Source organism: Arenibacter catalasegens (genome assembly GCF_002909235.1).
In the GTDB taxonomy this organism is placed as follows: Bacteria; Bacteroidota; Bacteroidia; order Flavobacteriales; family Flavobacteriaceae; genus Arenibacter; species Arenibacter catalasegens.
Map to the genome: position 1 here is coordinate 1 of NZ_PHQQ01000009.1, position 57,671 is coordinate 57,671.

Consider the following 57,671-nt stretch of genomic DNA (forward strand, 5'->3'; position numbering starts at 1 on the left):
TTTATTGCTAATTGTTCACTGTAAATTGTTTCAGCAACTGTTCACTGACTACTGCCCACTGAAAACTGTTCACTGATTACTTCGATTTCGACTACGCTCAATCTCCGTAAAGACCTTGAACATTGAACATTAAACTTTGAACTTTAAATTGTTTATTGCTAATTGTTCATTGTTTACTGTATCATTTATACCCCCTTACATCGCCCATATTTAAGGTTATTGGTCCAATGATGTGCTGACTGGGCAAAAACGCACCACTTTCCGCTACTTGCCATTCGTCCCAACTAGCTTCCACGCCACCTATGGGGATAATACTCACCCACATCTTAAAACTGATTGGGAAACCATTGGGCTGCAGTTTCCATAAATAGGAATCGCCCGGGGTGTTTCCACCTGCGGTATAAGTGACCAAAAGTCCTTGGGTATCGTCTTCTAGAAGAACAATACTCCGTTCCGTACCTGGATCAAAAATTTTAAATGGGGCTACCAACCAGAAGGAATCATTGTTAAAGTAGGAGGAGGCCTTATTAACGAGCTTCTGTTTTTCAGCACCGCTAATGCTAATAGTATTTTTTGAAACCGAACTTCTTTCGGATTCTTTTAAATCTAGCATCACACGATAGTCGCTCCAAGTTACCACTACGGTGTCTGATTTCTTATCCCAATGGTAATGGTGTTTTCCATTGGCAAAGGACCATTCCAAGAAACGGGTTTGTATAAAGGCGTCGTTATTGAGGGCAGCCAACATTTTTAAGGCCAAGTCATCGGCTTTTTCGCTTTTAATGCCCACAGGTTGCGCTTCATTATAGATAGCGTAGAGGATACCGGCCAGGATAAACAATAGCACTAATGTTCCAAGTAATATTTTGCCTATTTTTCTTAGCACGTATTGTTTTTTTTGTGGAGATAGTTTATTTACTGGTTTAGGGTATTAGCGATCTTAGAATATTCTTCATATTAAAATCCCACTGCAGTATCATCCCCTCGTTTATCTGCGCCGCCTTCCAATTTTCCGTTAGGCAGAACCATAATGGCGTCTACCTTACCAATAACTGGGGTGTTTTCCTCATTGATGATGTATCCTTTGTTTTTTAAGTCGGTCATTAAACTGGTAGGGAATCCGTCCGGTTCAAAAATTATGGCATCGGGCAGCCATTGATGGTGAAAACGGGGAGCGTTGACAGCCTCTTGCATACTCATATTAAATTCATAACAATTGAGAATGGTCTGTGCCACCGCTGTAATTATAGTGGAACCTCCCGGGGAGCCAACTACCATCCATAGTTTGCCGTCTTTTTCAACAATGGTCGGTGTCATACTGCTTAACATCCTCTTTTCTGCCGCAATGCTATTGGCTTCTGCGCCAACAAGTCCGAACATATTGGGAACCCCAGGTTTGGCACTAAAATCGTCCATTTCGTTGTTAAGGAAAAAGCCGAGTTCATCCGAATACAGTTTGGAACCAAAGCCGGCATTAATAGTGGTTGTAGCCGCAATGGCATTTCCAAAGGAATCTACGATAGAGTAGTGGGTTGTTTGATCACTCTCTACAATCTGAACAGCTCCATGGGATACGTCCGCGGATTTGGTGGCCTTATCAAAAGAGAAATTTTGCATTCTTTCTTTAAGATATTGATCGGATAAGAGTTCGTTTATAGGGACTTCCACAAAATCCGGATCTCCCAGAAAATAATTTCTATCTGCATAGGCCCTACGCGCGGCTTCGCTAAATAATTGAACGGATTTTACGGAATTATGTCCAAAGGACGAAACGTCATAGGGTTCCATCATTTTAAAAATTTGATTGATCGTAAATCCGCCACTGCTGGGAGGGCTCATGGATATAATTTTCAGGTCCCTATAATTAAAGGTAATGGGAGACCTCCATTTGGCTTCATACTTTTCAAGGTCCTCAATAGTGACATAGCCTCCCTTAGCCTGGATAAAACTCGCTAGTTTTTCGGCAACTTCACCTTTATAAAATCCATCCTTGCCCTGTTCTGAAATTTTTCCTAGGGTTTTGGCCAATGCGGGGTATTTTATATAATCACCTTCTTTATATACCGTGGCAAAAAAGGTAGAATCGCCATTCACTTTAATAAAAATTTCTCTGTAGTCGGCCAATCGCTTGGCTTGTTTTTGAGTTACTATAACTCCCTTTTCGGCTAGCTGTATTACCGGGGCCAATATCTCCTTAAGGGGTAGCGATCCAAATTTTTCGTGTACTGCTATGACCCCTGCAACTGTGCCAGGAACCCCTACGGCCGTTGCCCCTACAGTACTTTTGTCTGGGATAACATTTCCCAAGGAATCCAAATACATATCCTTATTTGCCGCCATAGGTGCCTTTTCGCGGTAGTCCAACGCTCCTATTTCCCCATCCGCTTTTCGGTAAACCATAAATCCCCCACCGCCAATATTTCCGGCATAGGGATATGCTACGGCAAGCGCCAATTCCGTGGCTATCATGGCATCGAAGACGTTACCTCCTTTTTGGATGATGTCCGATCCAATTTTGGAAGCTTCCACACGCGCAGATACTACCATGGCCTTTTCGGTCACGAGTCCAGTTGGTAAGGCCGATTGTTTTTTGCAGTTGACTAAGAGTAGGAGGGTAAGGGCCAAAAGGAAATAGTTCTTCATTTTTACATCTTTACAATACGCAAAAGATAAACATTTCTATAGAATCTTCTAATCACCCATACCATTTTATATATCATTCCATCCCATGCCATGTCACGGGTATGCAGCCAATCTTCTTTTCATGGGCTGATTTCATAAGAAAATAAATGTAGATAATTGAAAAAGTTGCAAAAAAAAAGGGTTGTACTATGACAACCCTTTTTATAGTGTCTATTCGGCTTCTCGATGCACGAATTCGCTTAAAGAGATAATTTGCTTTTGATCTTTTGAATTTTGATAAACATTATAGACTGTTGGATAATTGGAGGTTTTTGCGAATTTTGTAGGTTGCAAATAAGCTTCGCTGAAAGGAATCCCACTTTCTATATATGCCACTGTATTCATAGGTTCTATAAAGGTTAGCTCCCCATCGTAAGTTCCGTAAAGTAAGACATTGGAAAATGGCGGTATAAAGCTAATTGGGACCCAATGGGTACCCATCATAGGCACTTCCGTTCCACCAGGAGCTTTATAATCATCAGGTAAATAGCCTGGTGGCGGATAGTTATCAAACTGGGCCATTGCTTCGGGGTAGATTGGAATTGCCTCCCGGGCGGCCACTGAAGTCAAATAAAAATGAACATCAAAATGAGGAACATCAAATACGCCTGGAGGTTCATGGCCGTGAGGATTCCAATCAAAAAGGACGTGATTGAACGGGGTCACTTCCATTGCCTTTTTGTGCAATGGGAGTACCAATTGTACAGGATCATCACCAACAGGCAGTTGGTGTAGTAAATTTTTGGACATTTCCACACCCAATTCTTCTGGCGTGCCATCTTTTGCAATCCTTATCCATGACCGTACATGGCCTTTCCCCAAGGATATTTGGGGACCGTAGAAGGTGTTGGTTTTTGTGGCTTTTAATATAGCCTTACCATTGACAGGTTCCAGGGCATCTTCGACTGTAGATTCCTTACTACAGCCCAGACTCAGAAGGAGTAGCATTAATCCCACTCCTTGGTAATTCAAAAGTTTAAATCTCATAGTTAAAGTTTTAAGTGTAATGTTGTAGAAAAAAAACACACCATTGTTTGCACAATGTAAAGAGGACGTAACTATGGGGGAATTACAATTAAAAAGGAATTTGTAAAAACTAGGGGGAGTTTTTTATAAAATTTGAAAGGATATTAAAGATACTTATTAATTGTATTTCAAAACCAATTTATAAAAAAAAATAATTATTGGTGTCCCTTTTCAATGAAAGGGTTGGAATTCTCAATTTCTATGTTTTTAACATAGGTAATCAAGTCATTAAAAAATATACTGAATTCTTCTTCAAAAAGCGAATAATGTTCCTCTAAATCCAAGATGGCAAAATTCATTTTGGATTTATTTTTGGTTCTTCTGTTTATGCCATGCAAAACCCTAGAAATACCAGAAATTTTAGAATAATTGTAAATCCAATTATCCGCAATCATATGAGGCATCATGCGCTTAACACCCATGGGGAGTAATTCGTAATTTTCATCCAATAAAAGGTAAAAATCATTTACATACTTTTTTAAGGGGACTTCAGAATACATATTCCAATTCTTCGCAAGAAAATGGTCGTAAAAAATATCTACGATTACCCCACTATAGTGACTATAATTCTCATGTAATCGTTTGGTGCTCTGTCTCACTGTAGGGTGCTTGTCCGTGTAGGTGTCAATAGCACGGTGCAGCATAATTCCTTTTTGTATTTTTTCTGGAAGGTGTTTGTATTTATTACCGCGAATACTATCTGCTATGAAATTTCCAATGGTGAGTTCGTTGTCCCCGAACGAGAGGTATATGTGCGCTAAATAATTCATTGACCTCGGTTGAAGTTTATTAATCCCGAATTTACAACTTAGCAGCATAGGATTTAAACCTAACCTTTTATATTTGTAAAAATTTATAAATACAATATGACATTAATAAAATCTATTTCGGGAATACGTGGTACCATTGGGGGCAAGCCTGGAGACAATTTAACGCCTATAGATGCGGTTAAATTTGCCGCTGCCTACGGTGTTTGGTTAAAGGAATACTCTAAAAAAGAAAAATTAACCGTGGTCATTGGACGTGATGCGCGCATATCCGGAGAAATGATCCAGAATTTGGTAGTGTCCACCCTAGTAGGACTGGGAATAGATGTAATTGATCTAGACTTATCCACCACCCCCACGGTAGAAATCGCGGTTCCTATGGAAAAGGCCGATGGCGGTATTATTCTTACCGCAAGTCATAATCCGAAACAATGGAACGCCTTAAAACTCCTAAATGAGAAAGGGGAGTTCTTAGATGCTGCCCAAGGTGCCAAGATATTGGAAATAGCGGAAAAAGAGGCTTTTAATTTCTCTGAAGTAGACTTTTTGGGTACCATTACAAAGAATGATTCTTATATAGATATCCATATAGATGAGGTTTTGGACCTATCCTTGGTGGATGCCGATGTTATTAGAGCGGCCAAGTTTAAAGTTGTGGTAGACGGCGTAAACTCTACTGGCGGTATCGCCATACCAAAACTCTTAAAGGAATTGGGGGTTGAGGTAGTTGAGCTGTACTGTAATCCAACGGGGCATTTTCCCCATAACCCAGAACCACTAAAGGAACATTTGGGGGATATATGCGAATTGGTAATTAAGGAAAAGGCAGACTTTGGGATTGTAGTAGACCCGGACGTGGATCGTTTGGCATTTATCACCAATGAAGGGGAAATGTTCGGCGAAGAATATACCTTGGTGGCCTGTGCCGATTATGTATTGGGGAAAACAAAAGGAAATACCGTTTCCAATTTATCGTCTTCCAGAGCTTTAAGGGATATTTCTGAAAGACATGGAGGTACTTATGAGGCAGCAGCTGTGGGGGAAGTAAACGTGGTAACAAAAATGAAGGCCAATAAGGCCATCATTGGAGGAGAGGGCAATGGAGGTATTATTTATCCTGAAAGTCATTATGGTAGGGATTCCTTGGTAGGAACGGCCCTATTCTTAATGTTGATGGCCGAAAGGGGAGGTACCGTTAGCGAGCTAAGGGCCGGTTACCCAAGTTATTTTATGAGCAAAAAGAAAATTGAACTTACTCCTGGCTTGGATGTGGATGGTATTCTTGTGGCCATGGCGGAGAAATATAAAAATGAGGAAATATCTACCATTGATGGTGTAAAAATAGATTTTCCTGAGAATTGGGTTCACTTACGTAAATCTAATACGGAGCCAATTATTAGGATCTACACTGAAGCCAAAAGTCAGGCCGAAGCGGATGGTTTGGCCGATCGTATTATAGGGGAGATAAAGACGGTAGCCGGAATTTAAGATAATAGTTGAATATGGGTCGGAATATTAAATTTCGGCCCTAAATTTTATTTGGAATATGAATTGGTTGAGCTCGAAATTATTTCTTTTTGTTTTATGCGCAAGTACTGCCTTTTTTAGCCTTGCACAGGCCGATACACTGCGAGTGATGAGTTTTAATATTCTACATGGGGCTACGACCAAGAACGATTTTAACTTGGATACCCTTGCGGGAGTTATCAATCATTACCAACCAGATTTGGTGGCCTTGCAGGAGGTTGACTTTAAGACCAAAAGGGCGAAAAATTACGATTTGCCAACTGAATTGGGTATACGGACAAAAATGGCATCATTATTTGCCCGTGCCATGTATTATGACGGAGGGGAGTATGGAGAGGCAGTGCTATCCAAATTTACTTTTATTGCCAGTGAAAATCTATCCTTGCCCCATTTACCGAACTCGGAACCAAGGGCGGCTTTGGTAACCCGTGTTAAAACCAAAAACGGGAATACCATTCAGTTTGTTGGCACCCATTTAGATCACTTAAAGGATGAGACTGATAAAGTAATGCAGGCCAATGCTATAGTGAAAAGCCTAGAAGATACGGAATATCCCACTTTATTGGTAGGCGATCTAAACGCCGTCCCCAATAGTGCTCCAATAACCATCCTTTCAGAAAAATTCACGAAGCCCCAGCATAGTAATGCCTGGAAAGGCACTTTTCCTGCAACCGGTCCAAATATTTGCATTGATCATATCATGTATAATCAACCTAACAAATGGAAGGTATTGGATTATGAGGTGTTTTGTGAAAATTACGCTAGCGATCATTGTATTGTGATTGCTACCTTGGTATTTACTCCTTAGCCAGTTGTTCTTTTAAATAGGCTCCTCGTACTAACTTTGAAGTTTGATGTTCACCTGTATGGCTCCAACCTGGAGGCATTACAATGTAAAGGAGTTTGTTTTTTAAACCAGGCGCTTTGGCTACATCCTTGAACAGCGCTACAAATTCTCCAAAATAGACATCCAAAAAATTGCCGCTGTTCATTTTGCGGGTAATACCATATTCGATATCAATATTGTGTTGTTCATCCTGGTAGGTTCCAAATACCTTGTCCCAAATATTTAAAAGATTACAGAAATTGGTGTCCATGTATAACGGATTCTTTGCATGATGCACCCTATGGTGGGAAGGGGTTAAAATAATTTTGTTCAAAAATCCCATTCTACCATCTTTCATCATATTCTCGCCAACGTGTATGAAGGCACCATAGGTACCATCTATAAACATGATTAAAAAGAGCAACACCGGTTCTACCCCTAATAGGATACAGACGGTGGTTCTGATGGCATCGGCATATGGGGCCTCTAGGAAAAAATGGGCATGGGTTACGGAAAGGTTCATTTGTTCCGGAGCGTGGTGGGTTGAGTGTAAACACCAAAAAAGTCGGACTTTATGCCCCCAATAGTGGTATAAAAAATGCCCAAATTCCCAAACAATGTAACCATAAATAAACCAATACCAGGTCATTTTGGTCTGGAATAGGGCGTAGGGCTGTAGCCAGCCAATTATAAAGGTAACCATGGCAATGGCTATAAATCGGCCAATAAACCTATTAAAGATATAAATGAGGAAGTTTACCTTGTACACTTTGGTATTGGGCTTTTTGTATACCAGTCCAAGAATAAATTCTAGGATTAATAATAAGGGAATAAGTGGGTATATTAGGGAAACAACACCATCATAGGTGGCAAAAACACTGTAATCGCCAGATTGCAATAGCTCAAATGCCTGTCGTATTCCCAAAAATCCAATTAGTTCATCATATAGGGTGCTAAAAATATCCATAAGCGGGTTGACTTATTATAATTATGGCTTTAATATAATCATAAAAGTTAAAACATAAAGAAATTTTAGACCAACATCAATTTTAGGCCTAGGTATGTTTAAATTATGTTGGGTATCCGTGACACAAATTGAATCTCCTAGACTATAAAATGCAGCAATTATTTTTACTTTATTTACCAATAATTATAAAATCGCAACGTCTATTGGCCAAATGATCTTCATTGCTGCAGGGAACTCCGTTAGCACAATTATTGATCAAACGGGACTCACCATAGCCAATGGCACTCTCAATTCTTGAAGAATCGATTCCCATATAAACGAGATAGTCTTGGGTAGATTTGGCCCTATCATTGGAAAGTGACAAATTAAACGCATCGGATGCCCTAGAATCGGTATGGGCCTCTATCTTTATTTTAACATTGGGGAAGTCATTCATAAAGCTAACTATCTTGTCCAGCTCTGCCGCAGCTTTATATGTGATATTAAAGCGGCTCAGATTAAAAAATATAGGATTCACCTTAACTTTTTCTACTCCGCCTTCGGTGACCACGAAACTTGAAAATGGGATTAGGGTAGTGCTATTTAGGTCTTTAAATAGGTTTGGTGAATCAGCATTGTCCACCGCCTTAATTTCTTGTTTGTATTCTAACTTTAAAAAAGCAAAAATATGATTGGTACTAGAGGATAACGCTACTTCAAAATTACCTTGTTCATCGGTGCTAACTTCTGTAACCAGCTGTTTGTTATCGTCGTATACTTTTACAGTAACCCCCGGAACGGGCGCCTGGGTCATGTCATCTACAATATTGCCCTTATAAATCATCATTTCGGCCGATTCGTTAAAGGAATAAATATCGTCGTCCCCTATGCCATTGGCCCTGTTGGAAGAGAGGTAGCCAGTGTTTACCGAGTCATTAATAATTAAGGCAAAATCGTCCATATTGGTATTTATGGGCATTCCCATGTTTTTAGGAATCCCAAAGTCATTGGTCGGCTCAATTTTAGATTTAAAAATATCCAATCCTCCCAGTCCAAAATGACTGTCCGATGCAAAATAGAGGAATTGGCCTGTAGCAAAAGGAAACATTTCCCTACCCGGAGTATTAATGGTAGGTCCAAGATTTTTGGTAGGACCCAAGTCTCCATCTTCATCAATATCCACATAATAAATATCCGTCTCCCCAAAACCTCCGTACATGTTGGAGACAAAGTATAATCGCTTCCCATCCTTAGTTAAAAAAGGATGCCCGAAAGAGTATTTGGGATTGTTGAATTTCAAGGAAACTACCCGAACAATGGAATCCCCCTCTACGTCTCCCCGTAAAATCTGCATATTGGAGAATCCTTTTGGGTTAAGCTGTAGCTTATTGCCCTTAAGATAATTTTGAGTGAAATAAACGGTTTTATAATCGGAGGAATAGGTTAGGGTTCCTTCGTGAAAAGATGATTGAATGTTCTTATGGAATTTTTGTGCCTCGCCAAGCTTTCCGGTAGTTTTGTTCATATCGGCTATTAAAATGGAAAGATAAGGTTGTTGGTTCCATGAATAATCGGCATCCTCGGAAAACTCCGAAGCGCGACTTGAGGAAAACACTATGGCGTCTTTGTAATACATTGGGGCAAAGTCGGACAGGGGCGAGTTAATTTCGGAATTGGAAATATTGAATTTGGGCGTGTCTGCCATAAGGCTATCCAAATATCTTTCCTGCTCCAAAATGGTGGCTAATTTCTGTTCATTGTAGCTGTAGTAGTCCTTTAAAACACTGTTGGCAACATCGTATTCTTTGCAGGCTTTGAGGCTTTGCACATATTTGATAAGGGTTACTTCATCTACTCTTTTTTCCTTAATGGTATAAAATTTTTCGAACCAAATCTTGGCATTTTCATAATCATTTATACTGAAATAACTTTCTGCCAACCGTTCTACAAATAGGGGTTTTGATTTTTTCTTTTTCGATTCTAGTTGTTGGTATAGCGGTATTGCCGCTTTAAAGTTTAAATTTTGAAAATGCTCATTGGCATCCGTTCTGGAATTTTGTCCCAAAAGGATATTATATAGTAATAATGTGAATATGGAAAATATAATTTTCATAGGTCTTTGCTTAGAAAAATCTGGGTGAGCGGGCATTTGGCCCCCATCTTGGCATTAAATATTTGAGTATAATTTCGTGCGAACCCTGATTGTAATTACCAATATCGGATATACTGTAATCATAAGAATAGCCCATGAAAAAGTTTTTAGAAATCTGAAACCCTGCCAAGGCACTGTAACTGTCCTTAAGTCTATGTGATGCTCCCAATGTAAATGTTTGCAGGAAAAGTACATTAAGGGAGGCATCTATTGTTGGAGGTGCATTATCTATGGTCTTGACCAAAATAGACGGTTTTAGCTTTAATGAGGCAGAAAGGTCTATAACATACCCACCCATAAAATACACATGGTTGTCCCGGTGTATCAAGTTTTTATCGCTTTCTACATTGGATTGGTTTATGAGCATGTTGGGAACTGAGAATCCGACATACCAGTTGTCGCTAAAAATATATATTCCGGCTCCTACGGCAGGTAGTGCATTGTAGTAATTGTCATAACTGAAAAGAATATCATCTTGATCGTAATAACTACCCTTGGAATAGTCGACCTCAAAAAAATCGATTCCTGCATTTAAACCTAGTGACATTTTTACTTTCTTGCTGAGGTTTAGATAGTAGGAGAAAACGGCGTTGGAACTAAATTCGGTAGAAGGTCCAATATTATCTTTAAAGATATTAATGCCCAATCCAATTTTGTTATTGATGATACCAGAAACGGTAAGTGCTTTAGTCTCTGGGGCACCATCGATTCCGATCCATTGGGCCCTATAGCTTAGAGTGGCATCCATACGGTTGTTTTCATTGACGTATGCCGGGTTTATAGTAGCAGTATTATACATATACTGGGTATATTGCGGCAGTTGTTGCGCCATAATTTCACCTAGGTTGATTAGGAGAAACAGTATAAGGAGCTTTAAGCTGATTTTTTGGGGGATCTTCATGTATTGGTTTAAAATGTATTGCTCATTATTCTTTTCTTAAAAATAACCAACCAGTTTTGTTTTCGCTCAAAGTATCGGTTTTTAGGATATAGAAGTAAGTGCCTGTTGGCAATGGCTCTCCTTTGCCGGCCAGACCGTTTACATTGGCTAACCCCCGCCAATCATTTTGATACGCTTTTTTCTGATAAACTAGCGCACCATATCTGTTGAAGACTTGCAGGTCCGACTCTGGAAAAGTCTCAATACAATCTATTCTAAAATAGTCATTATCCCCGTCATCATTAGGTGTAAATTCATTGTAAATAGTTATGCAAGAGGGTTCCAAGGTAATTTCCACGCTGTTGTTCTGTGAATTTTTATCCCGAGGTATAGAATTTTCGAGCGCTGAAATACTGTTATGATTTCCGTATGCTGTTGCCTCAACTTCTAGATTCAATACCGCTGTGGCCTTTGCCGGCAGTGAAGTAAGCGTCCAAACTTTGTTCGATGAATCGAAGCTACCGTTCGATACTTGAGCATTTACATAATTAAAGCCTCTATCCAGATGTTCACTGATGACCACATTGTTAAATTCGGAAAAACCATCATTTTCTACGGTGATAGTCAAAACTATTTTTTCCCCAATCATAGGGTGTTTATTGTTGACTGTTGTGCTCATCTTTATGTCCGATGGCTCGTTGATTTCTGCCTTGACCATTAGTCGAGTAACACTTTCGCAGATTGAAGTCAGTTGGGCAGCATAATAACTTTTTCCATTTTGCAAAGGCGTATCAAAATCAAGTAGATTGCCAGCCAGAGGGTCATCATACCATACAATATATGTTTCCTCCACATCCAAATCTGCCATAGTAGGGTTTTCAGTTGAAGAAAAAACCTGTAATTCATTGTCAGTTGTTGGGGTGGAAGGGGCTATTAAAGTAACGGATATGGCCAATCGTTGGGAACTTTCCTCGCTTCCTATCAATTGAGTGGCATAGTAGGTTGCATTATCCATGATTAGGCTGTTTGGAGCCACTGGCTTGCCATTGGAAACCTTATCGTACCAAATAATATTGGATTCATTAATTTGAATGGATTTTAAAGTAGGCCGGTCTGCCTTACAAAATTCCTGATGGGTATCTTTGGTGGTAGGAGGTGATACTTCCACTTTGTTGCCCATTGCATTTTTTGGGGCAAAAAGAGGAGGTTGATTCCCCTTATTTAGATTAGAAATGGTATTGGAAATTGTGAAGTAACTACCTTGCCCAGTAATACTACTTAGAAGGCAAAAAAGTAAAACTAAATTACCTCTCCAAAAATTATTTCTACTATCAAATCTCATTTATAGGTTGTAATTTTTAGTTTATAACGCAAAATATTATAAAATATTTAGATTTCACGGTATATTCCGATATGGTAAGATCCTAATTTTATGGATTTTAAGTAAATTTTAAATGGATAATAATAGAATAATTAAAATTCTAAAATTGGTTTATTGAAATTCGCTAGGTACTTTATTTCTGTGTTTCCAACGCTTATGGGTCCAAAGGTAGTATTCCGGTTGTTCCAAAATTTGCTGTTCGGTCAACCTTAGGAATCGGTCCGTGATTTCATGTTTGTTGGTTTGTTTAGCTGTGGTGGTAATAGTAATGAATTCTGCCTTATAATATCCTCTTTTTACTTTGGATACTTTTAAGAAAACTACCGCCAGGTCCAATTTTCTGGCCATACTTTCTGGTCCGTTAAAAATAGGCACCTTGACCCCCATAAATTCGCTCCAATATTGAGCCCTTTTTACTTGTGGGGATTGATCACTAACCATACCATAAGCAGAAATAATCTCATTTTGGACATTCCTATAAACGGTTTTAACCGTTTCTTGTTGGGTTATTAAGGTAGTGTTCCACTTGGCCCTTATTTTTTTTATAAGATCGTCAAAATACGAATTCCCAATTTTTTGATAAACGGCATATCCTTTGGCATTCACATAATTATTAATGCTCACATTCCACTCCCAATTAGCATAATGTGAGCACACAATGAGAACGCTTTTGTCTTTTACTATTTCTTGGAGGACCTCAATATTCACAATCTTATACCGCTCTTTCAGTTCCTCTTTGGACAGGTTCAGGGTCTTGACCATTTCAAGGAACATATCGCACATATGGTGGTAGAAATCTTTCCGTATTTTATGTATTTCTTCTTTTGTTTTAAGGGGGAAAGCACGAGTAAGATTTTCTTTCACCACTTTTTTGCGGTAACCCACAACATGATAAATAATAATAAAAACAAAATCCGAAAAAAAGTAAAAAAGTCTAAAGGGTAATATGGAAATGAGCCATAGTAAGGGGTAAACTAGTATATAGACAAGAAACTGCATGCATATTTAATTAGGGCAAATATAGCTATATTTGGGCCTAAAATTAATAGTTTTCTTCATGAATAATATTCATATTGCTACCATTGCCATTATGGCCGTGAACATCTTGGTTTCCTTAAAAGGTTTTAACGATAATATATTTTTTGACCGCTATAAGTTTGGTGTTGGTGCCATACAGGCAGGGCAAAAGGAAAGGATGCTCACCTCTGGATTTTTACATGTAGACCTTTCCCATCTTTTTTTTAATATGTTTACCCTCTACTTTTTTGCCGATGTGGTCATCGATTGGTTTGGTCCTGGTAAATTTGTTATTCTTTATTTTATAAGTCTCGTTGCCGGCAGCCTGTTGGCATTATATTTTCATAAAAGTGAACCCTATTATACTGCTGTAGGTGCTAGTGGTGCCGTTACTGGTATATTGTATTCTGCAATCCTATTGGAGCCCGGAATGCGTTTGGGAATTATGTTCATTCCAATTCCGTTACCTGCATATGTTTTGGGAATTCTATATTTATTCTATTCCATCTACGGAATGAAAAAAAGGTTAGGAAATATTGGTCACACTGCCCACTTTGGAGGAGCAATAGGGGGATATGTCGTCACCTTATTATTCAGGCCCGAGCTACTTTATACAGATACCTTAGTGGTGTTGTTATTGGCCTTGCCCATTGTGCTTCTTTTTATTCTAGGTAAAATGGGTAAGATTTAGTTAGGTTTCCAGAATATCTTAATGTGGATACCCATTGAACAGTTTGGAGATGTGTTGTTCAAAATAGAAATCTGGTCTAAGGGCAGTGTAATAAAGGTAAATTTTTTGACCAAATAATAAAGGCCCGTAAAACTTACGGGCCTTTATTATATTATGAAGTATTGTTTTACTTCAAAAGTTCTGATATTTTTGATTCCAACTCTGGACCTCTTAAGTTTTTGGCAATGATAACCCCATTTTCATCTAGAATAAAGGTAGCTGGAATAGCCTCCACATTATAAAGCTTGGCTATGGCATCATTGAAATAATCCAAACTGGAAATATGGTTCCATGTAAGTTTGTCATCAGCAATGGCTTTTTTCCAATCCTCTTCCTTACGGTCTAAAGAAACACCTATAATATTAAGGCCTTTGGAGTGGTATTTATTATAAACGTTTACCACATTAGGATTTTCAACCCTACATGGTTTGCACCATGCAGCCCAAAAATCGATTATCGTTACTTTTCCCATGGCTTCTTTTAGGGACAATTCCTTTCCGTCTGGTGTAGGTCCTGAGAAATCTGGAGCTGTAGCTCCTATAGAAGTACTCTTCCCTTTTTCTTCCCTTTCCTTAGCTGCTTCCAAGCTTTTTAAGATGCTCTTGGCTGGCAAGGTTTCCTTTATTTCTGGAGTTAGGCCATCGTACATTTTTTGGGCCTCTTCGCTCTCTACCATTCTCGAATTAAGTCCTTTTTCGATCAATAGTGCGGAAATAAGACCATTTGGATTGTTTTTGATGAATTCCAATTCAAAATTTTTGTACTCTTCCTGCAGTTCGGTAAACTCGTCGTTTAGGGAGTTTACTGTAGCTTCATTGCCGCCCATTTTGGCATTTTGCATATCCTTTTGAATAGACATGGCTTGATCGGATAAAGTTCTGGATTCATTAAGGTATTTAAAAAAGATGTCGTTCTGAACGGTTCCCTTCACCTTTGCGAAATTTAAACTGTCTTTTTGTGCGGTAAGTTCAATTTCACCTTTTTCGGCAACAACTGGAGTATAGCCTTGAATTTTATCAATAAAAACATAGATTAATTCTGGTGAATCCGCTGGACCGCTTACAGTGAACTTACCATTTTCAACCGTGGTGGTATCAATATCATAGGGCTGATTGGTTTCATTGATCTTTCTAATAAATATTTGAGTGCCATTTTCAACATCACCTGTTAAAGTTCCGTTCAAAACGTAACCCTCAGGTTTGCTGTTACACGCCAATACTCCTACAATCACTGCAAGGGACAATACTATTTTTTTCATTGTTATTTTCTTTTGATTGCCGCAAATGTACTTATATATGGGTAATAAAAAAAGCCATAAATGTTTCAAGAACATTCATGGCCTAATAAAATAGTAATTAGCTGTTTATGTTAAAACTGATAGCGTATCCCCAAGGCGATATCAAAATCAAAATTATCCGAAAAATTTTTATAGCCTGCAACTCCAATTTCTGGTCTAAAATCAAGTGAAAGCAATAAAGGAATATCAAAATTATATTCTATACCAATATCTCCGGCAGCCAAAACAAATAAGCCGCCATCAGGGGTGTAGTAGTCATTTTGATTATTGGGCCTGGAGGCAAAATCAACACTTCCAAGTCCACCACCTACACCGTAATACCAATTAAAGTTCCCATCCAAGGGCCTAACCCATTGGTAAAGAGCCGTTAATTTAAAGGCATCAAAATACCTGCTGTCCCGCCATCCAAGGTTGGCTTCCAACCTGTTATCGCGATCCAAGGATTTTTGATAGGAAATTTCGGCACCAAAGCCGTCACTATCCCCCAAACGTAGCCCAATGGCGTGATCGGAGATTTCCTGAGCACTCATTGAGAACCAGGAGCAAAACATAAATAGGGTAAACAATTTTAAAATTTTCATAAGCGTTCTAAAGTTAATTAATGTAAAAATTAAAAATTCATTCTTAATCTGAAACAATAAAACTTAATTTTGTGCCCAAAATTGTTTCGAGTTGGATAAAAATATGCTAAATATATTAAAGGATGATTTAGAGGGCGATTTGTTCGTAGACAAATTAATGACCACCCTTTATGCTACCGATGCTTCCGTATATAGAAAAATGCCAATGGCAGTAGCCTACCCAAAAACGGAGGAGGATATTAAAAGACTAATTCTTTTTGCCGGAGAGCACAAAATTGGTTTAATACCGAGAACGGCAGGAACGTCTCTTGCCGGACAATGTGTTGGTGATGGGATCGTAGTGGATGTCTCCAAAAACTTTACCAAGATACTATCTGTTGATGTTGATAAAAAGCAGGTTACCGTTCAGCCAGGTGTAATCCGGGACGAGTTGAACCTTTATTTGGAACCATATGGCCTGTTTTTTGGCCCCAACACTTCTACCTCCAACCGTTGTATGATCGGGGGTATGGTCGGTAATAATTCCTCAGGCACTACTTCGATACAATACGGTGTCACCCGTGATCATGTGGTGTCCCTAAAGACATTTTTATCCGATGGCAATAAGGTAGAATTCAGGACTTTGTCCATGAACGAATTTCTGGGAAAGATGTCGTTGGATAGTTTTGAAGGTACAATTTACAACAACATTCATAAGGAGTTAAGTAATAAGGAGATACAGGCGGAAATTGTAAAGGAATTTCCCAAGCCCCAAATCCACAGACGCAATACAGGCTATGCGGTAGATGAATTGCTGCAGAATAATATTTTCGGAGAAGTAGAGGAGGGGATAAACCTATGTAAATTGTTGAGCGGGAGTGAGGGTACCTTGGCATTTACTACGGAAATTGTGCTTCAATTAACAGAAATGCCTCCCAAACTTTCAGCTATGGTGGTAACCCATTACAAATCTCTGGAAGATTGTTTATTGGATGTGGCGCCCGTTATGACCCATAGTCTACATACCTGTGAAATGATGGATAAGGTGATTTTGGATTGCACCAAAAATAACCGTACACAGTTGGAGAATAGATATTTTGTGGAAGGGGATCCTGCAGCCTTATTGATGTTGGAAGTTAAGTCCGATACCGAAGCGGATTTAGTTCAGCAAATTGAACGCTTATTGGAGACCGTTAAAATGTCTGGATTAAGCTATGCCAGTCCCATTTTAAAACATGCGGATGTCAATAAGGCTATTGAGCTGAGAAAGGCAGGATTGGGACTTCTGGGGAATATTGTTGGAGACCGAAAAGCAGTTGCTTGTATAGAGGATACCGCGGTGGCCTTGGAGGATCTAAAGGATTTTATAGGCGAGTTCTCCGGGATTATGAAGGATTATAAGCAAGATGCAGTCTATTATGCCCATGCTGGAGCAGGAGAGTTGCATTTAAGACCTATTTTAAACCTGAAGAAATCTACGGATGTGGCGTTGTTCAGATCCATCACTACGGACGTGGCCAAACTCACCAAAAAATATAAGGGATCTTTTAGTGGGGAACATGGCGATGGAATAGTAAGGGCAGAATTTATTCCTTTAATGATAGGAGAGAAGAACTATGAGCTACTAAAGCGCATAAAAAGTTATTTTGATCCATACAATATTTTCAATCCAGGGAAAATTGTGGATGCCTATCCTATGGACGAATCCCTACGTTATGAAATTGACAGAAAGGAACCGGAGATAGCCACTTTAATGGATTTTTCCGATAGTGAAGGGATTTTAAAGGCGGCAGAAAAATGTAACGGGAGCGGGGATTGTAGAAAAACCCATTTGGTATCGGGCGCCATGTGTCCCAGTTACCACGCTACAAGAAATGAAAAAGATACGACACGTGGTCGTGCCAACGCTCTAAGGGAATTTTTAACTTCCTCGGAAAAGACGAATAAGTTCGATAATAAGGAGCTAAAGGAAGTATTTGATCTGTGTTTAAGTTGTAAGGCCTGCTCCAGTGAATGTCCGAGTAACGTGGATGTAGCCACTTTAAAAGCAGAATTTCTGTATCAGTACCAAGAAGAGAACGGCTATCCGCTAAGAGCGAAGCTATTTGCCTATAATACCAAGCTTAATAAATTGGGAAGTAAAATGGCAAGTATTACGAATGCCGTGTACGATTCCAAAATATTGGGAGGATTGCTTAAAAAGTCGGTCGGAGTTGCAGATCAAAGAAGTTTACCTAAAGTGTACAGCGTAGACTTTGACAAAGAGCTTCTGAAGGCCAAGGGTAAATCCAACACCACTAAGTCCAAAGTAGTATTATACATAGATGAATTCACCAACTATTTGGATGTTGAAATGGGGAAGGATGCCATTGAAGTGTTGACTCGATTGGGTTATGAAGTGGAACTTTTCTATGCCGAGAGTGGACGTACCTATATTTCAAAAGGATTTTTAAAACAGGCTAAAAAATTGGCTATTAAGAATCTGGAAAAGCTTTCTGAAATAACGGATAAGGGACTTCCCATCTTAGGTCTGGAACCCTCTGCCATACTAACATTTAGAGATGAATATAAGCGCTTTGGGTTCGACAAGCAGAAGATCGAGGGCATTGGGTCCAATTCATTTTTAATAGAAGAATTTTTGGCCAAGGAAATACAGTCCGGAGTTTTGACCGCTGACCATTTTACCAAGGAAACCAAGACGGTTAAGATCCATACGCATTGCCATCAAAAATCGATATCAAACCAAAAGGTAACCTTTGATATATTGAACCTTCCAGAAAATTACAGTGTTTCTATCATTAGCTCTGGATGTTGCGGAATGGCAGGGTCCTTTGGTTATGAAAAGGAACATTATGAGGTGAGTATGCAGGTAGGTGAATTAAAGTTGTTTCCAGCGGTAAGAAAGGCAGCCGACGACGTTATCATTGCTGCTAATGGCACTAGTTGCAGGCATCAAATTTATGATGGCACCCAAAGAAAGGCCCTGCACCCTATTTCTATTTTAAAGGAAGCACTTATTGCTTAAGAAGGGTTCTGATTAGTGTATGTGCTTTCGCTTTTCACTGTAAATCAAAGAATTTTAGCCCAGTCCGATATTTGGTATGTAATATTGGACAGGGCTTTTTCGTATACCTTATTTGGTAGCTGCCAGCTAAGGGAAAAAGTTTATCATAATTAAGCCTAGTACAGCGGTACTCCTAAAGTTTTGTTTTTTTTGGTGGTCTTATGTTAATGGATGTAGCAGCCAATAATTCATGAATATCCATGCCCTTAATTTCTTCATCTGCAAAGAAGGCGGAAAGCTTATCCGAGCTGTACCTATATAATTTCCAACGTTTAAAGGTATATTCCAAGGCAGTAAGATTTTCTATCCAATCCCCAGAATTTAAATAGGTACATTGCCCCTGTTCATTTTCATATACCTCCTTTTTGGGTTGATGGATGTGGCCACAGACCACATAGTCGTAGCCCTTATCGATGGCCAGTTCCTTGACCGTTCTTTCAAAATATTCAATAAACCTGACAGCGCCCTTTACATTTCGCTTAATTTTTTTTGATAAGGAATATTTTTCCCGGCCTAATTTTACCAATGTCCAATTGATGCAGCGGTTGAGGAAAATCAGTAGATGATAACCATGTCGCCCAAGTTTGGCGGCCCATTTGGCATTATGAATGGAAATATCAAAAACATCACCATGAAAGAACCATGCCCGTTTCCCATCCAATTCAAGCGTTAATTTATCTACAAAGTGAATATTCCCTATAGTGGAGCCACTAAATTTTCGGAGCCTTTCATCATGATTTCCAATAATATAGAACACTTCCGTACCGTTGGTGGCCATACCCATTATTTTTCTAAGCACCTTTAGGTGGGTAGCTGGGAAATACTTCTTCCTAAATTGCCAAATGTCCATGATATCCCCATTTAAAACGAGCTTTTTTGGATCAATGCTATTTAAATAGGCAAGTAGTTCATCTGCATGGCAACCGAAGGTTCCTAGATGTACATCGGAAATAACTACTAATTCTATTTGTCGCTTTTTCACTGTTTATGGATTTTATCAAATTAAAGCTTTGATTTTAAATTTAAAGTGATGTTAAAATCAAATTATAATAAGTAAATAGTTAAGTTTATATTAAGTTGGACCAATTTTGTTTTTATTCGTTAGGCCCGTATTTCAAAAGCTGCCGCCTTATTGAAATAAGATAGTAGAACGAACCCCACTTTTTGGGAGGAGTTTCTAATTAAATACTATTTATTTTGCAATAACCAAGGGTTCAATTTTCGTATCTCTGTTTTAAGATTTACCTTTGGATCTTTAAGTGGAAAAGACCTAATAAACCATTTCATAACCACAACCTTTAACTACGATTATGGCAGGAAATACTTTTGGAACCCTTTTTAAATTATCCACCTTTGGTGAATCGCACGGTGTTGCTATTGGCGGCGTATTGGATGGTTGTCCAGCGGGCATAGAATTGAATTTGGAAGCTATTCAGGAGGATTTGAACAGACGTAAACCTGGTCAATCGGCCATAGTTACCCAGCGCAAGGAACCGGATACCGTTGAGTTTTATTCCGGACTTTTTGAAGGGAAGACAACAGGGACACCTATTGGTTTTGCCATTCACAATACCAATCAAAAATCTAACGATTATTCCCATATAAAGGACTCTTATAGGCCGTCACATGCAGATTATGTGTACGACCAAAAATATGGTTTCCGGGATTATCGCGGGGGAGGTAGAAGTTCGGCCCGAGAAACTGCCAGTAGGGTAGTGGCAGGAGCCATTGCCAAACAATTTTTAGGGGACATGAAAATAAATGCCTATGTTTCCCAAGTAGGGGAGCTGGCATTGAAAAAAAGTTACCAAGAACTTGATTTTTCACTTATAGAGTCCAATCCGGTACGATGTCCGGATACTGCCACGGCAGCCAAAATGGAAGACTATATCAAAAAAATAAAAAAAGAAGGAGATACTATTGGGGGGGTTATAACCTGTGTTATCCAAAATGTCCCTGTTGGTCTGGGGGAACCTGTTTTTGACAAGCTTCATGCCGAACTGGGAAAGGCCATGCTTTCCATTAATGCCGTAAAAGGCTTTGAGTATGGAAGTGGATTTGAAGGGGTGAAAATGAAAGGGAGCGACCATAATGACCAATTTAACACTGATGGCACCACTAAAACCAATCATAGTGGAGGTGTCCAAGGAGGTATAAGCAACGGAATGGATATTTATTTCAACATTGCTTTTAAGCCAGTAGCGACTGTTATTCAGGCCTATGACACTATAGACAAGGCGGGAAACAAAGTAACAACTCAAGGCAAGGGCAGGCATGATCCCTGCGTAGTTCCCAGGGCAGTGCCAATAGTTGAGGCTATGGCCGCTTTGGTTATGGCAGATTATAGCTTGCTGAATAGGACCATTAAATTATAAGCCTTTATTTTTTGGAGCTTTGTTTGGCAAAATAGTATCTTTCCATTCTAAATCATTGTTTTTATGAGGAAGTTGGAATTGCATTGGCAAATTATTCTAGGAATGGTAGGCGGAGTTCTTTTTGCCTTGGCCATGGTTCAGTTTGAATGGGGGCCAAAAATAATTTCCGATTGGGTAAAGCCTTTTGGGAATATTTTTATTAATTCCTTAAAACTCATCGCGGTTCCTTTAATTTTAGCTTCTTTGATCAAAGGGGTTTCCGATCTAAAAGATATTTCCAAACTTTCCAAAATGGGAGGGCGTACTATTGGAATATATATTATAACTACTGTTATTGCCGTTTCCATTGGGCTTACTTTGGTAAATATTATTAAGCCAGGTGCCTCTATTTCAGAAGAAACCCGTAACGAATTGGTGGAGAGTTACAAAGGAGATGCCGATTCCAAAATTGCCCAGGCTAATGAGCAAAAGGAATCCGGACCACTGCAAGCCTTGGAAGATTTGGTACCCAGCAATATTTTTGCTGCAGCCAGTGATAATGGTAATATGTTGCAGGTCATCTTTTTTGCAATTTTCTTTGGGATAGGACTTATTTTAATCCCAGAGGAGCAAGCTGCCCCGGTAAAGAAGTTTTTTGATGGTTTTAATGAGGTGATACTCAAGTTGATAGATTTGATCATGTTGGCTGCTCCCTATGGTGTTTTCGCTTTATTGGCAGCTTTGGTGGTAGAATCTCCCAGTTTAGATCTCTTTAAAGCTTTGGGATGGTATGCCGTCAGCGTGATAATAGGTTTGATTTTAATGATCGGTGTTTATATTTCCTTGGTATGGATCTTTACGAAGCGTAGTCCATCGTTTTTTATCAACGGAATATCTCCTGCGCAATTACTGGCATTTTCTACCAGCTCTAGCGCCGCAACACTTCCAGTTACTATGGAACGAGTTGAGGAACATTTGGGGGTGGAAGAAGAGGTAACCAGTTTTGTACTGCCCATTGGTGCAACTATTAATATGGATGGCACCAGCCTTTATCAGGCAGTAGCTGCTGTGTTCATTGCTCAGGCATTTGGAATGGATCTTAGCTTTAGCGCCCAATTGGGAATTATTGTTACGGCAACCCTAGCCTCTATAGGTAGTGCGGCCGTGCCTGGTGCAGGGATGGTTATGCTGGTCATTGTTTTGGCCCAAGCGGGGATTCCGGAAGCGGGACTTGCCTTGATCTTTGCAGTAGACCGGCCTTTGGACATGTGCAGAACGGTAGTAAATGTTACCGGGGATGCGGCCGTGTCCATGATGGTTGCAAAGTCTGTTGGTAAATTAGGGGAACCTAAAGTCAAGGAATGGGGTGATCATTATAAGAAGTCCAAATAATCTGGTGTATATTAATTCTTGGAGCACTTTCACCTAATGGATAAAATAATTTATTGTTCATTGTATTTTCAAAAGATCTTTCCCTGGTTTTTGTAATTGGTAGATACGGTTTATATGATTAAAGAAAATGGCCTACAGGAAATTATTCAGCAGTTTCCCAATGTATTCGAAATAGATGCCAACCTGGACCGTTTGGTCAAAAAAATTGAATTGCTTACCTATTTAAATCCCCTGAATATTGAAAAGGAAAAGCATCGTTTTTTTACTTCCAAATATATAGATGAGCCCTTATTTAAATATAAAAAGCTTCAATTTGATCCTTATAAATTACATCGGCTGATTTTTTCACAGCGACTGGAACGTATAAAGGATGAACAGATACGGAAATTTTATCAAGAGGTGATTTATTATTATGCCAAAATGATACAGTGTATAGAAACCATTGGTCAGGCTAAAAAGTTTTATTATAATTCCTTAAGTGTTTACGGTTCTCCTACTGAAAAAGATGTTCAGAATGCCAGGTTCATACTTCATGTAGGGGACGAACCCGACACAGGGGATATGGAAAAAACATTCACCCCTGAAGACGCAAAAGCCTATTTTGAGGAGTTTTCACAGCAATATAATTTCCCCTTAAATATCGCCTTCTCCAACAGTATTGCGGCAGATGCCATGGTCAGCAACAATACCAAATCACTTTTAATTAAAAAAAATGCCATTTTTAGCCGGAACCAATTACTCACTCTGGCCAATCATGAGATAGGGGTCCATTTGGTAACAACCTACAACGGCGCCTTGCAACCTCTAAAAGTTTTTTCCAACGGATTTCCTAAGAATGTGGAAACTCAAGAGGGTTTGGCTGTTTTCAGTGAGTATATGAGCGGAGCACTTACCTTAAAAAGAGTAAAGGAACTGGCATATAGGGTCTTGGCTTCCGATAGTTTAATAAAAGGTTATAGTTTTTCTGACACCTTTGATATGCTCCACGGGCAGTACAAGTTGGATAGAAATAAAGCCTTTACCATAACTATGCGTGTCCATAGGGGTGGAGGTTTTACTAAAGACCGCTTGTATTTAAGTGGATTAAAAAAGATTTATAAGCGCCATAAAAATGGATTATCTATGGATACTTTGTTGACAGGGAAGGTTACTATGGAATCCGAAGCTACCATAAACCGTTTAAAAGATTTAGGCCTGGCCGTTGATTTGACCCACACCAATATAGCCTTTAGAGAAAATTTAAATAAGAATCGTACCCTGGATTTTATTTTGGACAACCTAAAATAAATCAATCAAAGGTATTGTTCTAGTGAATAGAGAGTTTGATAATCTTGGGGGAGTGACCTACCGCGAGGGCAGACAAGGAAAGTTTGTGCATTAATAGCACAAATTTTTTTAAATACCCCTTGGAATAATAACTTAGATTTTGATATCTTTGTACCAGAATTAAAAAAACATACCAATCATGTTCGATTTTGACCAATATCTAGGTTTTTTAGCATTTTTAACCATCTTGACCATCGGTTTTTGGTTAATGATTTTTCTGTTAACATTTGTGGTGCCTTATTGGATAGGTGGGGCGCTACTTGAGATTTTTAAGGAGAAACGCGCCGCTAAAAAGGCGAAACGTAACGAATAGGATTACGATATATAAAACAAAAAAGGGAACCAATTGGTTCCCTTTTTTGTTTTATGAGGTTTTAGTTTTATCCTTCAAAATCCATGTCTTCCCCTCCGCCATTGCGACCTCCGCCATTTCTTCCCTTTTGATTCTGAGGTTGATTAAAGCGATATTGAAAGTTTAAGGTAATTTGCCTTTGCCTAAATTGAAATTCACTATAGGTAGCTACATTTTCTGTTCTTGTATCGCTCCTACGCATTCTGGTATTAAATATATCGCTTACGTTCAAGGTTAGAGAACCCTTGTCCTTTAAGATATCCTTACTTAGGCCAAGATCGGAACTTAACATACCTTTATTGGTATTTTGGGCATCTTTGGATGGCCCCATATAAAAGAAATTAGTTTGAAAGTCGATCTTTCCTGGCAAAGGTATTTTTGCACTAAAGCGCGTAAACCATGAAAAGTTATTAGCATCAAAATTTTGAACTATTTCTTCATCTTGACTATTGGTATAGATGTAATCACCTTTTAAATCCCTTTGGAAAGCATTTACGTTCCAGGTTAATCTCCAGTTTCTTTTTGGGGTATAAGTAGTGGTAAACTCCATGCCATAACGATCTTCGGTGGCCAAATTTATAGGGCTGCGCACTTGTATAGGTACTACAATAGGATTTTGTGGATCGTCCGGATTTTCAATGGTAACAAAGTCGCCTGTCTCCCTGGAAACAAACTGGAACACTCCGGTGGATCTATTAAAGTATCCAGATGTGGTAAAAGTGAATTTATCCCATCTTTTTAAATAGCCCAAATCATAGGCATCGGTAAAAGTAGGGTCCAAATCTGCGTTTCCTTGAAAAAGGTTGGTGTTACTAGACCTGGAAGGAAATGGATTGATAAACCTAGATCGAGGTCTTCTAAGCCTTTTGCTGTAGCTTAAGGTAATTTGTTCTTTTTCGGTGAATTCATATCCCAAGAATATTGATGGAAACCAATTAACGTAGTCCTTGTTTGTTATTTCGTTGGAGTTTAATAGTTCTATGCCAATATCGGAAGCCTCTACCCTTAAACCACCAAGTATACTGAATTTATTAAATTTAGACCCTAATTGTGTATAGGCTGCATTTACATATTCCTTATAATTAAGTTCATTGCTGAAGTTAGGGTCGCTGTTAAAGCTACCATCCTGTTGCTCTATACCAAAATCAAAATCGGTATTGTTATTATTGAAGGTTCCTCGATAACCAATTTCAAATTGTGACTGGTCGTCCTTCCCAAAAGGGAGAACGTAATCCATTTGAAGCAATTGCGATATTTGTGTTTGGGCATCTATTGTCTTTTCGGTATCCAAAGCAATATTATCCCCCAAGATCACCTCCTTTATAATAGAATTTTCATCATCTATTCCTTTGGAATATTGATAGTCGAAGGTTAGGGTATGTCCTTCTTTTTCAAATTTCTTCTGATAATTTAAGGAGTATTGTACCTCCTCCTCAAACTCGTCTTCAACAGTAAATCGGTTTCTTTGGATGGTTGGAGCCATATTGGCATCAAAATTGGAAAAATCTACATTGACTGTGTTGTCCCCATTGGATTTACTAAAAACAAGGGAATTGGTAATGCTACTGCTCTTGTCCAAAAACACTTCAAAACCAACATTGGTATTAAAGTTTTTGTCTTTTCTTTGGTAGTCCCTTATTTCGTTCTGAAAACTCAAGGTATTGCCATTGCTATCAAAATTTTCTTGATTGAATAATGCATTACCTGGTCCACTTCTGTAACGATAGGTGGTGTTGGTGAAAATATTAAAATTATCACGTCTTAAATTTAGACTTACAGATCCCCCATATGTCTCAGGATGACCGGTATATACATTGACCGATCCATTCAACCCAGCCGTCTTACTTTGTTTTAATATTATATTTAAGATACCTGCCGTTCCTTCGGCATCATATCTAGCAGATGGATTGGTTATTACTTCTACCTTTTCAATGGCATCCGCAGGCAATTGTTGAAGTGCCTCAGGACTTAATCCAGATAAGGCCGAGGGCTTACCGTTGATCAGGATTCTAACACTTTCATTTCCTCTAAGACTAATATTGCCCTCCACATCTACGGAAACAGAAGGGACGTTGCTTAGAACATCGGTTACGGACCCTCCTTTAACGGTTAGATCGGAGCCAACGTTATATACTTTTTTATCCAGTCTTAGTTCTACCGTTGTCCGTTCACCAACAACTTCAACTTCGGATAACTGAGCCACATCCAACGAAAGATGTATTACCCCAAGATCCGTGGCAGCCCTTAGGTTTTGATTATTTAATTTATAAGATTTATAGGAGATATATTCAACACTGATGTTATAATTGCCTGGCGAAGCCTCTACATCAAATTTCCCAGTTGCATCCGTGATGCCACCAGTTACTTTCTCGGGATTCCTTACACTTTGCAGTACCAAAGTGGCATATTCCAATGGTTGACTTGTCTCTTGGTCCAAAACAGTTCCAGTTATTTTTATTGGTTCTTGTTGGCCCTGGGGCCCTTGTGCGTAACCTATTAATGTAAGTAACAATAATGTAACTGGAAGTAATTTTTTCATTTGCTATGTTTTGGATCTATTCTTTTTTCTTTTTTTCTTTTTTTCCTTAACTTTTTTAAAGCCATTTTTCTGAAGCTCTACAAAGGCCTCGTATTTATCTGCAGGTAGTCCTGCCATAAGTTCTTCATCCTGCTTTTGGGTAATTTTCTCATAACTTTCCCTCATCTTGTCAGCAGGTAGCTCTAGTATCTGCAACTCTATTCTTTCTTGCAGGTATTTTTTTAAGGTTGTGCTCAAAACCGCTTCTTCAAAAGGGTTTAAGCCCAATTTTTCTGTAATGCTTGGCATTTCCTGGTCTACAATTTGAGCGGCCGTTAATTTTTCGGGTTCCTTGGGCGTTTCCTGTGCTTGTGGAATGCTATTGCGTTGTCTACCATATCCTCCGTATCCATATCCATTTCCATACCCATTTCCGTATCCATTACCGTATCCGTATTGGGCACTTAAAAATGGAAATGATAATACGATCAATAAAACACTAAAAAATAATTTCTTGTTCGTTTTCATATTGCAACTGGTTTATGGGATTCCAAAATTAATAGATGGTTTAACCGTGAAGGGTTAAATGTTTGTTAAATTGAATATTTCAAGAATTGTGCCGTTGTGTAGCCACAATTGCTTTGATCTGTTGGAAAGTGCTTAATATAACAATAAATGTTTCTTTTTCAAATCATTTTAACTTAGATGCTAAGCTAAAAGATCTTTAATCTTTTCCGGAGGACGTCCAATAACCCCATGTTTGTTTTGAATTACGATCGGACGCTCAATTAATTTAGGGTTCTCTATCATGGCAACCACTATCTCGTCATCTGTCAAGGATTTTCCTCTGTATTTTTCCTTCCAAATGGCTTCGTTAGTGCGTACCAATTCCAATGGCGATATGCCTAAAATTTTTAAAATAGCTTCTAGTTCCTTTTTGGTGGGTACTTCCTCTAGATATTTTATAATTTCATATTCTTTTCCAGAATTCTCCAAAATGGCCAATCCTTCCCTCGACTTTCCACATCTGGGGTTGTGATATATTTTAATCATAATTTTTGGTTTTAAGTTCCGTAACTATTAATCTCAGGCCTACTCTTTCATTTAAATCAAAACATTGAAATCAAGAAAGTTGAAACTCCCCTGCCAGAGCCCAATAACAATTTAATTTTGTTCAAGGGAGCAATATTTTCCTAACTTTCTTCTTTTTGTCCCATCATCATTAAGTATGCCTTTAAGAAATTGTCGATATGGCCGTCCATTACAGCATCAACATTTCCCGTTTCTTCACCTGTACGCACGTCTTTCGCCAATTTATATGGGTGCATAACATAATTCCTAATCTGGGAACCCCATTCTATTTTCATTTTGGAGGACTCAATCTCCTGTCGGGCTTCCATTTTCTTGCGCAATTCTATTTCGTACAACTGGGACTTAAGCATTTTTAAGGCCGTAGCCCTATTGTCATGCTGCGATCTAGAATCCGAACAAGAAATTTGAATCCCAGAGGGTTTATGGGTCAGCTGAACTTTGGTTTCCACCTTATTTACATTCTGCCCGCCGGCACCACTAGATCTCGCAGTTGTAATTTCTACATCAGCAGGATTTATGTCAATTTCAATACTGTCATCCACCAATGGATATACGTAAACTGAAGCAAAAGAGGTATGGCGCTTGGCGTTACTGTCGAAAGGGGAAATACGTACCAGCCGGTGTACACCATTCTCGCCCTTGAGCCAGCCAAAGCTAAAATCGCCTTCAATTTCCAAGGTCACGGTTTTTATTCCTGCAACGTCACCTTCCTGATAATTGAGTTCTTTTATTTTATAACCATTTTTTTCGCTCCACATCATATACATTCGCATCAACATGGAGGCCCAATCACAACTTTCTGTGCCTCCTGCACCAGCAGTAATTTGAATTATGGCCGTAAGTTCATCTCCCTCGGCAGAGAGCATATTCTTGAATTCCAATTTTTCCAAGGCTTCTACGATCTTGTCGTAATGGTTTTCAACATCGGCCTCGGGCATTTCACCCTCTTTCTGAAATTCCAAAAAAATCTCCAGATCGGCCGCTAAATTTTGAGCGCTATTGAAATCATCAACCCATTGTTTCTTGGATTGTATTAACTTCATCTGCTCTTGTGCTTCCTGGGGATGGTTCCAAAAATCCGGAGCCAGGGTTTTCTCTTCTTCGTTTTCTATTTCTACAAGCTTGGCATCAATGTCAAAGATACCTCCTTAACGCACCAAGGCGATCTATGAGACTCTTATAATGGTCTGTTGTTATCATATCCTAATTATTTTCAGCCAAAAATAGTACTTAAGTATGGTTGTGCAATCTATTTTATATAATTTTAAAACTTTAATTCTATATAAGTGGAAATTCTCTATAGGAGTTTTTTTACTTCTAATTTCTGGCATTTATGCTTATAAATCTGATTAGTGATACCGTTACAAAACCAACCCCTGGAATGTTGCAGGCCATGATGACTGCAGAGGTGGGGGATGACGTTTTTAAAAATGACCCTTCGGTCAACAAATTGGAAGAAATGATGGCCAAATTATTTGGAATGGAAGCAGCTTTGTTTTTTCCAAGCGGCACTATGGCGAATCAAACAGCCATAAAATTGCATACCCAACCAGGGGAACAATTAATTTGTGATAAATACGCCCATGTGTATAATTACGAAGGGGGAGGGGTGAGTTTTAACAGTGGTGTCTCCTGTAGATTGGTAGATGGCAATAGAGGATTGATGACAGCAAGACAGGTAGAAGAAGCTATTAACCCACCAGACTTTTATCACAGCCCATTAACTTCACTAGTCTGTATTGAAAATACAACGAATAAGGGCGGGGGAGCCTGTTGGGATTTGGGAGAGTTAAGCGCCATAAGAAATGTATGTGACCAACATCAATTAAAATATCACCTAGACGGTGCACGTCTTTGGAATGCCCTGGTGTCCAAAAATGAATCTCCAAAGGATTATGGAGCCTTGTTCCATACCATAAGTGTATGTTTAAGTAAAGGACTGGGATGTCCTGTAGGTTCCGTTTTATTAGGAGACAAGGAGCTTATTAACAAAGCATTAAGGGTAAGAAAGGTGCTTGGTGGAGGCATGAGACAAGCAGGTTATCTTGCGGCAGCAGGAATATATGCCTTGGAAAATCACAGAGAAAGATTGGTGGAGGACCATTTGAAAGCCAAGGAAATTAGCTTGGCACTAAAAGGGTTGCCATACATTAAAAAGGTGGAGCCTACGGAAACTAATATTGTTATTTTTGAAATTGATGAAAATCAGATGACTACTGATCGGTTTCTGGATAAGTTGAAAGAAAAGAATATTCACATTATTGGAATGGGGCAAAGTAAGCTGCGTATTGTTACCCATATGGATTATACGGACGAAATGCATGGAGCTTTTTTGGAAATACTAACTAGATTATAGACCAATGGTGTCTGGCAGTATGGATATGCTAGTCTTAAGATTTTTAATGCCATTCTCCATTCCTGCCTCAGAACTATATAGCATGGAGTTTCCAATAATTTTCCCTTGATTATCTTTCATGATAAAAAGAAATTTTCCAGTATAGTCGGTCTTACGTTCAAAAACAGAAGATTGGCCAATGAGAATCTTAAGATTGGCAATTGTTTTGTCGATCTCCGCCCTTTTGCTAAATGGGATACTCGTAAGCAGCGTTTGTCCACTTTCAGATTGCAGACTAAAGGTATATGTGGTATCCGATTCCTTTTTTATTTCTAGCATGGCCTACGGCAACTTTTTTTAAAGTTACACAAAAAACGTGAATCTTTAATTTTTAAAATCTTATCTAATTAATTACCTGGGCTGACTTTAATTGGACTTTATGACAATGACCGATTTTGTTATTAGTAGCCACTTTTGGGAGGTAGAAATTGTTGTTTTGAACGGTTTAGGACCATATGTGAGTCGTTAACCTTAAGTTGGATTTTAACGGAAAAGCCAGTGAGATTTAATGATATCCAAAGGGCTATGCCTTAATGGGAATGCATTGGAGTCCCTATCCGGTATTGTAGCTCTGATGTTATCCTCCCTAAAATTAGCTAGTATGGAAAACGCAACCAGCTTATAAAAAAGAAACTTCAGGGTAAAAAAGGGAGTCTAAATAGCTGTAAATTTTAGACTCCCTTTTTATTGGTTTTCTTAAGTTATTTCTCTACCTCAGGTAGCCCGAAGGTATCTACAACATAGTCTATATCCTTATCGCCCCTGCCGCTTAGATTAACTAAAATGGAGGATTGTGGATTTTGCTGTGCCAATTTAATCGCATAGGCTACGGCGTGTGCGCTTTCCAAGGCAGGTATAATACCTTCCAAGCGACTTAATTCGTAAAAGGCATCTATTGTTTCCTGATCAGAGACTACGTCATAGGTAACTTTCTCAAGATCTTTCAACATACTGTGCTCTGGACCTACACCAGGGTAATCCAAACCACTGGCTACGGAATGAACCGCCCCTGGTTCTCCCTTTTCATCTTTCAGCATATAACATTTAAATCCATGTATAACCCCTGGAGAGCCCAAGGTCATAGTGGCAGCATGTTCGCCATATTCTAAAGAGCGGCCACCTGGTTCAATGCCATAAAGCGTACATTCGGGTTCGTCCAAAAAAGAGGAGAATATTCCCATGGCATTACTGCCGCCACCAACACAGGCAACCACATTGTCCGGCAATTCCCCGGTCATTTCAAAAAATTGTTCTTTTGCTTCGATACCCACAACACGCTGAAAATCGCGTACTATCATCGGAAATGGGTGTGGACCTACCACGGATCCTATACAATAAATTGTAGTAATGGGATCTTTTAGATACGCCTCAAAGGCAGAATCTACAGCCTCTTTTAAGGTTTTTAGGCCATGGGAAACGGGTACTACCTTTGCACCTAGGATTTTCATCCGAACCACATTGGGATGTTCTTTGGCCATATCTACCTCTCCCATATGGATTTCGCATTCCAATCCAAAATAAGCCGCTGCGGTTGCCAAGGCTACACCGTGCTGTCCAGCGCCAGTTTCCGCAATTAGTTTCTTTTTCCCCAAGTGTTTTGCCAACAAGGCCTCTCCCATACAATGGTTAAGCTTATGCGCACCTGTATGATTAAGGTCTTCTCGTTTAAGATATATTCTTCCTCCGTATTTTTCTGACAGCCTGTTGCAATAATAAACAGGTGTTGGACGACCTTGGTAGTGTTTGCGAATGCTTCGCAGTTCCGAAATAAAGTTATGAGATTTGCTGATGGAATAATAGGCGTCCGTGATTTTTTTCATTTCAGCTTCAAGAACTGGAGGAATAAAGGCACCACCGTATTCTTTAAAAAAACCATTTTTATCTGGATAGGTTTTAAAATAATTTTCCGTCATAATAAATGTGCAGTTTGTAATTGATAAATGAGTTAAAGGCAGAAAAGTAATTGCCTATACAATTATAATGAATTCTAAAATAAATTTATACTTTTCCCCTAGGGAATAAGGAGTTTGTACCCGTTTTTATTTAGCCAGTAACAATAGTTAAATAAATAAGGTTCGTTTTATAAAAGAAGGATTGGATTATAGTAAAAATACAATCTGGGTTAACTACTAAGAAGGGAATTACTTTGTGCCCATATTACATTTTTATGTTGCGTCTAAGAAAGTCCATATATTTTTCCACATCCCCTTTAGTACCATAACCAGAAAGTGTGGCTACTTCTTTTTCTTCGGTACTTACCAAACTTATAAGAGGAAAAATGCCCTTTTTGTTCCATTGTGTTAGCAATTCCTTGTTTTGTTTCATTTCATCGGCACTGAGGCTTTCTTTTTTTCTGGGTAGATCTACATATAAAAGTACATAGTCCTTGGCCACTTCCTTAAATTGTTCGGTCTCGAATAAATCTTTCTTTAAGGCCTTACATGGGGAGCACCAATCACTTCCAGTAAAATACATCAGAATGTTGGAATTGGTTTTTTTTGCAATTTTCTGAGCACTGTTGTAGTCGGTCAGCCATGTTGTTTCTTGGTCATTGGCACTTTTATTTTGTGCTTGCACAAGAATAGGGAACAAGAGTAATAAGAAAAAATTCTTCATTATTAACAGTTTTGATTAAATGGCAGTGATAAACATAATGAAATTTATTTTAAAAGCGAATCCATCCCTGGTATGTTGGGCATACCTTCTTTGGCAACAGCGGCCAATTCGTTTTCATTTATGGTGGTGGCTTTTTCAATGGCCTTGTTAAGGGTCAGGATCAGATAATCCTCCAATTGATCTTTGTCGCTTAAAAGACTATCATCAATGGAAATGGACTTAATGGTCCTATTGGCAGTAATACTTACTTTAAGCAAACTGTCCGGAGATTGCTCATCCACTATTACAGTATTCATTCTTTCCTTGGTAACTTTTACTTTCTCCTGGGTTTCCTTCAATTTCCCCAACATGCCCATCATATCTCCAAACATAATTATAGTTTTAATAAGTTCTACCCCCAAAATTACTAAAATGGTTGGTATTTATATAAATATTAGCTTATCGTTATAAATTTAGTTCTTTTTTAAGATAGTTAAGTTTATTCTGGATAAAGGTCTTATTTAATCAGGCCGGTCACATTTAAATATTATTTTTGCGCTTTCTTATTAAACAGAATATATACATGCAACGGGAATTGAAAGCGCCAAGTGCGAAAAAAATTGCAAAACAATTAATAAAGCACGGTGATGTTAGGGTCGACAATTATTATTGGTTGAACCAAAGGGAAGATCCGGAGGTTATCGCTTTTTTGGAACAGGAGAATGCCTACTACGAAGCCATGACGGAACATTCCAATGACTTCAAGGAAAGATTGTTCCAAGAGATGAAATCCAGGATCAAGGAAGATGATTCTTCCGTGCCCTATAAGTTTAATGGATATTGGTATGCTACACGATATGAAGTGGGAAAGGAGTATCCAATTTTTGCGAGACGGTTTGAAAAGGAGGATGCCGAGGAGGAAATAATGTTCAATTGCAACATTATGGCAGAAGGATCCGATTATTTTAGCCTTGGAGGCTTGTCTATAAGTCCCAACAACGAACTTGGGGCTTTTGGGGTGGACACGGTTTCCCGACGGCAATACACCTTACAAATAAAGAATTTGCTCACAGAGGAAATTTATGATGATAAAATTGAAAATACAACAGGTAGTGCGGTATGGGCGAATGATAATAAAACCTTGTTCTATACCAAAAAAGACCCTAAGACCTTAAGGTCCAATAATATCTACAAGCATATTTTAGGGACATCCTCCACAGAGGACGAATTGGTTTTTCATGAAGAGGACGAAACCTTTACCACCTTTGTTTATAAAACTAAATCCAAGGAATTTATTGTAATTGGTTCTTCCAGTACCTTGACATCTGAATTTCAAATACTAAGGGCCGATGAACCCAATGGAAAATTTCATGTTTTTTCAAAAAGGGTTAGAGGTCAGGAGTATTCTTTATCCCACTACAAAGACAATTTTTATATTCTGACCAATATGGACGGGGCAACCAATTTTAAATTGATGACAACCCCTGAAGACAAAACGGAATCTAAAAACTGGGTAGATTTTATTCCACATAGGGAAGAAGTCTTGCTTGAGGATATTGAGATGTTTAATGATTACTATGTTTTGTCCGAGCGTGAAAATGGTTTGAATCAGTTGAAAATTGTGCGATGGGATACTGAAGAAAGTTATTATTTGCCATTTGATAATGAAACCTATACAGCCTATGTGGGCACCAATCCGGATTTTGATACGGAAATTCTCCGATATGGCTATAACTCCATGACCACCCCGAGTTCCATTATCGATTTTAATATGAGGACCAAGGGAAAAGTAGTAAAAAAGGAGCAAGAGGTATTGGGCGGAAAATTTAATAAGGAAAATTATATTTCCGAACGGATTTGGGCAAACGCTAAAGACGGTAAAAAAGTTCCGATCTCCTTGGTATATCATAAAAACACTAAGTTGGATGGTTCCAGCCCGTTGTTACAATACGCCTACGGTTCTTATGGGCATACCATTGATCCTTATTTTTCTACAGTAAGGTTAAGTTTGTTGGATAGAGGTTTTATTTATGCTATAGCCCATGTTAGGGGAGGGGAATATTTAGGTCGGAATTGGTATGATGAAGGGAGACTGCTCAAGAAGATAAATACATTTACCGATTTTATAGATTGTTCTAAATTTCTGATAGAAAAGAAGTATACCAGTCCTGAACATCTTTACGCTTCCGGTGGTTCGGCAGGGGGGCTTTTAATGGGGGCAATAGTCAATCTATGCCCACAAATATATAACGGGGTAATTGCTGCCGTTCCCTTTGTGGATGTGTTGACCACTATGTTGGACGACACTATTCCCTTGACCACTGGGGAATATGATGAATGGGGCAATCCCAACGAAAAAGAATATTATGATTATATGAAATCATATTCGCCCTATGACAATGTATCGCGGCAAATTCAGCCAAATATGTTGGTTATTACCGGATTGCACGATTCCCAAGTGCAATACTTTGAACCGGCAAAATGGATTGCCAAACTAAGGGAGTATAAAACGGACAATAATTTGTTGCTGTTCAATATTAATATGGATGCAGGTCATGGCGGTGCTTCAGGCCGCTTTGAGTCCCTAAAAGAGGTGGCTAAAGAATATGCATTTTTATTAGATTTGGAGCATAAAATTCGTTAATCCAAAAAAAAGACTAATTTTGTCCTATCAATATTGACATAAATCAAAAATGTCGATATGTTCTAAACCTAGAAATTGTTTATGGAACAAAAGATAAACGCTTGTAATAACCTACTAGAACTCGTAGGAAACACCCCATTAATCAAACTAAATAAAATAGCTGCCAACCTTGAAGGTAATTTTTACGCTAAAGTTGAAGGCTTTAATCCAGGACATTCTTCCAAAGATCGTGTTGCCCTTTATATAATTGAGGAGGCGGAGCGTAGGGGATTGCTGAAGAAAGGGGATACTATTATAGAAACCACTTCAGGGAATACAGGTTTTAGTATCGCTATGATCAGTATCATAAAGGGATACGGCTGTATATTGGCGGTTAGTTCAAAATCTTCCAAAGATAAAATAGACATGTTACGGTCCATGGGGGCAAAGGTTTATGTTTGTCCTGCCCACGTAAGTGCAGATGATCCGAGGTCCTATTATGAAGTGGCCAAAAGATTGCACGAGGAAACAGAGGGGTCTATATATATCAATCAGTATTTTAATGAATTAAATGCTGAAGCCCATTACAGAAGTACTGGGCCGGAAATCTGGAAACAGACCAATGGACATATTACCCATTTGATAGCATGTAGTGGCACAGGAGGCACCATTTCTGGGACTGCCAAATATCTAAAAGAGCAAAATCCGAATATTCGTGTTATAGGCGTGGATGCTTTTGGTTCCGTTCTTAAAAAGTACCATGAGACGGGAGAATTGGATACTAAGGAAATTTATCCGTATAGAATTGAAGGCTTAGGTAAAAATTTGATACCTACAGCAACCGATTTCAGGGTTATAGATGAATTTATTAAAGTTACAGATGAGGAAAGCGCACATACTGCAAGGGAGATAGCCAGGACCGAGGGACTTTTTGTTGGTTATACAAGTGGAGCTGTAATGCAAGCGGTGAGGCAATTGGAAGAAATGGGAGAGTTTAACGAGAATAGTAATGTAGTCGTTATTTTCCCTGATCACGGTTCCAGGTATATGAGTAAGATATACAGTGACCAATGGATGGCCGACCAAGGCTTCTTCGATAGTAAAAATGTTGAAGAGCCACAAAAAATAGAATTCATAAAGTAAAAGTGATGTAAAATTTAAGATATTTAAAGCAACGGTTCATAAGTCGTTGCTTTTTATGTATTAAATAAGTTGCATATGCAGTTTAAAAATCTATACTTTTGCAGTAATAATCAATGTAGGCTAGATGAGAGATTTATTTGAAAGAATTATCGAGAATAAAGGTCCTTTAGGGAAATGGGCTTCCCAAGCAGAGGGCTATTTTGTATTTCCAAAATTAGAGGGTCCTATATCCAATAGGATGAAGTTTCGAGGGAAGGAGGTAATCACTTGGAGTATTAATGATTACTTGGGATTGGCCAATTTACCGGAAGTAAAAAAGGTTGATGGCGAAGCAGCAATGGAGTACGGTGCCGCTTTTCCTATGGGAGCTAGAATGATGAGTGGTCATACGGATTTCCACGAACAGTTGGAGCAAGAATTGGCTGCTTTTGTTAATAAGAAGTCTGCTTATTTATTGAACTTTGGCTATCAAGGAATGGTTTCTGCTATTGATGCCCTGGTTTCCAAAGATGATATTATCGTATATGATGTTGATGCGCACGCATGTATTATAGACGGTGTTCGCTTGCATATGGGTAAGCGATTTACTTTTAAGCATAACGACATTGAAAGTCTTGAGAAAAATTTAGATCGTGCCGTTAAAATGGCAGACCAGACCGGAGGAGGTATTTTGGTTATATCCGAAGGGGTTTTTGGCATGCGTGGAGAGCAGGGTAAGCTGAAGGAAATTGTGGCCCTTAAGAAGAAGTATAATTTTAGATTGTTTGTAGATGATGCACACGGATTTGGGACTTTGGGTAAAACTGGGGCCGGGGCCGGTGAGGAGCAGGGAGTACAAGATGATATAGATGTCTATTTTGCAACTTTTGCAAAATCTATGGCGGGTATCGGTGCCTTTTTGGCTGCGGATAAAGAAATCATAGATTATCTGAAATATAACCTAAGATCTCAAATGTTTGCCAAATCATTGCCGATGATTTATGTGAAAGGAGCTTTAAAGAGGCTGGATATGTTGCGTACCCAACCAGAACTTAAGGCCAAACTTTGGGAAAATGTAAATGCTTTGCAAAATGGCCTTAAGGAAAGAGGCTTTGATATAGGTACCACAACTAGTTGTGTTACGCCTGTTTATCTCAATGGTAGTATTCCGGAAGCCATGGCATTGGTAAGGGATTTAAGAGAGAATTTTGGAATCTTCTGTTCTATTGTGGTTTACCCTGTAATTCCTAAGGGCTTAATTTTATTGAGAATGATTCCTACAGCTACTCATACCTTGCAGGATGTTTCCGAAACCTTGGAGGCCTTCTCTGTAATTCGTGACCGCTTGGAGAATGGGACATATAAAAGGTTGTCTGCCGCAGTAGCAGCAGCTATGGGAGAATAATACTTTTTCAACACAAATAACAAAAGCCAACTTATTAATTTAAGTTGGCTTTTGTTATATGTATAAAAGGTAGCCCTGGGGGAGTCTACGATGACTTTTGAGGCCATATCCCTATAATGTTAATATCTTGGTCTAAGGGCTAAAATAAATGAATACAAGGCCTTAGTGCAATTGCTTTATGAGAAAAGTAGTTTTTTTTAGAATGCTACCTATCCTTAATTGGGTCTACTAAACGCTACTTTGGGATTGGAAGTCTTTTGTTCCTTAAACAATCGCTGTTGCTGTTTCACGGTAAGTGTGCTACCGTCCGGACTCCATCCTGGAGGGCCGAAAATATACATGAGGGCATGTGAAAGTTTTTTGGATTTCTTTACATCATTGTAAATATCCTTAAATTCATGTGTTAGGATAACTATTGGATTATTGGAATTAGGGGCATGGATAACTCCATATTTTACGTCGATATCATTATCCAACTCTTTCCATGTCCCAAATATTTTATCAAAAATATTTAAGAAACCACCGTGATTTTTATCTAAATATTCTACATTTTGAGCATGATGTACCTGGTGCATGGTATGGGTGTTGAATATCTTTTCAATGAATCCCATTTTTGGTACATAAACGGAATGTAATTGAAATTGCCACAAAGCTTCTATTCCCAAACATACTACAACCATTTCTGGCGGGAATCCCACAGCCGGCATCCACATATAAAATAAAGGTTTATATAGTATAGTGAACCATCCATTACGTACCGCTGTGCCTAAATTAAAATTATCTGAAGAATGATGTACTATGTGGGCAGCCCATAAAATCCGGACCTCATGATTGGCTCTGTGAAACCAATAGTAAGTAAAATCGTCCGCTAGCTGACAAAGAAGCCATATATACCAGGCGTATCCAAAAGAGCTATAACCAAGAATGTTGCTTCTGATCCCATCTGTCACCGGGTTAAATAACTCATAAGTGAATTCGAATATTACAATCGCGGATACCACCTTGATCAATGGGGCGATAATAGCCGAACCCACGCCCATAAAACCACTGGCCGCCAAATCTTTCCAATCATATAATTGATCATCCCCGTGCGTCTTGCTGTAAGTAAGTTCTAAGAGGATGAAAGCAATAAAACAGGGCACACCATATACCAGGGGGTTGGTAAAATCCATATAAAAATCAGTTTTCGCAAATATAGGTTATTATTGAAGGAATTCTCAGCTAATTATCTCAATTAACCTTTTATCCATAAAAAATAGGGTAATAAAATGGCGTTGGCCAATCCTATAATTATTTAGGAATGCCTTAAAACAGTGTTATTTGGCCCTCATCATCATCCTCTTCGGACGGATTTTCTGATTTTTTTGGTTTTTCATCAGTAGTCTTGTCCGTGTTGGATTTAGGGCTCTCTGTTGATGCTACATTCTCTTCGTCTACTACCTCAATTTCACTTGTTTTACTTTCTTCAGGCTCGTCATAAGGGAGTGATTCCAGGGCATTCATGTTTTTAACCTTATCCGACGTTAGTTGATTGCCTAAAGCTTTTATTCCCTTTATGGATATAAACTCTTCTAAATCAACTATTTGATTCGGTCTTACCTCTTTGCCTCTTGGTTTGGCGTATTCAATTTCTACCACTGGTCTCCAATCAGTAGAAACGAGTTCCAGGAACGATTTAGGATGTTCTGATATAAACAGTTCCTCTTTGTTTTCGTTCTCGATCAAAAAGCGTTTTACATAATAACGGTCCTTTTCCCCTTCAAAGTAAATTGCCGATAAAGGTTTGTTGGGGTTCCATTTTTCCAAAACCACCATATCTTCATCAAAATGAGTGGATAGATTGGGGATAAATGTTTTTGCCACGCCTTTTTGGGTGACCACCAGTAGCATATCATCGCCTTTAAATTCACCAAGTAATTCCCCTCTACCGTCCACATTTAATCTACGGACAATTTCATCGAACCATATTTTTCTCGGTTTCAGGGTAGAAACCCCTTTCTCTTTTAATTCAATGCGCTTCACGGAGTATTTGGTGACAATATTGCCCTTGGAGGCCCTGCCTTTAATCAATACATCTGCAAAATCAATATCCCATTTTAATTTTTTAATACTTCCTACCTGTCTTAGCAGAACGGTTATGACTTCAGCCTCTCCGTTGGGATTGGCGGAAAAGTACAATACTTCAGATTGTGGCTTTCCGGCTGAAAGGTCATAGGGTTTGTCTCTGGTAACCCCAGTGACGTTGAATCTTTTAATGTAACTGGGACCGCCCTTTCCATCTTTGTAAATCATGTTGTAGATGGTTCGTTTGTCTTTTTTCTTGAAGACGGCAACATGAATAATATTTTTACCCACAAATATCTTGGAATCCACTTTGGCAATCATCATTTTGCCATCCTGTGTAAAAACGATGATATCATCTATGTCGCTACAATCGGTTACATATTCATCCCGTTTCAAGGAAGTTCCGACAAAACCTTCCTCTCGATTTACATATAATTTAGTGTTTCTGATAACCACCTTGGTGGCTTCTATATCGTCAAATACTCGTATTTCCGATTTTCGCTCACGACCCTTGCCGTATTTTTCCTTTAAAGATTTGAAATAGTTGATAGCGAACTCAATAAGGTTTGCCAAATGATGTTTTACTTCAGCAATTCTATCCTCTAAACTATCCAAATATTGTTGCGCTTTGTCCAGATCGAACTTAGAGATTCTTTTGATCCTTATTTCCGTAAGCCGAACAATATCATCTTCGGTGACCTTTCTTTTTAAGTGTTTGGTGTATGGCGCAAGACCTTTGTCTATAGCTGCAATAACCCCTTCCCATGTTTCTTCATCTTCAATATCCCGATAGATCCTATTCTCTATAAAAATACGCTCGAGGGAGGCAAAATGCCACTGCTCTTCCAGCTCTCTCAATTGTATTTCCAATTCCGCCTTAAGCAATTCCACTGTATAATCTGTGGATCGCTGCAACATTTCCGTAACCCCTATAAATAGCGGTTTGTTATCCTCGATAATACAGCCCAAGGGGGATATGGAAGATTCACAAGATGTAAATGCGTATAGGGCATCTATGGTCTTATCTGGTGAAAGACCCGGCGGTAGATGTACTAATATTTCTACTTCCGCGGCAGTATTATCCTCTATTTTCTTTATTTTTATTTTCCCTTTGTCATTTGCTTTAAGGATAGAGTCTATTAAAGAAGAGGTGTTAGTACCGTATGGTATTTCTTTGATTACTAGGGTGTTTTTGTCCAATTGCTGTATCTTGGCGCGCACCCTAATTTTTCCACCTCGTAGGCCATCACCATAGTTGCTGATGTCTATTATTCCGGATGTTGGGAAGTCTGGAAATATGGTAAATTTTTGCCCTTTCAGGTGTTTTATAGAGGCGTCTATAAGCTCTATAAAGTTATGTGGAAGCACTTTAGTGGAGAGTCCAACAGCAATACCCTCTGCACCTTGTGCCAGCAAGAGCGGGAATTTTACAGGAAGATTTACCGGCTCCTTTTTTCTACCGTCATAAGATTGTTGCCATTCAGTGATTTTTGGGCTAAAGACCACTTCCAGGGCAAACTTGGTCAATCTGGCTTCAATGTAACGAGAGGCTGCCGCACTATCCCCGGTTAAAATATTCCCCCAGTTACCTTGGGTGTCTATCAATAAGTCCTTTTGTCCTATTTGGACCATCGCATCTGCGATACTGGCGTCACCGTGTGGGTGGTATTGCATGGTATGGCCTACAACATTGGCTACTTTGTTGTATCTGCCGTCGTCCAGCTCCTTCAGTGCATGCATAATCCTTCGCTGAACAGGTTTAAATCCGTCCTCGATTGCAGGTACTGCACGTTCTAAAATTACATAGGAAGCATAATCTAAAAACCAGTCTTTATACATCCCTGTAACTTTCGTAAGGGCGTCATTGGATTCTTCTTGATTTTCTTGTGGTACTTCGTTCAGTTCTTCATTCTCTTCCATAAAGAAAGATTCGTATTAGTTTGGTTTATAATTGGTTTTCCTCAATTAGGTCTACCTCTACTTTAAGGTTTTTTATGATAAATTCTTGCCGGTCAGGGGTGTTTTTGCCCATATAAAACTCTAACATGGTTTCAATAGGCACAGATTTGTCTAGCATCACTGGCTCCAATCTTATGTCTTCACCAATGAAATGTTGAAACTCATCCGGCGATATTTCACCCAATCCCTTAAATCGGGTTAATTCTGGCTTTCCTGTTAACTTTTCAATGGCCTGTAATTTTTCTTCATGACTATAGCAGTAATAAGTGTCTTTTTTGTTACGGACCCTAAACAAGGGCGTCTGTAGTATATATAAGTGATTTTCTTTAATTAGTTCCGGAAAAAATTGAAGAAAGAATGTAATTAGTAATAAGCGAATGTGCATTCCGTCTACATCAGCATCTGTTGCAATCACTATTTTGTTATATCTCAGGTCCTCCATGGATTCCTCTATATTCAATGCGGCCTGGAGTAGGTTGAACTCTTCGTTTTCGTATACGATTTTTTTGGACATGCCGTATGAGTTCAAGGGTTTCCCCCTTAAACTAAACACAGCTTGGGTATTTACGTCCCTAGACTTGGTTATAGATCCGGAAGCTGAATCGCCCTCAGTAATGAATAAGGTGCTTTCCAAACAGCGATTATTTTTTGAATCCGCTAAATGAACTCTACAATCCCTTAATTTCTTGTTGTGAAGGTTGGATTTTTTGGCCCTGTCCTTCGCCAGTTTTCTAATACCAGAGAGCTCTTTCCGCTCCCGCTCTGCCTGCATTATTTTACGCTGGAGCTTTTCCGCCGTGTCAGGATTCTTATGAAGGTAGTTGTTGAGCTGGGTGCCAACAAAATCATTGATATAGGTTCTTACGGTTGGTAAATCGCCACCCATATCGGTAGACCCCAATTTGGTCTTTGTCTGACTCTCAAAAACAGGTTCCATAACTTTTATGGCTATGGCCGAAATAATGGATTTTCTTATATCGGAAGGCTCATAATTTTTACCATAAAAATCCCTTATCGTTTTTACTATTGCTTCCCGAAATGCCGTTTGATGTGTTCCGCCCTGAGTAGTGTTCTGGCCGTTTACAAACGAATGGTATTCCTCACTGTATTGGGTCTTGCTATGGGTGATGGCAATCTCAATATCGTTACCCTTTAAATGAATTATAGGGTAGGTCATATCCTCTAAACTATTGTTGTCCTCCAAGAGATCTTTGAGTCCATTTTCAGAGAAAAATTTCTCACCGTTGAAAATGATCGTTAAGCCCGGATTTAGATAAACATAGTTCTTGAGCATACGCTCCACATACTCGTTCCTGTACTTATATTTTTTAAAGATAATTTCATCAGGGGTAAAGGATACTTTTGTTCCCTTGCGTTTTGAGGTGTCTTCAGGGCCTATTTCCCCAACAAGGTTTCCTTGCTGAAATTCAGCGGTTTTTAACATATTGTCCCTTGAGGACTCTACTTTGAAAAAGCTGGACAAAGCGTTTACTGCCTTGGTACCAACCCCATTAAGACCTACCGATTTTTTAAATGCCCTTGAATCGTACTTACCGCCAGTGTTCATTTTGGAAACTACGTCCACTACTTTGCCCAAGGGTATTCCACGGCCATAATCGCGTACATTCACGACATTATCCTTTATTGCGATATCAATGGTCTTGCCTGCACCCATTACAAATTCATCGATACAGTTATCTATAACCTCCTTTAGGAGGATGTAAATGCCATCATCTGCCGAGGATCCATCACCCAATTTACCAATGTACATGCCCGGACGCATCCGGATATGTTCTTTCCAGTCTAATGAGCGAATGTTGTCTTCTGTGTATTGGGTGTTATCTGACATGGTCTAGGGCGTTTTCCAAAGTGTTGCTAATATAGCAAGTGTTACAAAAAGATGAAACCCCTACGCGTTAAAGTAATTAACAAAGGAAACTAATGATTTGTTGATAGTATTGCGGACTTAAGTGAAATAAAAGTCCTTGATCCTAAACTTATGAACCAAATTTTAGACGTGAAGTTGGTTAAAGCTACACCAGGGAGTTGTTGTTCACGTTGAATATTTTGTATTCAAAACTAGGTCTATGCCATTGGAAATAGTAATTATACTACATCACCAACTTTTAATACAGAAATACTATCCCGATAGTATTAATGGCAGCGTCATTATAAATTGAGCAATTACTTGGGTAACATCCCATAAATTTAATAATAAAAGGAAAGTTACCCAAGTAATAAACAATAATTTAGGAAACATTGGTAGATAGGTGGGCAATTTTTTTATAGAACAGAATTATAACACAGAGGCGCCTTGGAATTACTCGAGAAAACCATTGATGTGCACCTAGCCATTAATTTGGACAAGTTATAAAATCTTGCCATCGGCATCAACTTTTAGTTTCTTTTTTACATTGCCTTTCCTTAGTTTTAATTGATAAATTTTGGTCGGCCTTTTGCCTTTATAGTAGGTAACCATATAGCGGTTTTTATCCATTGTCCAATTAGGGTATTTTACATATACACTATTTCGAACGGGTTGGGGAGGTGTTACATCTTTAAACCTCTCCAAAGTAGATATAACTCTGCCATAAGGGTCATAAGTAGCAATAATACTTCCGTTGGTTTGGGCGAAATAAACTACGTATGGGGATGGGCTTTTATAGTATTCCGGGTCTTTACGGACATCATAGGCTGCTGCTTCAGTCTGTAAGTTTTTCACAAAATCAGGAGTGGCTTCCACATATACCACATTGCGATAGGAATGGTTCAAAATAGGAGAGATGGTTACTTCTTCCAGATTAACGGCTTTAATGAGCTTTTGGGAATACCCCATATACGTAGAGCATAAAATGCCGAGTACAATGAGCGAATTTTTCATGATAGATAGATTTTACAGTTGTATCCTAAAATTACCTTATCTAAATGTCCTTAGCTGCTACCTAAGTAGCAGCTAAGGACATTTAACATAGTGTTGTGATAAAATTGAAAACGTGGCTCTTTAGGAATTTTGCTGCTTCGGAACGACCTGAAGTTTTTGAACTAAAAGAGGTAAGTTGATTATTTCTAAATCCCCACCATTAATTTGCAGTATACCAATTTCTTTAAATTCTTGTAGGTGACGATTAAGTACGGCCCTTGTAGTACCAATTAAGCCTGCTAGTATGGTATTGGAAAGCCCATTGATCAATTCAATTTTATTGGTCTCCTTGTTTAAATGGGCAATCAATAATTTTGCCAAGCGGGTGGAGGTGTCCAAAGAACAAAGGTCAAATACTTTGTCTTCTAATTTCTCGGTTTTGCTTACCAAATAGTTCATGATTGGGTCAATAATTCTTGGATTTTCCCTAATCCATAGCCGCATTAAATCCATAGGAATCCAAATTAATTCAGCGGTGGACAATACTTCATAGTAAAGTTTGCTAGCATGACCATTCATTAGGGTGCACACATTAAAAAAATCATTTTTTGTCAATATTGCATGGATGATCTCCCTATTTACACTATTCTCATAATTGTACTCCTTTATTTTGCCTGAAATTAAAATGTAAAATTTATGCAGTGAATGATCTGTGTTCAGAACACATGTTTTTTTTGGCCATAATTGATTACTTGCAATTTCAAGGAGTGTTTTTAGGGAGTCGTTTTGAATTTCGGAGAATAGACTATTTTGCCTTAAAGTTTCGTAATAGTATCCATATTGCTTTAGTCCACTGTTCATAAACCTAGATTCAAACTGATATGATTTGGCAGGGAGGTCTCTAATTGGTCAAATACACCTGAAAAGCGGTGTGCTTTTATAGCTTCTATATTATTGAAGAGGGGAATTAAAAGTACGATAAAAAAACTTTAATTTTTTTTAATTGTGATTTGGCCGACAAATAATTATATGCCAATTCCCCAGATTCTAAATCTTTTTATCAGTTCCATTCATCTTTTAAAATACCGTAGCAACAGGTATTCCTTTTATAACCATCCATTAGGTAAACATTTTTGCGTAAGATACCTTCCAATTTTGCACCTAACTTTTCAACGGCCTTTCGGGAGGGGACATTACGCTCGTCAATTCTAAATTCGACTTTTTCGAAGTGCATTTCATTAAAAGCATAATTGAGCATAAGTAATTTTACCTGTCCATTTAGTCCTGTTCCGTGAAATTCGCGGCCTATCCAAGTAGCGCCTATTTCAAGAACTTTATTTTTGTAGGCTATGTTCATGAATCGGGTACTACCGGCGTAGGTTGCCATTTTTTTGTCATAAATAATAAACGGCATTGCCGCAAAGCTTTTTTCCTTTTCAACAGCCTCTTCCACATATTTTTTTAATGCTCCGGCGGACGCTATATCCGAAGGAGAGTATTGCACAAGTTTTTCTTGACAGGCAATGGGCGACAGCAAATGGTAATTGCTTAAAGTTAAAGGGGCTAGTTTAACAAAATCATTTTCCAGGGTAGGGCTAGGGCTTCTCATTTGATCAGATTATTAATTATGTCCTTTTTAATTTCGTGTCCACCCTCGAATTTAATTAATTCTGCCCTTCCGCTAAACAGGGAACTAGCTTTTTCCTGTTCCCTTTTTAGACGGACTTCGGTGATATATTCGTCCTTGTTGCCGATCACTAATTTTATCTGGGCATTTTTGGATTCTGAAAATTTAAAATCTTCGGGGGTAAGTTCTTCCGGAATTCCCCCAGCATATAATATTAATTGGTCAAAGCTGATTTTACTATTCGCTATCCAACGTGTGGCAATAGATACCCCTTGGGAAAATCCCAGTATAATGAGCTGGCAATGGTCTGGAATTTTTTCTGAAGCATACAGATTGTCCATATAGCTTAGGACATTTTTCGTTTCGGTAAGTCTATTCTCTTTGGTAAGCCAACTGGCGCCAACATGTTTGTATTCTGTATTCAAATAATATTTCGCGGGAGCTTGGGGTGCAATAATGTAATTTTCATCTTTGGCTAACCCAATAAAATATTTAAGAAAGTATTTGCTTAAAAACCCTATACCGTGAAAAACTATCCAAACGTTTTTGGTATTGTTACCTAGTGTATTCAAGGTGTTATACGTATTTGTAGTCGTATATGAGATTTGCTTTTCTTGAAGTTCCATGATTTTCAGATAAGGGATAAAGTAACACAAAAGTTGAATTTCTAATGCTTAATTTTACAAAAAATTAATACATGAACGATTACAAAGAAAAAATACTCAGAATTTGTAACGAGTCCAGCAAGGGAACTTTAATGGAAACCTTGGAAATCGAGTATATAGATGTTGGAGAAAATTTTTTGTTGGCCAAAATGCCCGTTACTTCTAAAGTTCATCAACCGGACGGTGTTTTACATGGGGGGGCAACAGTAGCTTTGGCGGAAAGTGTAGCAAGTGCTGGATGTTTTATTTTTTTGGATACAAAGGAATTTTTTATTCGTGGATTGGAAATTTCAGCCAACCATGTTAAGAGTATTCGTGAGGGTGATGTTTTTGCTAAGGCGGTTATTCTGCACAAGGGGCGTACAACACAAATTTGGGATATTAAGGTAACGGATGTGGATGGAAACCTAATTTCAGTTTGTAAATTAACTACAGTATCATTACCTAAGAAATAGTATGTCTTTAAGTTTTTTGGATCAAATTAGTACACAGTTCCACAAAGATCTTCCTTTTGTTGCCTATAGGAAACCGAATGAAGTTGAAGTAAAGGTGATATTTCAAAAGGACCAGGAATTGCATTATGTGAACGACTTTTCAGAAAGTGGCTTTGTTTTTGCCCCTTTCGATGGGCAAAGTCCAACGATTTTAATTGAAAACGATGAAGCTTATGTTGAAGCTTTTGAATCAAACCCTAGTTTTTCTACTAATTCTGTAATCTCTATACTAGAACAGGACTTGGATAAGGATTTTTATCTCAAATTAATTAAAAAGGCGATTGTCAAAATTGATTCGGGCGAAATCAATAAAGTGGTTCTTTCCAGAAGTATTGATTTGAAAACAACCAAGACTCCTTTTGTTTTGTTCAGTGAACTGTTGCACCAATATGCAAAGGCTTTTTGTTACATCTGGTTTCACCCGAAAATTGGAATGTGGTTGGGGGCTACTCCAGAAATATTTCTAGAAACCAGGAACAATCAATTCAAAACTATGTCCCTAGCGGGGACTCAATTACATCACGGAGAGGAAACCCCAAAATGGGAGGAAAAGGAGCTAGAGGAACAAGAAATGGTAACCCAATTTATCCACGATTCCTTGAAGGGAAAGGTTACCTCACTTTTGGTGTCCGAGGCTAATTCGACAAGGGCGGGAAATCTTTGGCATATAAAAACATCCGTTTCTGGCAACATGAGTACTTCGGGTCTCGAAGACATTATTAAGGCATTACATCCAACACCCGCTGTTTGCGGAGTGCCGAAAATGGGAGCAAAGGAGTTTATCCTAAAGAATGAGGGTTATGAACGACAGTTCTATACCGGCTTTTTGGGCGAACTAAATTTTAAAGAAGATGTAACAAGGCCGTCATCTAGGAAAAATCAAGAAAATAGAGCCTATAGGACCATAAAGAACAGAACCTCCTTGTATGTAAATTTAAGATGTATGCAAATATTGGGAAATAGCGTTAAGATATATGTAGGGGGTGGAATAACTAAGAGATCGGTGCCAGAAAAGGAATGGCAAGAGACAAAGGATAAAAGTAGTACCATGTTGAATATAGTTTTAAAGTAAACTAAAAAGAGAAATTGAATTGGTTTTAGAATTAGCTGCGTTGTATTTTTGCTGTAATGAAATATTCTAGTATTCCCTCCGCAAGGTCAGTTGTCCATCATTGCAAAGCAAGGGGCATAAAAAATATAATTATTTCTCCGGGATCAAGAAATGCGCCCTTGACCATTAGTTTTTATGAAGACCCATTTTTTAAATGCTTTAGTATTGTAGACGAGAGATCTGCGGCATTTTTTGCATTGGGCATAGCACAACAGTTGATGGAACCAACCGTGGTTTTATGTACTTCCGGTAGTGCGCTTTTAAACTATTATCCCGCTATTGCAGAGGCATTTTATAGTGACATCCCCTTAATAGTCTTATCGGCCGATAGGCCACGTTATAAAGTGGATATTGGGGACGGACAGACCATTAGGCAAGAGAATGTTTTTGATAACCACATTGGGTATTCTGCAAACCTAATGCTGGATATTTGTCATGCTACCGATAAAATACGAAAATACGACCCAAATCGATTAGGGCCGGACGAAACTAAATCCCAGGCACAGGTTCAAAAGTTTAATGATGCAGAACTTGAAAAGGCAATGCAGATAGCCATCTCGAATAGTACGCCAGTACATATAAATATTCCTTTCGAGGAGCCCTTGTATCAGACTATAGACATGTCCGATCCTTTACCACAGGTTAATTATACACCGGTCCAAGAAGAAAGTGGTATAGTGGAATGGCAGGAATATCTTAAAACATGGCAAAGTTCTTCTCGAAAAATGGTTCTTGTTGGCGTAAATCCACCGAATGCAGTAGAGCGGCAGTATTTGGACATATTGGCAAAAGATCCATCGGTTATAGTATTGACAGAAAGTACATCCAATTTATTTCACCCCAACTTTTTTCCCAATATAGACAGTATCATAGCTCCAATTGAGAAATCTGGGAACAGGGAGCAATTGTTCAAAATGTTACAACCGGAAATTGTGCTAACTTTTGGGGGGCTAATTGTTTCAAAGAAAATTAAAGCATTTTTAAGGGGTTATTCCCCTGTACTGCACTGGCATGTTGATACCAAAAAAGCGAATAACACCTTTTTTTGCCTGAAAAAGCATTTTAAGACAAGTCCCAATGATTTTTTTAAATATGTTTTAGAAGGAAGTCCCGCCAGGGAAAGTGGCTATTATGCGTATTGGGCAGCTAAAAAGGTTCATTATAAGTCAAAAAGAAAAGAGTATTTAAGCACATTGGCATTTTCTGACATGTTGGTGTTCCATGAGGTTTTGGACAGCCTCCCCAAGAATTATCAATTACAATTGTCCAATAGTTCTACGGTTAGATATGCACAATTGTTCGATTTAGACCCCTCTATCCGCGTTTTTTGCAATCGTGGCACCAGTGGTATTGATGGTAGCACTTCTACTGCAGTAGGTGCTTCAATATATGATACAAACCCAACATTATTGGTTACTGGCGATTTAAGCTTTCTATATGATAGCAACGGCTTGTGGAATAATTATATTAAGCCAAATTTCAGGATTATTGTCATCAACAATGACGGGGGAGGTATTTTTAGGATTTTACCAGGAAAAGAGGAAAGCAGTAACTTTAATACCTTCTTTGAGACAACTCATAATATTGAGATTCGGCACCTTGCTGAAATGTATAAGTTTGGATTTGAATCAGTTTCGAATAAAATCGACTTAAAAAAGGCCTTAGACAATCTTTATAAAGAGTCCAAAAAACCTAAGATATTGGAAATTAAAACCCCGAGATTATTAAATGACAAAATTTTGCTTAGTTATTTTGATTTTATATCTTAGAAGAATATAAATCTAATCATTATAAGAATATTAACTATTATGAGCAAAAGAGACGAATTGATCGAAAAATATGCTGCAGACATCAAAGACAAATTTGGTGAAACGCCGAATATGGATTTATTGACCAAGGTCACCATCGGATTAGGGCCATCTATTTATAATATGGATGCCTCAAAAGTTTCCGGATCGGATGACAAAGAATTGCAAACGGTCAAAAATAACTTCTTAATTAAAAAACTTGGGTTAAATGATAGCCCACAATTGATGGATGCTATAAAAAGCGTTACAGACAAGTATGGTAGTTCTGTGAAGAGTAAACACCGAGCAGTGGTTTATTATATGCTGGCAAAACACTTCAAGAAGGAAGCCGTTTATAAGAAATAATATTCGTATAGAATTATATGTAAAAGCCGTTCCTTTAAAAAGAGCGGCTTTTTTTTATAGAGATTCTTTTTAAACGTATTTTTGCCGCATGATAGCACTTGGGAAATATAACAATTTAGAAATACTAAGGGATACTACAGTAGGTCTCTTTTTGGGCGATGACGAGGATAATGATGTTTTGCTGCCCAATAAATATGTGCCGGAAGAGTTTGAGATCGGAGATAACATAGAAGTTTTTTGCTATTTGGATCACGAAGAGAGAATTGTGGCAACTACATTAATACCATTTGTCACCGTTAATCAGTTTCAATTGCTTCAAGTAGCCGAAGTAAACGAATACGGAGCTTTTATGGATTGGGGATTGGAAAAGCATTTATTGGTTCCTTTTCGGGAACAACGTAATAAAATGATGGATGGTCAATGGTATGTTGTTTACTGCTATTTGGATGAAAAAACGGATAGATTAGTGGCTTCGAATAAACTGGATAAGTTTTTATCCAATGATGAATTGACCGTAGACGCACTGGACAAGGTAGATCTAGTGGTTACTAGGCTTACAGATTTGGGATGGGAAGTTATTATCAACCATAAGCACAAAGGTTTGGTCTATTCCAACGAAATATTTAAAAAGGTAGCCGTAGGGGATAAATTAGAAGGGTATATCAAGAATATTAGACCCGACAATAAGATTGATGTTAGTTTGCAGCCCATAGGATACCAAAGTTTGGAGCCGGCCGCTAATCTAATTTATGAAAAACTTGTAGCCAATGGAGGGGTCTTAAATTTACATGACAAATCTGACCCTGAGGATATTAAGAAAATAATGCAGATGAGCAAGAAGACATTTAAAAAGGGGGTAGGGGCATTGTATAAAGAGCGTAAAATAGAAATCAAAGCCGATAGCATTCGCTTAATATAAAATGGCTTTGTTTAATTAATCGGTTTTAAATAAATGGAGTTCAATATTTTATAGATTTTTGACCTTGATTTGTTGTCGTTTTACTACAAAAACTATTACTTTTACAACATCGAAGTTTAAAAATATAAATAGTCGATTTATTTTTATTACTTTTAGAATTCACCCCTTAAATAATTAGCCTATGCCATTCATAGAGGAAAGTGATTTATTAGAATTGCATAAAGACATTGACAAGGCTCAAATTATAAATGAGCGTCTATTGGATCAAATTAAATACAAGAACAAGGAATTAAAGCGAAGTAAGATACAGCGAAATCTTTTTGGCAGTGTTACGGTGCTTTTTTTAATAGGTACTTTGGCCGTTTTCTCCTATAACGCCGGTTTTATTAGGTCATCCAATTTTGAAAACAGGAATAACCTTAGAAATAATCTCCTGGTATCTATAGATAGCTTGGATGTCATAAAAGCTAGAATTGATAATCTTAAAGAGCAGAATGAAGAACTTAGCTTGGTAAAGGAATTTTATTTGGCCAAAAAGTTTTTGGATAAAGAAAAAATTTACTCTGTACAGGTTAAATCCTTTGTAGACAACAATATAACCCTTGCTTCAGAATCGCTTAGCAATACAATATTTGCAAAAGCAAATCCTTTTTATTCTTATTCCTTGGGTAATTTTGAAACCTTGGAAGAAGCTAGGTCTTTTAGGTTTCAATTGGTGAAAATGGGCTTTGAGGATGCCTTCGTAGCTTCATACAAAGAAGGAAAGCGTGTAGAAATAGAAGACCCGTATTAAATTGCTTAAATTAAAAGCGTGGATAAGTGCGGCCAGATTGAGGACACTTCCTCTTTCGTTGTCAGGAATAGTGGTGGGTACAGCTCTAGGAAGTATGTATGGCCAATTTCAATGGGATATTTTTGTATTTGCTATGTTCACTACCGTAGCATTTCAGGTTACCTCTAATTTTGCCAATGACTATGGCGATGGTGTTAAAGGCACTGATAATGAAAATAGGGTAGGACCTAAGCGTGCCCTTCAAAGTGGGCAATTATCCCGAACAGAACTTAAGAATGGTATTTTATTTTCGATTGCTGTTTGTGTTATTTTAGTTATTTCCCTTTTATACAGCTCATTTGGTACTAAAAATTTGTTGTTCAGTATTATTTTTGGTGCCTTGGGAATTTTAAGTATATGGGCGGCCATAAAATATACTATTGGATCCTCGGCCTACGGATATAAAGGTTTGGGCGATTTATTTGTATTTCTGTTTTTTGGATTGCTAGGGGTATTGGGGTCCATGTTTCTTTATACAAAAGCACTATACGCGACCCCTGTTTTACCGGCAATAACTATTGGACTATTGAGTACCGGAGTACTGAATCTTAATAATTTAAGGGACTATCAGTCCGATAAGCTTTCCAATAAAAATACCTTGATTGTTAAGATGGGTGTGCTAAACGGTAAAAAATATCATGTTTTACTTATTATATTGAGTTTTATAAGCATTTTAGCCTTTACTATAGTAAATTACCAGAATTGGAAAAATACTATTCATTTATTGGCATTTGTACCTATCTTTATACATCTAAATAAAATGTGGAAGCTTAAAAATACAATTCTACTTGATCCTGAATTGAAGAAATTGGCACTTAGTACATTTCTATTGGCAATTCTGTTTTATTTTAGTTATAATAATTTTTTGTAGTTTTGAGTAAATAACCAATCAAATAAATACACTTTGGAACAACCAATTAGAATTCTTATTGTAGAGGACAACGTGATTATTGCAGATGACATGCAATCTATGTTGGAGGAGATTGGATACGAAATCGTAGACAATGTTATTGTGTACGAACAGGCAGTTGAGGTATTAAAAAATAAGGAAGTTGATCTTGTGCTGATCGACATAATTTTGGCCTCGGATAAAACTGGTATCGACTTGGGCAAGCACATCCGAGAAAACTATAATATTCCCTTTATTTTTGTGACATCCAATTCCGATCGGGCAACTGTGGAAAATGCTAAGACCGTAAAGCCAAATGGGTATTTGGTTAAGCCTTTTGAGCAACAGGATTTGTATACTTCCATCGAAATTGCACTTTCTAACTTTATTTCCGTTAAAAATAATGGGGCAGGAGTAAGTCAAGAAGAGGAAGATGACAGGTTAATGTCCAACAAAGTTTTGAAGGATTCCATTTTTGTTAAAAAACAACATTTGTATTATCGAATCCAGTTTGGAGATATACAGTTCATAAAGGCGGATAACGTTTATCTGGAAGTAAATACGGTAGATAAAAAGTTTTTGGTACGTTCCCCGTTGAAGGATTATTTAGAGAAATTACCACAACAGAAATTTTATAGGGCACATAAATCCTATATCGTTAATGTGGATCATATAGATGCCATTAACTCCAAGGATATTTTAATAAACAATACCCTGATTCCTATTTCAAAAGAATTTAAGGAATTTATAATATCGGCTATGAATTCTTAAGTAATAGCCTGGTAAAAACAGAAAAAAGGTGCTTTAGGGCGCCTTTTTTCTGTTTTATGGGTGGGGTTGGATAGGTAAAATCTTTAAGTGATTATGTAAAGTGCTGGTAGAACACATTTATAATTTTAACCTGTATATCCTTTTCTTTGGAACCGTTATTTAGGAATGTTTTTATTTTTAGCTCCGTAAAAAAAAATCTAATAAAATTAAGCGTAGTTATATAACCATACAATGTCGATTCATTTAAATTAGACTTGTAGAACGTTCCATTTCCCTCAATTTAGTCAAGGCCTCCGATTTTGAGTTCACATTCAATTTTAAGTATATATTTTGAATGTGAAAATTTATAGTGCTTGGGGTAACATATAAATTATCAGCAATTGTTTTATAGGTTGCTCCCTGGCTTAAATGATCAATAATTTCGTTTTCCCTTTCTGAAAATGCGGCATATGATTTTCTTTGGAACATAGAAATTATTTTCTTTGCAATATCATTGCTTATGGTTGCCCCTTCGTATTTTATGGCATTCAAGGCATGGTATAGACTGTTTATGTTTACTGGTTTTGTGAGATAGCCATTAGCCATATTTTTAAAGGCTTTTTTTACAGTCTCGAAATCACTTTCGGCACTTATCATGATAATTTTAACCTTGGAATCCTTTTTCCGAAAGTGTCCAATTCCTTCAATACCACAACCTTCCGGCATAGAAACTTCGGAAACAATAATATCAGGCAGGACATTGTCGTAATCCAGTAGAGCGTCCTTGACAGAAGCGTACACTCCTACAAGCGAATATTCTTTGTATGTTTCAAAATAATAGCTGTAAGCCTCGTGAAATGATAGATGGTTGTCTATTACAATAATTTTCAGAACATTGGATTTCATATATTTTGGGATTTGGGGAATTCTTTAATGCTTATCTTAATTTTGAATGGCCATGGATTACATGTGGAAACGTACGATACATATTCAAGTTGGTATGGAAAGTTTATTCTAAGGATATTCGGCGTAATTCAATTAAACTAATAACTGATACTCCAAAGGGTCACTCTACTTATACCGATGCCATAACCTAGAAAGTCATTGATCCATATTTATAAAGGGGGGTAAGACGTAAATCGCCCTTGCTTTTTTGTAGGGATGATGTTATTTTCATGATTTGGGATTATGATTATTATTTCTGCTCTTACTCTTTTTGTTTTTTTAATTTTTTAAAATCTAAAATAAGTAGGTGGCATATTATAAGAGTGTAGGTACTATCTTAAATGTTTTGAGCCAGTTTCTGATTTTGATTATAAAACTTAAAATTTTGTTAATAAAAGTTAAATATAGAATTTAATTTTATAAAATCAATATAAAAACGATGTATTTTCCTACAAAATAAAATTGACATGGTTATTATGAATTATTATTAAAAAAATACATGTTTTGCTGATATATTCTTATTCCATTTTTAATGGATTGAATATGAGTTATCTAGGGTAAATCGGTCATTTCATAATTATAGTGCTTCCCAAATGTTTTATAAAGCAAGTAAGGAAAGTAGGTGAAATCGGAATACTGTGGGCGGACAAAGGGTTGAGTAAATCCTTTTTGGCTCGGTCACTATTAGTAGTCCACTGTATATATCAATATCTAGACTGTTCGAATAGCGTTTTTAGTTATTCGAAGCGGTTATTTAGTTCATCCGCGTCTTCGTACAGATTCTCGGCTGTGACGGTATTGCTATAAACTTGCATGATCCATTTGTCTTTTTGATACTTTCCATCCAAATCTGAAGTATATGCCATTTCGGCGTCATTTTTCTTATTGTAATCAGCTAAATATACATAGTATAGTCCATTTTCTTTATTGAAAAATTGCTTGGCACTTACGCCCTGTTGGCCTAAATCTTTTATAAATGAATCCACATTTTCTTTATTCTTATAAACATTGGCTATCAAATAATAGCCCGATTTTACTCCAGCTATATCTGACTGTTGTTCCATTCTAATGGGCAATTTTGAGTATTCTTTGCGTTCGGGGTTATTTATACGGTAGATTGTCTTTTCTTGAATATCGGCCACAGCGGTTTCATATTGTTCATTGTTTAATTTTTGCAGTTCCGGTTTCATGTTTTGTTTTATTTCGTCCTTTATGATGTGTACCAACATATTGAACCTTTTGTCAATCTCCCTCTTGTTCGCTGTCTCTAAAGAGTCCTGCCTTAAAATCAATCCATCCAATATTAAGCGATTTTCATTAGCAAGGGTATTTTGACATATATCACTTTTTTCAGTCAAACCGCCATTACCAGTATTGCCAGTATTACCCGTATTAACAGTTAGATTGATAATATGGTCATCTACGGTTTTATTTTTGACCAGTTCTTTTAATAGTAAATGATTTTCATATGCCAAGGAATTTTGACAATCACAATCATTATTTTCACTGGATAACCTAAGCATTTGGTTACCAGAACCATTTTTTTGAGGTACATCAACCGATGCCTGTTGGTTCTGGGAGGGAAGGCTTCTTTGTTCTGTTTCGCTCTTTTTTATTTTAGCGTTTAACTTGGCAATTTGCCCCTCATATCTCCTGGTTTGAACCTCCATTTTGTCATACTTGGGTTTTGAGGGCTTTTTGGAACGGGAATTTCTGCGGTTTTTAGTATTGGCAATATAATTTCCTGGATAGGAAGTGTTGTTTTTGAAGGTATAAGCGAGCGTTATTTCATGATTCCAGCCAAGGCTAGCTCCATAATCCAAAAACTTCTTTTCAAATACATACCCGATAGATATCTTTTTGCTAAGATTAAAACCAAGACCTAGAGACAATCCATATCTGTTGTCCAAAGTGGTTTGCAACCAACCATATTCCGGGAGATCTAACAATACAGATCCTATAAAGGAAAAATTAGCCTCCTCCTTGCTGTGTACTTGTAAAAGTGGCATAATTCTGGCTTCGGAAAATAAACCTCCTCTAGCGTTCACTATATAGGTATATTGGAGGGAAGCTTTTATGGTTTTTTCGCTAAATTCTGTGACTATACTATTGGTCGTTTGATTGTAGCTGAGTAGATTTTCCGCATATAAACCAAAATCAATTTGGCCTAATGATAGGGCAAGCCCAGGTTGAACGGTCAACTTGGTTTCTTTTCTGGCATCCAATATTTTAGGGTCATTCTCGAGGGCTATAACCCTGTTTTTATCTATCCCTTGGTTTATGTAGGTGATATTTACCCCAAAAGTCAATTTATTTTTCTTGCTTAGCTGTGTAGCGTTGGCGTAGTTGGCATTTAAACCAAATTCTTGCATAA

The 57,671-nt window shown here is 38.0% G+C and carries 49 protein-coding genes (1 of these 49 running past the window's edge); 20 read left to right on the forward strand and 29 right to left on the reverse strand.

All coding sequences use genetic code 11. From position 1 onward, the window contains the following. Positions 1-181 precede the first annotated feature (181 nt). The 4 genes from CWD90_RS08930 to CWD90_RS08945 all read right to left on the reverse strand — a co-directional run bounded on the left by CWD90_RS08930 (position 182) and on the right by CWD90_RS08945 (position 4,478). The gene (locus CWD90_RS08930; RefSeq protein ID WP_103475609.1) at positions 182-886 is read right to left on the reverse strand and encodes a hypothetical protein; all 705 of its coding nucleotides are present in this window, start codon (positions 884-886) and stop codon (positions 182-184) included. 71 nt (positions 887-957) lie between these two features. Then, positions 958-2,643, reverse strand: a complete 1,686-nt coding sequence (gene ggt, locus CWD90_RS08935; RefSeq protein WP_103475610.1) for a gamma-glutamyltransferase — start codon at positions 2,641-2,643, stop codon at positions 958-960. Positions 2,644-2,853: 210 nt separating this feature from the next. Next, positions 2,854-3,669, reverse strand: a complete 816-nt coding sequence (locus tag CWD90_RS08940) for a DUF5602 domain-containing protein (RefSeq protein ID WP_103475611.1) — start codon at positions 3,667-3,669, stop codon at positions 2,854-2,856. A 194-nt stretch (positions 3,670-3,863) separates the two neighbouring features. Beyond that, on the reverse strand, positions 3,864-4,478 hold the full coding sequence (locus CWD90_RS08945; RefSeq protein WP_103475612.1) for an acyl carrier protein phosphodiesterase: 615 nt from the start codon (positions 4,476-4,478) through the stop codon (positions 3,864-3,866). A gap of 96 nt (positions 4,479-4,574) precedes the next feature. On the opposite strand from CWD90_RS08945, the gene glmM reads away from it, so the two are divergent. Both glmM and CWD90_RS08955 read left to right on the forward strand, forming a co-directional pair. Next, complete coding sequence (gene glmM, locus CWD90_RS08950) at positions 4,575-5,963, forward strand: phosphoglucosamine mutase (RefSeq protein ID WP_103475613.1); 1,389 nt, start codon at positions 4,575-4,577, stop codon at positions 5,961-5,963. Positions 5,964-6,021: 58 nt separating this feature from the next. Continuing rightward, complete coding sequence (locus tag CWD90_RS08955) at positions 6,022-6,810, forward strand: endonuclease/exonuclease/phosphatase family protein (RefSeq protein WP_239986494.1); 789 nt, start codon at positions 6,022-6,024, stop codon at positions 6,808-6,810. On the opposite strand, the gene CWD90_RS08960 is transcribed toward CWD90_RS08955, so the two are convergent. The 5 genes from CWD90_RS08960 to CWD90_RS08980 form a co-directional block, all read right to left on the reverse strand. Further along, the gene (locus CWD90_RS08960; protein ID WP_103475614.1) at positions 6,800-7,795 is read right to left on the reverse strand and encodes a sterol desaturase family protein; all 996 of its coding nucleotides are present in this window, start codon (positions 7,793-7,795) and stop codon (positions 6,800-6,802) included. The genes CWD90_RS08955 and CWD90_RS08960 overlap by 11 nt on opposite strands. 169 nt (positions 7,796-7,964) lie before the next feature. Further along, positions 7,965-9,887 carry an OmpA family protein gene (locus CWD90_RS08965; protein ID WP_192878004.1) on the reverse strand — a complete coding sequence of 641 codons (1,923 nt, stop codon included), beginning with the start codon at positions 9,885-9,887 and terminating at the stop codon, positions 7,965-7,967. Positions 9,888-9,897: 10 nt separating this feature from the next. Further along, positions 9,898-10,827 carry a PorP/SprF family type IX secretion system membrane protein gene (locus tag CWD90_RS08970; protein ID WP_103475616.1) on the reverse strand — a complete coding sequence of 310 codons (930 nt, stop codon included), beginning with the start codon at positions 10,825-10,827 and terminating at the stop codon, positions 9,898-9,900. Between the two features lie 25 nt (positions 10,828-10,852). Next, the gene (locus CWD90_RS08975; RefSeq protein WP_103475617.1) at positions 10,853-12,148 is read right to left on the reverse strand and encodes a T9SS type B sorting domain-containing protein; all 1,296 of its coding nucleotides are present in this window, start codon (positions 12,146-12,148) and stop codon (positions 10,853-10,855) included. Between the two features lie 150 nt (positions 12,149-12,298). Then, positions 12,299-13,186 carry a lysophospholipid acyltransferase family protein gene (locus tag CWD90_RS08980; protein WP_103475618.1) on the reverse strand — a complete coding sequence of 296 codons (888 nt, stop codon included), beginning with the start codon at positions 13,184-13,186 and terminating at the stop codon, positions 12,299-12,301. 58 nt (positions 13,187-13,244) lie between these two features. On the opposite strand from CWD90_RS08980, the gene CWD90_RS08985 reads away from it, so the two are divergent. Further along, positions 13,245-13,895 (forward strand): rhomboid family intramembrane serine protease, encoded by a 651-nt coding sequence (locus CWD90_RS08985; protein ID WP_103475619.1) that lies wholly within the window; start codon positions 13,245-13,247, stop codon positions 13,893-13,895. A gap of 166 nt (positions 13,896-14,061) precedes the next feature. Here the strand turns inward: CWD90_RS08985 and CWD90_RS08990 are convergent, their stop codons facing one another. Further along, the gene (locus CWD90_RS08990; RefSeq protein ID WP_103475620.1) at positions 14,062-15,192 is read right to left on the reverse strand and encodes a TlpA disulfide reductase family protein; all 1,131 of its coding nucleotides are present in this window, start codon (positions 15,190-15,192) and stop codon (positions 14,062-14,064) included. Positions 15,193-15,302: 110 nt separating this feature from the next. Beyond that, positions 15,303-15,812: a hypothetical protein gene (locus tag CWD90_RS08995; RefSeq protein WP_103475621.1), complete on the reverse strand. Its 510-nt coding sequence runs from the start codon at positions 15,810-15,812 to the stop codon at positions 15,303-15,305. A gap of 103 nt (positions 15,813-15,915) precedes the next feature. Here CWD90_RS08995 and CWD90_RS09000 point away from each other — a divergent pair, with 103 nt between their 5' ends. Continuing rightward, positions 15,916-18,816 carry an FAD-binding and (Fe-S)-binding domain-containing protein gene (locus tag CWD90_RS09000; protein WP_192878005.1) on the forward strand — a complete coding sequence of 967 codons (2,901 nt, stop codon included), beginning with the start codon at positions 15,916-15,918 and terminating at the stop codon, positions 18,814-18,816. Between the two features lie 172 nt (positions 18,817-18,988). Here the strand turns inward: CWD90_RS09000 and CWD90_RS09005 are convergent, their stop codons facing one another. Further along, positions 18,989-19,837 carry a UDP-2,3-diacylglucosamine diphosphatase gene (locus CWD90_RS09005; protein WP_103475623.1) on the reverse strand — a complete coding sequence of 283 codons (849 nt, stop codon included), beginning with the start codon at positions 19,835-19,837 and terminating at the stop codon, positions 18,989-18,991. A 328-nt stretch (positions 19,838-20,165) separates the two neighbouring features. Between CWD90_RS09005 and aroC the strand changes: the two genes are divergently transcribed. From aroC to CWD90_RS23190, 4 genes are all read left to right on the forward strand, one after another. After that, on the forward strand, positions 20,166-21,230 hold the full coding sequence (aroC, locus tag CWD90_RS09010) for a chorismate synthase (RefSeq protein ID WP_103475624.1): 1,065 nt from the start codon (positions 20,166-20,168) through the stop codon (positions 21,228-21,230). A gap of 63 nt (positions 21,231-21,293) precedes the next feature. Further along, on the forward strand, positions 21,294-22,601 hold the full coding sequence (locus CWD90_RS09015; RefSeq protein ID WP_103475625.1) for a dicarboxylate/amino acid:cation symporter: 1,308 nt from the start codon (positions 21,294-21,296) through the stop codon (positions 22,599-22,601). Between the two features lie 114 nt (positions 22,602-22,715). Beyond that, positions 22,716-23,888 carry a flavohemoglobin expression-modulating QEGLA motif protein gene (locus CWD90_RS09020; RefSeq protein WP_103475626.1) on the forward strand — a complete coding sequence of 391 codons (1,173 nt, stop codon included), beginning with the start codon at positions 22,716-22,718 and terminating at the stop codon, positions 23,886-23,888. Between the two features lie 178 nt (positions 23,889-24,066). After that, positions 24,067-24,240, forward strand: a complete 174-nt coding sequence (locus tag CWD90_RS23190) for a hypothetical protein (RefSeq protein WP_192877662.1) — start codon at positions 24,067-24,069, stop codon at positions 24,238-24,240. A gap of 67 nt (positions 24,241-24,307) precedes the next feature. Here CWD90_RS23190 and CWD90_RS09025 read toward each other — a convergent pair whose 3' ends face one another. The 4 genes from CWD90_RS09025 to prfB all read right to left on the reverse strand — a co-directional run bounded on the left by CWD90_RS09025 (position 24,308) and on the right by prfB (position 29,089). Beyond that, on the reverse strand, positions 24,308-26,818 hold the full coding sequence (locus CWD90_RS09025) for a TonB-dependent receptor domain-containing protein (protein WP_103475627.1): 2,511 nt from the start codon (positions 26,816-26,818) through the stop codon (positions 24,308-24,310). A gap of 3 nt (positions 26,819-26,821) precedes the next feature. Further along, the gene (locus CWD90_RS09030; RefSeq protein ID WP_103475628.1) at positions 26,822-27,325 is read right to left on the reverse strand and encodes a hypothetical protein; all 504 of its coding nucleotides are present in this window, start codon (positions 27,323-27,325) and stop codon (positions 26,822-26,824) included. 180 nt (positions 27,326-27,505) lie between these two features. Continuing rightward, entirely contained in the window at positions 27,506-27,850 is a 345-nt protein-coding gene (gene arsC / locus CWD90_RS09035) for an arsenate reductase (glutaredoxin) (RefSeq protein WP_103475629.1), read from the reverse strand. Positions 27,851-27,990: 140 nt separating this feature from the next. Next, positions 27,991-29,089 (reverse strand): peptide chain release factor 2 gene (gene prfB / locus CWD90_RS09040; RefSeq protein WP_157941184.1). Its coding sequence is split into 2 segments (ribosomal slippage): positions 27,991-29,025 and positions 29,027-29,089, totalling 1,098 coding nucleotides; the frame shifts between segments, so codons are not numbered across the junction. A 133-nt stretch (positions 29,090-29,222) separates the two neighbouring features. Between prfB and CWD90_RS09045 the strand changes: the two genes are divergently transcribed. Next, positions 29,223-30,245, forward strand: coding sequence for a threonine aldolase family protein (locus CWD90_RS09045; protein ID WP_103475630.1), 1,023 nt, complete (start codon positions 29,223-29,225; stop codon positions 30,243-30,245). Here CWD90_RS09045 and CWD90_RS09050 read toward each other — a convergent pair. From CWD90_RS09050 to CWD90_RS09065, 4 genes are all read right to left on the reverse strand, one after another. Continuing rightward, complete coding sequence (locus CWD90_RS09050; protein WP_103475631.1) at positions 30,240-30,563, reverse strand: YegP family protein; 324 nt, start codon at positions 30,561-30,563, stop codon at positions 30,240-30,242. The two genes, CWD90_RS09045 and CWD90_RS09050, sit on opposite strands and share 6 nt — an antisense overlap. Before the next feature lie 422 nt (positions 30,564-30,985). Next, a complete protein-coding gene (gene trpB / locus CWD90_RS09055; protein ID WP_103475632.1) occupies positions 30,986-32,197 on the reverse strand; it encodes a tryptophan synthase subunit beta in 1,212 nt (403 codons plus the stop codon). A 244-nt stretch (positions 32,198-32,441) separates the two neighbouring features. Beyond that, on the reverse strand, positions 32,442-32,900 hold the full coding sequence (locus CWD90_RS09060; RefSeq protein WP_103475633.1) for a thioredoxin family protein: 459 nt from the start codon (positions 32,898-32,900) through the stop codon (positions 32,442-32,444). 44 nt (positions 32,901-32,944) lie between these two features. Further along, positions 32,945-33,271 carry a YbaB/EbfC family nucleoid-associated protein gene (locus CWD90_RS09065; protein ID WP_103475634.1) on the reverse strand — a complete coding sequence of 109 codons (327 nt, stop codon included), beginning with the start codon at positions 33,269-33,271 and terminating at the stop codon, positions 32,945-32,947. A gap of 191 nt (positions 33,272-33,462) precedes the next feature. On the opposite strand from CWD90_RS09065, the gene CWD90_RS09070 reads away from it, so the two are divergent. The 3 genes from CWD90_RS09070 (at position 33,463) to CWD90_RS09080 (ending at position 38,029) form a co-directional block, all read left to right on the forward strand. Further along, positions 33,463-35,523, forward strand: a complete 2,061-nt coding sequence (locus tag CWD90_RS09070) for a S9 family peptidase (RefSeq protein WP_103475635.1) — start codon at positions 33,463-33,465, stop codon at positions 35,521-35,523. An 81-nt stretch (positions 35,524-35,604) separates the two neighbouring features. Further along, positions 35,605-36,645 carry a PLP-dependent cysteine synthase family protein gene (locus CWD90_RS09075; protein ID WP_103475636.1) on the forward strand — a complete coding sequence of 347 codons (1,041 nt, stop codon included), beginning with the start codon at positions 35,605-35,607 and terminating at the stop codon, positions 36,643-36,645. Positions 36,646-36,769: 124 nt separating this feature from the next. Then, positions 36,770-38,029, forward strand: coding sequence for an aminotransferase class I/II-fold pyridoxal phosphate-dependent enzyme (locus CWD90_RS09080; protein WP_103475637.1), 1,260 nt, complete (start codon positions 36,770-36,772; stop codon positions 38,027-38,029). 215 nt (positions 38,030-38,244) lie between these two features. Here CWD90_RS09080 and CWD90_RS09085 read toward each other — a convergent pair whose 3' ends face one another. The 7 genes from CWD90_RS09085 to CWD90_RS09115 form a co-directional block, all read right to left on the reverse strand. Next, on the reverse strand, positions 38,245-39,201 hold the full coding sequence (locus CWD90_RS09085) for a sterol desaturase family protein (protein WP_103475638.1): 957 nt from the start codon (positions 39,199-39,201) through the stop codon (positions 38,245-38,247). Positions 39,202-39,334: 133 nt separating this feature from the next. Beyond that, positions 39,335-42,013: a DNA gyrase/topoisomerase IV subunit A gene (locus CWD90_RS09090; RefSeq protein WP_103475639.1), complete on the reverse strand. Its 2,679-nt coding sequence runs from the start codon at positions 42,011-42,013 to the stop codon at positions 39,335-39,337. Between the two features lie 25 nt (positions 42,014-42,038). After that, positions 42,039-43,901: a DNA topoisomerase IV subunit B gene (locus tag CWD90_RS09095; RefSeq protein ID WP_103475640.1), complete on the reverse strand. Its 1,863-nt coding sequence runs from the start codon at positions 43,899-43,901 to the stop codon at positions 42,039-42,041. Between the two features lie 519 nt (positions 43,902-44,420). Continuing rightward, complete coding sequence (locus CWD90_RS09100; RefSeq protein ID WP_157941185.1) at positions 44,421-44,933, reverse strand: hypothetical protein; 513 nt, start codon at positions 44,931-44,933, stop codon at positions 44,421-44,423. A gap of 120 nt (positions 44,934-45,053) precedes the next feature. Next, a complete protein-coding gene (locus tag CWD90_RS09105) occupies positions 45,054-45,773 on the reverse strand; it encodes a Crp/Fnr family transcriptional regulator (RefSeq protein WP_103475642.1) in 720 nt (239 codons plus the stop codon). A gap of 199 nt (positions 45,774-45,972) precedes the next feature. Beyond that, the gene (locus CWD90_RS09110; protein ID WP_103475643.1) at positions 45,973-46,521 is read right to left on the reverse strand and encodes a GNAT family N-acetyltransferase; all 549 of its coding nucleotides are present in this window, start codon (positions 46,519-46,521) and stop codon (positions 45,973-45,975) included. Beyond that, a complete protein-coding gene (locus CWD90_RS09115) occupies positions 46,518-47,165 on the reverse strand; it encodes an alpha/beta hydrolase (protein ID WP_103475644.1) in 648 nt (215 codons plus the stop codon). The genes CWD90_RS09110 and CWD90_RS09115 overlap by 4 nt, the downstream gene beginning before the upstream one ends. A gap of 71 nt (positions 47,166-47,236) precedes the next feature. On the opposite strand from CWD90_RS09115, the gene CWD90_RS09120 reads away from it, so the two are divergent. The 8 genes from CWD90_RS09120 to CWD90_RS09155 all read left to right on the forward strand — a co-directional run bounded on the left by CWD90_RS09120 (position 47,237) and on the right by CWD90_RS09155 (position 54,373). After that, positions 47,237-47,659 (forward strand): PaaI family thioesterase, encoded by a 423-nt coding sequence (locus tag CWD90_RS09120; protein WP_103475645.1) that lies wholly within the window; start codon positions 47,237-47,239, stop codon positions 47,657-47,659. A gap of 1 nt (position 47,660) precedes the next feature. Next, entirely contained in the window at positions 47,661-48,770 is a 1,110-nt protein-coding gene (locus CWD90_RS09125) for a chorismate-binding protein (RefSeq protein WP_103475646.1), read from the forward strand. Positions 48,771-48,826: 56 nt separating this feature from the next. After that, positions 48,827-50,578 carry a 2-succinyl-5-enolpyruvyl-6-hydroxy-3-cyclohexene-1-carboxylic-acid synthase gene (menD, locus tag CWD90_RS09130; protein ID WP_103475647.1) on the forward strand — a complete coding sequence of 584 codons (1,752 nt, stop codon included), beginning with the start codon at positions 48,827-48,829 and terminating at the stop codon, positions 50,576-50,578. A gap of 39 nt (positions 50,579-50,617) precedes the next feature. Further along, the gene (locus tag CWD90_RS09135) at positions 50,618-50,962 is read left to right on the forward strand and encodes a DUF2853 family protein (protein WP_103475648.1); all 345 of its coding nucleotides are present in this window, start codon (positions 50,618-50,620) and stop codon (positions 50,960-50,962) included. A gap of 88 nt (positions 50,963-51,050) precedes the next feature. Beyond that, a complete protein-coding gene (locus tag CWD90_RS09140; protein WP_103475649.1) occupies positions 51,051-51,881 on the forward strand; it encodes a CvfB family protein in 831 nt (276 codons plus the stop codon). 181 nt (positions 51,882-52,062) lie between these two features. Next, positions 52,063-52,674 carry an SPOR domain-containing protein gene (locus tag CWD90_RS09145; RefSeq protein ID WP_103475650.1) on the forward strand — a complete coding sequence of 204 codons (612 nt, stop codon included), beginning with the start codon at positions 52,063-52,065 and terminating at the stop codon, positions 52,672-52,674. 37 nt (positions 52,675-52,711) lie between these two features. Further along, positions 52,712-53,584: a 1,4-dihydroxy-2-naphthoate octaprenyltransferase gene (gene menA, locus CWD90_RS09150; protein ID WP_317045715.1), complete on the forward strand. Its 873-nt coding sequence runs from the start codon at positions 52,712-52,714 to the stop codon at positions 53,582-53,584. 33 nt (positions 53,585-53,617) lie between these two features. Next, a complete protein-coding gene (locus CWD90_RS09155; protein ID WP_103475652.1) occupies positions 53,618-54,373 on the forward strand; it encodes a LytR/AlgR family response regulator transcription factor in 756 nt (251 codons plus the stop codon). Between the two features lie 243 nt (positions 54,374-54,616). On the opposite strand, the gene CWD90_RS09160 is transcribed toward CWD90_RS09155, so the two are convergent. Beyond that, positions 54,617-55,258 carry a response regulator transcription factor gene (locus tag CWD90_RS09160; protein WP_103475653.1) on the reverse strand — a complete coding sequence of 214 codons (642 nt, stop codon included), beginning with the start codon at positions 55,256-55,258 and terminating at the stop codon, positions 54,617-54,619. A 776-nt stretch (positions 55,259-56,034) separates the two neighbouring features. Beyond that, positions 56,035-57,671 carry the 3' portion of a PorP/SprF family type IX secretion system membrane protein gene (locus CWD90_RS09165; RefSeq protein WP_103475654.1) on the reverse strand. Its footprint extends 325 nt past the window's final position, so the window shows 1,637 of its 1,962 coding nt (coding positions 326-1,962); its start codon lies beyond the right edge, outside the window; its stop codon occupies positions 56,035-56,037.

What these genes read in the sequence shown, in the direction of transcription:
- ggt (WP_103475610.1), bottom strand. Translation starts at nt 2,643, where the DNA reads ATGAAGAACTATTTCCTTTTGGCCCTTACCCTCCTACTCTTAGTCAAC.
- CWD90_RS08940 (WP_103475611.1), bottom strand. Translation starts at nt 3,669, where the DNA reads ATGAGATTTAAACTTTTGAATTACCAAGGAGTGGGATTAATGCTACTC.
- CWD90_RS08945 (WP_103475612.1), bottom strand. Translation starts at nt 4,478, where the DNA reads ATGAATTATTTAGCGCACATATACCTCTCGTTCGGGGACAACGAACTC.
- glmM (WP_103475613.1), top strand. Translation starts at nt 4,575, where the DNA reads ATGACATTAATAAAATCTATTTCGGGAATACGTGGTACCATTGGGGGC.
- CWD90_RS08955 (WP_239986494.1), top strand. Translation starts at nt 6,022, where the DNA reads ATGAATTGGTTGAGCTCGAAATTATTTCTTTTTGTTTTATGCGCAAGT.
- CWD90_RS08960 (WP_103475614.1), bottom strand. Translation starts at nt 7,795, where the DNA reads ATGGATATTTTTAGCACCCTATATGATGAACTAATTGGATTTTTGGGA.
- CWD90_RS08965 (WP_192878004.1), bottom strand. Translation starts at nt 9,887, where the DNA reads ATGAAAATTATATTTTCCATATTCACATTATTACTATATAATATCCTT.
- CWD90_RS08970 (WP_103475616.1), bottom strand. Translation starts at nt 10,827, where the DNA reads ATGAAGATCCCCCAAAAAATCAGCTTAAAGCTCCTTATACTGTTTCTC.
- CWD90_RS08975 (WP_103475617.1), bottom strand. Translation starts at nt 12,148, where the DNA reads ATGAGATTTGATAGTAGAAATAATTTTTGGAGAGGTAATTTAGTTTTA.
- CWD90_RS08980 (WP_103475618.1), bottom strand. Translation starts at nt 13,186, where the DNA reads ATGCAGTTTCTTGTCTATATACTAGTTTACCCCTTACTATGGCTCATT.
- CWD90_RS08985 (WP_103475619.1), top strand. Translation starts at nt 13,245, where the DNA reads ATGAATAATATTCATATTGCTACCATTGCCATTATGGCCGTGAACATC.
- CWD90_RS08990 (WP_103475620.1), bottom strand. Translation starts at nt 15,192, where the DNA reads ATGAAAAAAATAGTATTGTCCCTTGCAGTGATTGTAGGAGTATTGGCG.
- CWD90_RS08995 (WP_103475621.1), bottom strand. Translation starts at nt 15,812, where the DNA reads ATGAAAATTTTAAAATTGTTTACCCTATTTATGTTTTGCTCCTGGTTC.
- CWD90_RS09000 (WP_192878005.1), top strand. Translation starts at nt 15,916, where the DNA reads ATGCTAAATATATTAAAGGATGATTTAGAGGGCGATTTGTTCGTAGAC.
- aroC (WP_103475624.1), top strand. Translation starts at nt 20,166, where the DNA reads ATGGCAGGAAATACTTTTGGAACCCTTTTTAAATTATCCACCTTTGGT.
- CWD90_RS09015 (WP_103475625.1), top strand. Translation starts at nt 21,294, where the DNA reads ATGAGGAAGTTGGAATTGCATTGGCAAATTATTCTAGGAATGGTAGGC.
- CWD90_RS09020 (WP_103475626.1), top strand. Translation starts at nt 22,716, where the DNA reads ATGATTAAAGAAAATGGCCTACAGGAAATTATTCAGCAGTTTCCCAAT.
- CWD90_RS23190 (WP_192877662.1), top strand. Translation starts at nt 24,067, where the DNA reads ATGTTCGATTTTGACCAATATCTAGGTTTTTTAGCATTTTTAACCATC.
- CWD90_RS09025 (WP_103475627.1), bottom strand. Translation starts at nt 26,818, where the DNA reads ATGAAAAAATTACTTCCAGTTACATTATTGTTACTTACATTAATAGGT.
- CWD90_RS09030 (WP_103475628.1), bottom strand. Translation starts at nt 27,325, where the DNA reads ATGAAAACGAACAAGAAATTATTTTTTAGTGTTTTATTGATCGTATTA.
- arsC (WP_103475629.1), bottom strand. Translation starts at nt 27,850, where the DNA reads ATGATTAAAATATATCACAACCCCAGATGTGGAAAGTCGAGGGAAGGA.
- CWD90_RS09045 (WP_103475630.1), top strand. Translation starts at nt 29,223, where the DNA reads ATGCTTATAAATCTGATTAGTGATACCGTTACAAAACCAACCCCTGGA.
- CWD90_RS09050 (WP_103475631.1), bottom strand. Translation starts at nt 30,563, where the DNA reads ATGCTAGAAATAAAAAAGGAATCGGATACCACATATACCTTTAGTCTG.
- trpB (WP_103475632.1), bottom strand. Translation starts at nt 32,197, where the DNA reads ATGACGGAAAATTATTTTAAAACCTATCCAGATAAAAATGGTTTTTTT.
- CWD90_RS09060 (WP_103475633.1), bottom strand. Translation starts at nt 32,900, where the DNA reads ATGAAGAATTTTTTCTTATTACTCTTGTTCCCTATTCTTGTGCAAGCA.
- CWD90_RS09065 (WP_103475634.1), bottom strand. Translation starts at nt 33,271, where the DNA reads ATGTTTGGAGATATGATGGGCATGTTGGGGAAATTGAAGGAAACCCAG.
- CWD90_RS09070 (WP_103475635.1), top strand. Translation starts at nt 33,463, where the DNA reads ATGCAACGGGAATTGAAAGCGCCAAGTGCGAAAAAAATTGCAAAACAA.
- CWD90_RS09075 (WP_103475636.1), top strand. Translation starts at nt 35,605, where the DNA reads ATGGAACAAAAGATAAACGCTTGTAATAACCTACTAGAACTCGTAGGA.
- CWD90_RS09080 (WP_103475637.1), top strand. Translation starts at nt 36,770, where the DNA reads ATGAGAGATTTATTTGAAAGAATTATCGAGAATAAAGGTCCTTTAGGG.
- CWD90_RS09085 (WP_103475638.1), bottom strand. Translation starts at nt 39,201, where the DNA reads ATGGATTTTACCAACCCCCTGGTATATGGTGTGCCCTGTTTTATTGCT.
- CWD90_RS09090 (WP_103475639.1), bottom strand. Translation starts at nt 42,013, where the DNA reads ATGGAAGAGAATGAAGAACTGAACGAAGTACCACAAGAAAATCAAGAA.
- CWD90_RS09095 (WP_103475640.1), bottom strand. Translation starts at nt 43,901, where the DNA reads ATGTCAGATAACACCCAATACACAGAAGACAACATTCGCTCATTAGAC.
- CWD90_RS09100 (WP_157941185.1), bottom strand. Translation starts at nt 44,933, where the DNA reads ATGAAAAATTCGCTCATTGTACTCGGCATTTTATGCTCTACGTATATG.
- CWD90_RS09105 (WP_103475642.1), bottom strand. Translation starts at nt 45,773, where the DNA reads ATGAACAGTGGACTAAAGCAATATGGATACTATTACGAAACTTTAAGG.
- CWD90_RS09110 (WP_103475643.1), bottom strand. Translation starts at nt 46,521, where the DNA reads ATGAGAAGCCCTAGCCCTACCCTGGAAAATGATTTTGTTAAACTAGCC.
- CWD90_RS09115 (WP_103475644.1), bottom strand. Translation starts at nt 47,165, where the DNA reads ATGGAACTTCAAGAAAAGCAAATCTCATATACGACTACAAATACGTAT.
- CWD90_RS09120 (WP_103475645.1), top strand. Translation starts at nt 47,237, where the DNA reads ATGAACGATTACAAAGAAAAAATACTCAGAATTTGTAACGAGTCCAGC.
- CWD90_RS09125 (WP_103475646.1), top strand. Translation starts at nt 47,661, where the DNA reads ATGTCTTTAAGTTTTTTGGATCAAATTAGTACACAGTTCCACAAAGAT.
- menD (WP_103475647.1), top strand. Translation starts at nt 48,827, where the DNA reads ATGAAATATTCTAGTATTCCCTCCGCAAGGTCAGTTGTCCATCATTGC.
- CWD90_RS09135 (WP_103475648.1), top strand. Translation starts at nt 50,618, where the DNA reads ATGAGCAAAAGAGACGAATTGATCGAAAAATATGCTGCAGACATCAAA.
- CWD90_RS09140 (WP_103475649.1), top strand. Translation starts at nt 51,051, where the DNA reads ATGATAGCACTTGGGAAATATAACAATTTAGAAATACTAAGGGATACT.
- CWD90_RS09145 (WP_103475650.1), top strand. Translation starts at nt 52,063, where the DNA reads ATGCCATTCATAGAGGAAAGTGATTTATTAGAATTGCATAAAGACATT.
- CWD90_RS09160 (WP_103475653.1), bottom strand. Translation starts at nt 55,258, where the DNA reads ATGAAATCCAATGTTCTGAAAATTATTGTAATAGACAACCATCTATCA.